At 71.4% G+C, this 54,778-nt stretch carries 56 protein-coding genes and 1 tRNA gene (1 of these 57 cut by a window edge); 27 read left to right on the top strand and 30 right to left on the bottom strand.

The features are described from left to right. From ABZ471_RS16215 to ABZ471_RS16205, 3 genes are all read left to right on the top strand, one after another. Positions 1-165: the final stretch of an acyl-CoA dehydrogenase family protein gene (locus ABZ471_RS16215; RefSeq protein WP_359066965.1), read on the top strand. The gene continues 987 nt to the left of window position 1, outside the view; only the last 165 of its 1,152 coding nucleotides appear in the window; its start codon lies off the left edge, out of view; the stop codon is at positions 163-165. 60 nt (positions 166-225) lie between these two features. Then, entirely contained in the window at positions 226-513 is a 288-nt protein-coding gene (locus ABZ471_RS16210; protein ID WP_359066846.1) for a YiaA/YiaB family inner membrane protein, read from the top strand. A gap of 103 nt (positions 514-616) precedes the next feature. Beyond that, complete coding sequence (locus tag ABZ471_RS16205) at positions 617-1,255, top strand: TetR/AcrR family transcriptional regulator (RefSeq protein ID WP_359066844.1); 639 nt, start codon at positions 617-619, stop codon at positions 1,253-1,255. A 21-nt stretch (positions 1,256-1,276) separates the two neighbouring features. Here the strand turns inward: ABZ471_RS16205 and ABZ471_RS16200 are convergent, their stop codons facing one another. Next, positions 1,277-1,738: a MaoC family dehydratase gene (locus ABZ471_RS16200; protein ID WP_359066842.1), complete on the bottom strand. Its 462-nt coding sequence runs from the start codon at positions 1,736-1,738 to the stop codon at positions 1,277-1,279. Between the two features lie 117 nt (positions 1,739-1,855). On the opposite strand from ABZ471_RS16200, the gene soxR reads away from it, so the two are divergent. Continuing rightward, positions 1,856-2,314 carry a redox-sensitive transcriptional activator SoxR gene (gene soxR / locus ABZ471_RS16195; RefSeq protein WP_359066840.1) on the top strand — a complete coding sequence of 153 codons (459 nt, stop codon included), beginning with the start codon at positions 1,856-1,858 and terminating at the stop codon, positions 2,312-2,314. A 25-nt stretch (positions 2,315-2,339) separates the two neighbouring features. Here the strand turns inward: soxR and ABZ471_RS16190 are convergent, their stop codons facing one another. The 3 genes from ABZ471_RS16190 to ABZ471_RS16180 all read right to left on the bottom strand — a co-directional run bounded on the left by ABZ471_RS16190 (position 2,340) and on the right by ABZ471_RS16180 (position 4,951). Further along, positions 2,340-3,407: an RNA ligase (ATP) gene (locus ABZ471_RS16190; RefSeq protein ID WP_359066838.1), complete on the bottom strand. Its 1,068-nt coding sequence runs from the start codon at positions 3,405-3,407 to the stop codon at positions 2,340-2,342. A 126-nt stretch (positions 3,408-3,533) separates the two neighbouring features. Further along, a complete protein-coding gene (locus ABZ471_RS16185) occupies positions 3,534-4,247 on the bottom strand; it encodes a 3-keto-5-aminohexanoate cleavage protein (RefSeq protein WP_359066836.1) in 714 nt (237 codons plus the stop codon). Between the two features lie 101 nt (positions 4,248-4,348). Continuing rightward, complete coding sequence (locus ABZ471_RS16180) at positions 4,349-4,951, bottom strand: hypothetical protein (protein WP_359066834.1); 603 nt, start codon at positions 4,949-4,951, stop codon at positions 4,349-4,351. A gap of 255 nt (positions 4,952-5,206) precedes the next feature. Between ABZ471_RS16180 and ABZ471_RS16175 the strand changes: the two genes are divergently transcribed. Continuing rightward, positions 5,207-7,996 (top strand): penicillin acylase family protein, encoded by a 2,790-nt coding sequence (locus ABZ471_RS16175; protein WP_359066832.1) that lies wholly within the window; start codon positions 5,207-5,209, stop codon positions 7,994-7,996. Positions 7,997-8,014: 18 nt separating this feature from the next. Here the strand turns inward: ABZ471_RS16175 and ABZ471_RS16170 are convergent, their stop codons facing one another. Both ABZ471_RS16170 and ABZ471_RS16165 read right to left on the bottom strand, forming a co-directional pair. Further along, positions 8,015-9,289, bottom strand: a complete 1,275-nt coding sequence (locus tag ABZ471_RS16170; protein ID WP_359066830.1) for a serine-threonine protein kinase — start codon at positions 9,287-9,289, stop codon at positions 8,015-8,017. Positions 9,290-9,367: 78 nt separating this feature from the next. Continuing rightward, positions 9,368-10,597: a DUF1343 domain-containing protein gene (locus ABZ471_RS16165; protein ID WP_359066828.1), complete on the bottom strand. Its 1,230-nt coding sequence runs from the start codon at positions 10,595-10,597 to the stop codon at positions 9,368-9,370. A 193-nt stretch (positions 10,598-10,790) separates the two neighbouring features. Between ABZ471_RS16165 and ABZ471_RS16160 the strand changes: the two genes are divergently transcribed. From ABZ471_RS16160 to ABZ471_RS16150, 3 genes are read left to right on the top strand one after another with little or no spacing between them, the layout of a single operon-like run. Next, on the top strand, positions 10,791-11,564 hold the full coding sequence (locus ABZ471_RS16160) for an SDR family NAD(P)-dependent oxidoreductase (protein WP_359066827.1): 774 nt from the start codon (positions 10,791-10,793) through the stop codon (positions 11,562-11,564). Further along, the gene (locus ABZ471_RS16155; RefSeq protein ID WP_359066825.1) at positions 11,561-13,228 is read left to right on the top strand and encodes an AMP-binding protein; all 1,668 of its coding nucleotides are present in this window, start codon (positions 11,561-11,563) and stop codon (positions 13,226-13,228) included. Before ABZ471_RS16160 ends, ABZ471_RS16155 begins: the two co-directional genes overlap by 4 nt. A 26-nt stretch (positions 13,229-13,254) precedes the next feature. Next, positions 13,255-13,848 (top strand): TetR/AcrR family transcriptional regulator, encoded by a 594-nt coding sequence (locus ABZ471_RS16150; protein ID WP_359066823.1) that lies wholly within the window; start codon positions 13,255-13,257, stop codon positions 13,846-13,848. Positions 13,849-13,911: 63 nt separating this feature from the next. Here the strand turns inward: ABZ471_RS16150 and ABZ471_RS16145 are convergent, their stop codons facing one another. The 3 genes from ABZ471_RS16145 to ABZ471_RS16135 all read right to left on the bottom strand — a co-directional run bounded on the left by ABZ471_RS16145 (position 13,912) and on the right by ABZ471_RS16135 (position 16,625). After that, positions 13,912-15,126, bottom strand: coding sequence for an acyl-CoA dehydrogenase family protein (locus ABZ471_RS16145; protein ID WP_359066821.1), 1,215 nt, complete (start codon positions 15,124-15,126; stop codon positions 13,912-13,914). Between the two features lie 6 nt (positions 15,127-15,132). Next, positions 15,133-16,155, bottom strand: coding sequence for a phosphotransferase family protein (locus ABZ471_RS16140; protein ID WP_359066819.1), 1,023 nt, complete (start codon positions 16,153-16,155; stop codon positions 15,133-15,135). A 170-nt stretch (positions 16,156-16,325) separates the two neighbouring features. After that, on the bottom strand, positions 16,326-16,625 hold the full coding sequence (locus tag ABZ471_RS16135; protein ID WP_359066817.1) for a hypothetical protein: 300 nt from the start codon (positions 16,623-16,625) through the stop codon (positions 16,326-16,328). A gap of 115 nt (positions 16,626-16,740) precedes the next feature. On the opposite strand from ABZ471_RS16135, the gene ABZ471_RS16130 reads away from it, so the two are divergent. Beyond that, on the top strand, positions 16,741-17,745 hold the full coding sequence (locus ABZ471_RS16130) for an NADP-dependent oxidoreductase (RefSeq protein ID WP_359066815.1): 1,005 nt from the start codon (positions 16,741-16,743) through the stop codon (positions 17,743-17,745). A 50-nt stretch (positions 17,746-17,795) separates the two neighbouring features. Here the strand turns inward: ABZ471_RS16130 and ABZ471_RS16125 are convergent, their stop codons facing one another. From ABZ471_RS16125 to ABZ471_RS16110, 4 genes are read right to left on the bottom strand one after another with little or no spacing between them, the layout of a single operon-like run. After that, on the bottom strand, positions 17,796-18,119 hold the full coding sequence (locus ABZ471_RS16125) for a DUF202 domain-containing protein (RefSeq protein WP_359066813.1): 324 nt from the start codon (positions 18,117-18,119) through the stop codon (positions 17,796-17,798). Continuing rightward, entirely contained in the window at positions 18,107-18,499 is a 393-nt protein-coding gene (locus ABZ471_RS16120; RefSeq protein ID WP_359066811.1) for a DUF202 domain-containing protein, read from the bottom strand. The genes ABZ471_RS16125 and ABZ471_RS16120 overlap by 13 nt, the downstream gene beginning before the upstream one ends. A 21-nt stretch (positions 18,500-18,520) precedes the next feature. Continuing rightward, entirely contained in the window at positions 18,521-19,036 is a 516-nt protein-coding gene (locus ABZ471_RS16115; protein ID WP_359066809.1) for an NUDIX domain-containing protein, read from the bottom strand. Between the two features lie 34 nt (positions 19,037-19,070). After that, positions 19,071-19,964: a DMT family transporter gene (locus ABZ471_RS16110; protein ID WP_359066807.1), complete on the bottom strand. Its 894-nt coding sequence runs from the start codon at positions 19,962-19,964 to the stop codon at positions 19,071-19,073. 388 nt (positions 19,965-20,352) lie between these two features. Here ABZ471_RS16110 and ABZ471_RS16105 point away from each other — a divergent pair, with 388 nt between their 5' ends. The 3 genes from ABZ471_RS16105 (at position 20,353) to ABZ471_RS16095 (ending at position 22,873) form a co-directional block, all read left to right on the top strand. Continuing rightward, complete coding sequence (locus tag ABZ471_RS16105) at positions 20,353-21,450, top strand: hypothetical protein (RefSeq protein WP_359066805.1); 1,098 nt, start codon at positions 20,353-20,355, stop codon at positions 21,448-21,450. 78 nt (positions 21,451-21,528) lie between these two features. Beyond that, positions 21,529-22,263: a molybdopterin-dependent oxidoreductase gene (locus tag ABZ471_RS16100; RefSeq protein WP_359066803.1), complete on the top strand. Its 735-nt coding sequence runs from the start codon at positions 21,529-21,531 to the stop codon at positions 22,261-22,263. Beyond that, complete coding sequence (locus tag ABZ471_RS16095) at positions 22,247-22,873, top strand: cytochrome b/b6 domain-containing protein (RefSeq protein ID WP_359066801.1); 627 nt, start codon at positions 22,247-22,249, stop codon at positions 22,871-22,873. Before ABZ471_RS16100 ends, ABZ471_RS16095 begins: the two co-directional genes overlap by 17 nt. A 7-nt stretch (positions 22,874-22,880) precedes the next feature. Here the strand turns inward: ABZ471_RS16095 and ABZ471_RS16090 are convergent, their stop codons facing one another. Genes ABZ471_RS16090 through ABZ471_RS16075 form a run of 4 tightly spaced genes read right to left on the bottom strand, consistent with a single transcriptional unit; the run spans position 22,881 to position 26,657 of the window. Then, positions 22,881-23,906 carry an L-idonate 5-dehydrogenase gene (locus ABZ471_RS16090; RefSeq protein ID WP_359066799.1) on the bottom strand — a complete coding sequence of 342 codons (1,026 nt, stop codon included), beginning with the start codon at positions 23,904-23,906 and terminating at the stop codon, positions 22,881-22,883. A gap of 14 nt (positions 23,907-23,920) precedes the next feature. Then, complete coding sequence (locus ABZ471_RS16085) at positions 23,921-24,685, bottom strand: SDR family oxidoreductase (RefSeq protein WP_359066797.1); 765 nt, start codon at positions 24,683-24,685, stop codon at positions 23,921-23,923. Between the two features lie 13 nt (positions 24,686-24,698). Then, a complete protein-coding gene (locus ABZ471_RS16080) occupies positions 24,699-26,096 on the bottom strand; it encodes a gluconate:H+ symporter (protein WP_359066794.1) in 1,398 nt (465 codons plus the stop codon). Positions 26,097-26,138: 42 nt separating this feature from the next. Then, a complete protein-coding gene (locus ABZ471_RS16075) occupies positions 26,139-26,657 on the bottom strand; it encodes a gluconokinase (RefSeq protein ID WP_359066792.1) in 519 nt (172 codons plus the stop codon). A gap of 140 nt (positions 26,658-26,797) precedes the next feature. On the opposite strand from ABZ471_RS16075, the gene ABZ471_RS16070 reads away from it, so the two are divergent. Beyond that, on the top strand, positions 26,798-27,499 hold the full coding sequence (locus ABZ471_RS16070; RefSeq protein WP_359066790.1) for a FadR/GntR family transcriptional regulator: 702 nt from the start codon (positions 26,798-26,800) through the stop codon (positions 27,497-27,499). A 5-nt stretch (positions 27,500-27,504) separates the two neighbouring features. Here the strand turns inward: ABZ471_RS16070 and ABZ471_RS16065 are convergent, their stop codons facing one another. Next, on the bottom strand, positions 27,505-27,876 hold the full coding sequence (locus tag ABZ471_RS16065; RefSeq protein WP_359066788.1) for a YchJ family metal-binding protein: 372 nt from the start codon (positions 27,874-27,876) through the stop codon (positions 27,505-27,507). A gap of 115 nt (positions 27,877-27,991) precedes the next feature. Between ABZ471_RS16065 and ABZ471_RS16060 the strand changes: the two genes are divergently transcribed. From ABZ471_RS16060 to ABZ471_RS16050, 3 genes are read left to right on the top strand one after another with little or no spacing between them, the layout of a single operon-like run. Beyond that, positions 27,992-28,306: a dsRBD fold-containing protein gene (locus ABZ471_RS16060; protein WP_359066786.1), complete on the top strand. Its 315-nt coding sequence runs from the start codon at positions 27,992-27,994 to the stop codon at positions 28,304-28,306. 8 nt (positions 28,307-28,314) lie between these two features. Further along, the gene (locus tag ABZ471_RS16055; RefSeq protein WP_359066784.1) at positions 28,315-29,619 is read left to right on the top strand and encodes a phosphoribosyltransferase family protein; all 1,305 of its coding nucleotides are present in this window, start codon (positions 28,315-28,317) and stop codon (positions 29,617-29,619) included. A 9-nt stretch (positions 29,620-29,628) separates the two neighbouring features. Continuing rightward, positions 29,629-30,744: a CapA family protein gene (locus ABZ471_RS16050; RefSeq protein ID WP_359066782.1), complete on the top strand. Its 1,116-nt coding sequence runs from the start codon at positions 29,629-29,631 to the stop codon at positions 30,742-30,744. Between the two features lie 10 nt (positions 30,745-30,754). Here the strand turns inward: ABZ471_RS16050 and polX are convergent, their stop codons facing one another. Both polX and ABZ471_RS16040 read right to left on the bottom strand, forming a co-directional pair. Next, positions 30,755-32,482 carry a DNA polymerase/3'-5' exonuclease PolX gene (gene polX / locus ABZ471_RS16045; protein WP_359066780.1) on the bottom strand — a complete coding sequence of 576 codons (1,728 nt, stop codon included), beginning with the start codon at positions 32,480-32,482 and terminating at the stop codon, positions 30,755-30,757. A 64-nt stretch (positions 32,483-32,546) separates the two neighbouring features. Beyond that, positions 32,547-32,634, bottom strand: a tRNA-Leu gene (locus ABZ471_RS16040). 197 nt (positions 32,635-32,831) lie between these two features. Here ABZ471_RS16040 and ABZ471_RS16035 point away from each other — a divergent pair. The 3 genes from ABZ471_RS16035 to ABZ471_RS16025 all read left to right on the top strand — a co-directional run bounded on the left by ABZ471_RS16035 (position 32,832) and on the right by ABZ471_RS16025 (position 35,511). Beyond that, positions 32,832-34,157 carry a M20/M25/M40 family metallo-hydrolase gene (locus tag ABZ471_RS16035; RefSeq protein WP_359066778.1) on the top strand — a complete coding sequence of 442 codons (1,326 nt, stop codon included), beginning with the start codon at positions 32,832-32,834 and terminating at the stop codon, positions 34,155-34,157. A gap of 147 nt (positions 34,158-34,304) precedes the next feature. Next, positions 34,305-34,538, top strand: coding sequence for a chaplin ChpH (gene chpH / locus ABZ471_RS16030; RefSeq protein WP_359066776.1), 234 nt, complete (start codon positions 34,305-34,307; stop codon positions 34,536-34,538). Between the two features lie 142 nt (positions 34,539-34,680). Next, positions 34,681-35,511, top strand: coding sequence for a chaplin family protein (locus tag ABZ471_RS16025; RefSeq protein ID WP_359066774.1), 831 nt, complete (start codon positions 34,681-34,683; stop codon positions 35,509-35,511). A 70-nt stretch (positions 35,512-35,581) separates the two neighbouring features. Here the strand turns inward: ABZ471_RS16025 and ABZ471_RS16020 are convergent, their stop codons facing one another. After that, positions 35,582-35,770 (bottom strand): DUF5703 family protein, encoded by a 189-nt coding sequence (locus ABZ471_RS16020; RefSeq protein WP_014671721.1) that lies wholly within the window; start codon positions 35,768-35,770, stop codon positions 35,582-35,584. Positions 35,771-35,817: 47 nt separating this feature from the next. Between ABZ471_RS16020 and ABZ471_RS16015 the strand changes: the two genes are divergently transcribed. Then, a complete protein-coding gene (locus ABZ471_RS16015; RefSeq protein WP_359066771.1) occupies positions 35,818-36,522 on the top strand; it encodes a hypothetical protein in 705 nt (234 codons plus the stop codon). Between the two features lie 94 nt (positions 36,523-36,616). Here the strand turns inward: ABZ471_RS16015 and ABZ471_RS16010 are convergent, their stop codons facing one another. Together ABZ471_RS16010 and ABZ471_RS16005 are read right to left on the bottom strand one after the other, a co-directional pair. Then, positions 36,617-38,773: a helix-hairpin-helix domain-containing protein gene (locus ABZ471_RS16010; RefSeq protein WP_359066769.1), complete on the bottom strand. Its 2,157-nt coding sequence runs from the start codon at positions 38,771-38,773 to the stop codon at positions 36,617-36,619. After that, complete coding sequence (locus ABZ471_RS16005) at positions 38,770-39,753, bottom strand: aldo/keto reductase (RefSeq protein WP_359066767.1); 984 nt, start codon at positions 39,751-39,753, stop codon at positions 38,770-38,772. The genes ABZ471_RS16010 and ABZ471_RS16005 overlap by 4 nt, the downstream gene beginning before the upstream one ends. A gap of 172 nt (positions 39,754-39,925) precedes the next feature. Here ABZ471_RS16005 and ABZ471_RS16000 point away from each other — a divergent pair, with 172 nt between their 5' ends. Both ABZ471_RS16000 and ABZ471_RS15995 read left to right on the top strand, forming a co-directional pair. Then, positions 39,926-40,981 carry an LLM class F420-dependent oxidoreductase gene (locus ABZ471_RS16000; protein ID WP_359066765.1) on the top strand — a complete coding sequence of 352 codons (1,056 nt, stop codon included), beginning with the start codon at positions 39,926-39,928 and terminating at the stop codon, positions 40,979-40,981. Positions 40,982-41,184: 203 nt separating this feature from the next. Beyond that, positions 41,185-41,973 carry a ferritin-like domain-containing protein gene (locus tag ABZ471_RS15995; RefSeq protein WP_359066763.1) on the top strand — a complete coding sequence of 263 codons (789 nt, stop codon included), beginning with the start codon at positions 41,185-41,187 and terminating at the stop codon, positions 41,971-41,973. Positions 41,974-41,980: 7 nt separating this feature from the next. Here the strand turns inward: ABZ471_RS15995 and corA are convergent, their stop codons facing one another. Next, positions 41,981-42,976 (bottom strand): magnesium/cobalt transporter CorA, encoded by a 996-nt coding sequence (corA, locus tag ABZ471_RS15990; RefSeq protein ID WP_359066761.1) that lies wholly within the window; start codon positions 42,974-42,976, stop codon positions 41,981-41,983. A 62-nt stretch (positions 42,977-43,038) separates the two neighbouring features. Between corA and ABZ471_RS15985 the strand changes: the two genes are divergently transcribed. The 4 genes from ABZ471_RS15985 (at position 43,039) to mshC (ending at position 46,524) form a co-directional block, all read left to right on the top strand. Further along, positions 43,039-43,725 carry a histidine phosphatase family protein gene (locus ABZ471_RS15985; RefSeq protein WP_359066759.1) on the top strand — a complete coding sequence of 229 codons (687 nt, stop codon included), beginning with the start codon at positions 43,039-43,041 and terminating at the stop codon, positions 43,723-43,725. Positions 43,726-43,816: 91 nt separating this feature from the next. After that, a complete protein-coding gene (locus tag ABZ471_RS15980; protein ID WP_359066757.1) occupies positions 43,817-44,407 on the top strand; it encodes a DUF3090 domain-containing protein in 591 nt (196 codons plus the stop codon). Continuing rightward, positions 44,371-45,201 (top strand): SCO1664 family protein, encoded by an 831-nt coding sequence (locus ABZ471_RS15975; protein WP_359066755.1) that lies wholly within the window; start codon positions 44,371-44,373, stop codon positions 45,199-45,201. The genes ABZ471_RS15980 and ABZ471_RS15975 overlap by 37 nt, the downstream gene beginning before the upstream one ends. Before the next feature lie 93 nt (positions 45,202-45,294). Continuing rightward, entirely contained in the window at positions 45,295-46,524 is a 1,230-nt protein-coding gene (gene mshC / locus ABZ471_RS15970) for a cysteine--1-D-myo-inosityl 2-amino-2-deoxy-alpha-D-glucopyranoside ligase (RefSeq protein ID WP_359066753.1), read from the top strand. A gap of 57 nt (positions 46,525-46,581) precedes the next feature. On the opposite strand, the gene ABZ471_RS15965 is transcribed toward mshC, so the two are convergent. The 6 genes from ABZ471_RS15965 to ABZ471_RS15940 form a co-directional block, all read right to left on the bottom strand. After that, a complete protein-coding gene (locus tag ABZ471_RS15965; protein WP_359066750.1) occupies positions 46,582-47,619 on the bottom strand; it encodes a PAC2 family protein in 1,038 nt (345 codons plus the stop codon). Between the two features lie 164 nt (positions 47,620-47,783). Next, positions 47,784-48,455: a FadR/GntR family transcriptional regulator gene (locus ABZ471_RS15960; RefSeq protein ID WP_359066748.1), complete on the bottom strand. Its 672-nt coding sequence runs from the start codon at positions 48,453-48,455 to the stop codon at positions 47,784-47,786. A 230-nt stretch (positions 48,456-48,685) separates the two neighbouring features. Continuing rightward, on the bottom strand, positions 48,686-50,302 hold the full coding sequence (locus tag ABZ471_RS15955; protein WP_359066745.1) for a glycerol-3-phosphate dehydrogenase/oxidase: 1,617 nt from the start codon (positions 50,300-50,302) through the stop codon (positions 48,686-48,688). 47 nt (positions 50,303-50,349) lie between these two features. Then, complete coding sequence (gene glpK / locus ABZ471_RS15950; RefSeq protein ID WP_359066743.1) at positions 50,350-51,888, bottom strand: glycerol kinase GlpK; 1,539 nt, start codon at positions 51,886-51,888, stop codon at positions 50,350-50,352. A 69-nt stretch (positions 51,889-51,957) separates the two neighbouring features. Then, positions 51,958-52,752, bottom strand: a complete 795-nt coding sequence (locus tag ABZ471_RS15945; protein ID WP_359066740.1) for an MIP/aquaporin family protein — start codon at positions 52,750-52,752, stop codon at positions 51,958-51,960. Between the two features lie 366 nt (positions 52,753-53,118). Then, on the bottom strand, positions 53,119-53,883 hold the full coding sequence (locus tag ABZ471_RS15940; RefSeq protein WP_359066738.1) for an IclR family transcriptional regulator: 765 nt from the start codon (positions 53,881-53,883) through the stop codon (positions 53,119-53,121). A 334-nt stretch (positions 53,884-54,217) separates the two neighbouring features. Between ABZ471_RS15940 and ABZ471_RS15935 the strand changes: the two genes are divergently transcribed. Further along, positions 54,218-54,778: homocysteine S-methyltransferase family protein (locus ABZ471_RS15935; RefSeq protein ID WP_359066736.1), on the top strand; the 561-nt coding region annotated here is incomplete at its 3' end.

Below are 54,778 nucleotides of genomic sequence, written 5' to 3'. Positions count from 1 at the left end.
GCCGCCAACAACGCCCTCCAGGTCTTCGGCGGCTACGGCTACATCGACGAGTACCCGGTCGGCAAACTCCTGCGCGACGCCCGCGTGATGACCCTCTACGAGGGCACCAGCCAGATCCAGAAGCTGCTCATCGGGCGCGCGCTGACCGGGGTCTCCGCTTTCTGAGTACCTGCCTGAGTATCTCGGCGGATGTGGCCGGGGTCACGTCCGCCGATGATCGTGGTCATGAGTGACACACCGGTCAAACAGCAGAACACAGCCGCCTTCTACGGCCAGGCCGTCGCCTCCTTCGCGGTTGCCATGGCGGCCACCGCCATCGGTATCTTCCGGTTGAACGCCGATGCCTGGGTACGAGCCTTCCTGGCCATCGCCGTCCTCTACCTCGTCACGTCCGCCTTCACGCTCTCCAAGGTGATCCGCGACCGCCAGGAGGCAGGGCAGATCACCAGCCGGGTCGACCAGGCCCGCCTGGAGAAGCTGCTTGCCGAGCACGACCCCTTCGAGAAGCTCTGAAGGGCTCCGGGAGACTCGGGGCAGCTCTGAGCGGGCACGCTAAGCGATCGCTCACCTTCGGCGGTATGGTGGTGCTCCTGTCACCGAGAGGGGCGAGCTAGCGATGAGTACGGCGGAGGAGACGACCGGCGGCGACGTCGAGCCGTGGGAAGTCGAGCCGTGGGAAGAGGTCACCCCTGACGCGGCCCGGCGACTGCTCGTCGCCGCCGTGGAGGCCTTCGCCGAGCGCGGCTACCACGCGACGACGACCCGCGACATCGCGGGCCGCGCCGGCATGAGCCCGGCCGCGCTCTACATCCACTACAAGACCAAGGAAGAGCTGCTCCACCGGATCAGCCGGATCGGCCACGACAGGGCCCTGGGCATCCTGCGGACGGCGGCCCGGCGCGAGGGCACCGCCGCGGAGCGGCTCGCCGATGCCGTCAGCTCCTTCGTCCGCTGGCACGCGGGGCGGCGCACCACCGCGCGGGTCGTGCAGTACGAACTCGACGCGCTCGGCCCCGAGGCCCGCGCCGAGATCGTCGCGCTGCGCCGCCAGGTCGACGCCGAGGTGCGCGGGATCATCGACGACGGCGTGGCCTCGGGCGAGTTCCGGGTGCTGGACGTGCACGGCACCACGCTCGCCGTGCTGTCGCTGTGCATCGACGTGGCCCGCTGGTTCACCGTGGACGGGCCGCGCACCCCCGAGGAGGTCGGCGCGCTCTACGCCGACCTCGTCCTGCGGATGGTGGGCGCCGAGTAGGGCGCCCACCCGGACCGGAACTCAGAGGTAGTACCGGGCCACCGACTCCGCGACGCATACCGGCCTGTCGCCGCCCTCGCGCTCCACGGTGAAGGCGACGGTCACCTGGACGCCGCCCGGGACGTCCTCCACGCCGGTGATCGTCGCGGTGGAGCGCAGCCGGGAGCCGACGGGGACGGGGGAGGGGAAGCGGACCTTGTTCGTCCCGTAGTTGACGCCCATCTTCACGCCCTCGACGTGGATGAGCTGCGGCCCGAAGAGCGGGAGCAGCGAGAGTGTCAGGTACCCGTGGGCGATGGTGGTCTTGAACGGCCCCGCGGCGGCCTTCTCCGGGTCCACGTGGATCCACTGGTGATCCCCGGTGGCCTCGGCGAACAGATCGATCCGCTTCTGGTCGATCTCCACCCAGTCGGTGTGGCCCAGCTGCTCGCCCACGGCGGCCTTCAGCTCGTCGGGGGAGGTGAAGGTCCTCGGTTCTGCCATGTTCCCGGCCTCTCGCTCGCATGTCTAAGCAACTGCTTAGCATGGTCGTGCGCGGGGATGATGTCAACGGATGGCGGCCCGGTCGGGTGAGCGCTCTTCGTTAGTAGGCTCTGAGGAGTGCCCCAGATTCCCGAGAAGATCCACGAGCTGAGCGTCGGCCAGTTGTCCGCGCGCAGCGGTGCCGCCGTCTCCGCCCTGCACTTCTACGAGGCCAAGGGGCTGATCACCAGCCGCCGCACCTCCGGCAACCAGCGCCGCTACACCCGCGACACGCTGCGCCGCGTCGCCTTCGTCCGTGCGGCCCAACGGGTCGGCATCCCCCTGGCCACCATCCGCGACGCCCTGGCCCAGCTCCCCGAGGAACGCACCCCGACCCGCGAGGACTGGGCCCGCCTGTCGGAGGCGTGGCGCTCCGAACTGGACGAACGCATCAAGCAACTGAACCGCCTGCGGGACCACCTCACGGACTGCATCGGCTGCGGCTGCCTGTCCTTGGACACGTGCGTACTGTCCAATCCGGACGACGCGTTCGGTGAGCGGCGGGTGGGGTCGCGCCTGATGACCGAGGGGCGCTGAGCGCGGACCGGACCGGTGCGGCTCCCTACTCGTACTCGGTGCCGCCCTTACGCGTCAGGTACGCAGGACTCACCGCCTTGGCGATCGCCCTGCCCCCCGTCACCGTGCTGTACCGCTCCGCCGCCGGCCGTATCACCACACCCTCCCGCAGATGCAGCCCCCGCCCGGACACGGTCTCGCGTCCACTGGCGACCTCCAGCACCCGCTCGATGTCGTACGGCCCCGAGAACAGCCGCGGCACCAGGGGCACTTCCCCTGCCAGCACCTCGGCCGCGTCCAGCCACCGCACGGCCCCGTCGATCTCCGCCGACACGTCGAACGCCGCGTACCCCAGCGTCTCCCGCCGCCCGTCGGCCCCGTACGTCAGATCCTGCACCCCGGCCCCGTACACCTCCCCGAAGATGCCGACCCGCCTGGCGCCCAGCCGCTCGCTGAGCCTCGCCGCGGTCTCGGCGACCCCGTGCCCCCGTACCGCCCGCCAGTACAGGTTCCGCGGATCCTCCTTCAGGGCGAGGGACTTCGCCCCGAAGCCCTTGGAGGACACGTACGCCCGGTCCTCGTCGGCGACATAGGTCAGCAGACACGCCGAACCGTGCAGCTTCTCCGTCAGGACGACCGGCTCGCCCGGCGTGAAGATGTCCGGGTACCGCTGGATGTTCTCGATGTCGACCCACGGCAGCAGCTCCGCCGCCGACTCCACCTCCCCGCTCATGGTCGGCGGGATCGGCGGCACCCACTTGGTGATGCCCAGCCGCTCGGCGAAGTCGGTCCCCTCGGTCGCGGCCCGCGCCAGGTCGACGTCCGCCAGCGCCGTCGGCCGGCACACGATGCCCTGCGACAGCTCACCCCGCAGCCGTACCGCCTTGACCCGATTGGCCTCGCCACCCGCCAGCCGCCCGGTCAGCCCCAGCTCCTCGATCAGCCCGGACGGGAGCACGGACTGCTCGGGGATGTACACGGCGGCCTCTCCGGTGCGGTACGCGCCCTTGGCGACGACGGCCCGGTACAGGCCCACCTGGGCCAGTTCGAGCGCATCGGCGTTCGGATGCTCGTGCACGGTCAGCACTTCGGCGGTGACGCGCAGCGTCGACATCTGGGGACTCCTCGGTTCCTCAGCTCGGTTCCATCGCCTCCAACTCTCCGTACGGAAATGGGCTGGAGCGACCGGATTCCGATCTGTTAGCGTCGCGATCTCCCGGCCCCGAGGACCGGTCGCCGATCACGACCCGTACTGGACCAGCCCCTCCGCCACCAACTGGGCGTTGGAAGCGGCTCGGTGGCCGTCCGGCAGGAACAGCGTGTCCTCCAGGCCGATGCGGGTGGCCAGGCCCAGCCGTCCGGCCAGTCGCAGCACCGGCCAGGTGCTTCCTTCCTCGCCGTGCAGCAGGACGGGGCGGCCGTGTGCCTCACCGAGGCCGGCGAGCAGGGCGTGCGCAGACGCCTCCGCGGTCCCCGGGTCCGGGTCGGTCACCTCCGCGAGCACCCGCAGCACCCTCGGACCGAGTGGCGAGCCCGCGAACCGGGCGGCGCCGTCGGTGCCGGACCAGATGCCCGCCTCCACGCCGACACCCAGGGCGAGCAGCTGCTGGGCAACCTCTTCGGCGCCGGGTTCATGCCAGTTGACCGAGGCGAAGTCGGGCAGCACCGACCAGGTGCGCACCCGGTCGAGCCGGGTGGCCGGGTCGGGCTCGGCCCAGGCGCCGGTGGTCACCCCGACCGGCACCGGCACCCGCGCCCGTATCGCGTCCAGTGTCGGGGCGAGCACCCGTGGGGACAGACTGTCGTGACCGCACGGTGTCTTCGGATGGACATGGATCTCCGTGGCCCCGGCCGCGACGGCTTCGGCGGCGGACCGGGCCAGCTCCTCGGGCGACAGCGGCACGCTCGCGCCGTCCGCGCCCGAGCGACTCCCGTTGAGACACACCTGCACCATGCCTCCGATGGTGACAGTCGCCACCGACAACGCCCGGCGGCACGTCTCGGCAAGGGGTGCGGCATCCCCCTGCGCACCCCCCGGTTCCACCCCCCGGCCGTTCAGGCCGACATCAGCAGCTGCTCACGCCTGGCGTACGCCAGCGCCTGCGGGGTGAGTACGGGCCGGGGCACGAGGATCCCGCAGTCCGTGCAGACCGGACCGGACGAGGGCTCGTGGTCCAGGCCGTACTTCCACATCAGGCGCTCTCCGCCGCACACCGGGCAGGCCGCGCCCGGTTCCCGCTCCAGCGCGGCGATCAGCCGGCGCAGCACCTCGGCGAGCGGCTCGCCGGGGTGGACCCGCGGGTCGTCGCACCAGGCGACCCCGAACCCTCCCCAGGTCAGCCGGTGCCAGTCGTCCACGGTGCCCGGCCGGCGCAACCCGTCGTGCTTCTCCTTCTTGCGGCGCTCGGCGAACTCGCCCTCGTAGGAGAGCCAGACCGCCCGGGCCTCCTCCAGCTCCTCCAGTGCGGCCACGAGCCGCGCCGGGTCGGGCGACCGGTCCTCCGGACCGAAACCGGCCCGGGAGCACAGATGGTCCCAGGTGGCCCGGTGCCCGTAGGGAGCGAACCGCTCCAGGCACTTGCGCAGTGAGTAGCGCCGCAGTGCCAGATCACACCGCGGATCGCGCACCTGTCTCGCCAGACTTCGGAATCCGGCCATCGCCTTGCACCTCCGTCACACCTGCGTCCGTACTTCGGTCACTTCGGCGTCGCCGTCCGCTCCGCGCGACGTCGCCGAGTAGACGTGTCGACACGCGATCCGGCTCCATCCGATTTCCGATGCCCTCCCATAAGGCGCCCCGGGTTGACCGCCGGGCATCGACTCCTCACGACTCCAATAGTTGACGCATGTTCATCTTCAATCCCGGGGATACCGGCGGTAACGTCCGGCCCACCCCCGTCGGGAGGAGCTGCCATGCCACGGCGCACCCCACGCAACGTGTTGTTCGACAGACTGAGAACTCCCCGCAGGCTCACCGGGTTCCTGAAGACGGCATCCGTCTGCGTGCTGATCGCCGGAGTTCTCTCCCCACTCACCCAGGCCGCGGCGGCCCAGACCGCCACGGCCTCGAACGACTACTGCGGTGGCCGGTGTTCGGACATCCTGCCGCCCGGTGAGAACGGCAACGCCACCCTCGCCCAGATCCTGCTCAACCAGGCCTTCGGCACCCAGCCCGCGCACGCCGAGGACCAGCTCGGCCCCTACGCCAACCTGGCCAAGGGCTACTCGGGCCTCACCGACGCGACGATCAACACCTTCTTCAACGACGCCTCCTTCGGCGTCGCTTCCGACCAGGTCGCCTCCACGGAGAAGCCCGCCGGCCGCAGTGACGTGACGATCGTCCGCGACAAGAAGGCCGGTGTGCCGCACATCACAGGCACGACCCGGTACGGCACCGAGTTCGGCGCCGGCTACGCGGCGGCCGAGGACCGGCTGTGGCTGATGGACGTCTTCCGGCACGTGGGCCGCGGCCAGCTGACTGCCTTCGCCGGCGGCGCGGCCGCCAACCAGGGCCTTGAGCAGGAGTTCTACCGCAACGCGCCGTACACCGAGGCCGACCTCCAGGCGCAGATCGACAACGCCGTGGCCAGGAACGGCGCCCGCGGTCAGCAGGCCCTCGCCGACGCCGACGCCTACCTCGACGGCATCAACTCCTACATCGACGCCTCCGACAGCGGCCGTTACTTCCCCGGCGAATACGTCCTGACCGGCCACAAGGACTCCATCACCAACGCCGGCACCATAGACCACTTCAAGATCACCGACCTGGTGGCGCTCGGCTCCGTCGTCGGCTCGCTGTTCGGCTCCGGCGGGGGCGGCGAGGTCAACAACGCCCTCTCGCTGATCGCCGCCCAGTCCAAGTACGGCGTCGAGCAGGGCACCAAGGTCTGGGAGTCCTTCCGCGAGCGCAACGACGCCGAGGCCGTCCTCACCGTCCACAACGGCGAGAGCTTCCCCTACGCCGCCAAGCCCGGCACCCCCCAGGGCGAGGCCCTGCCCGACGCCGGCTCGGTCACCCAGGAACCCCTCGTCTACGACCGCACGGGCAGCGCCGCCACCGCGAGCGCCAAGAGCACGTCCGTCACGGCCGCCAAGACCACCCTCAGCTCCGCCAAGCGCGGGATGTCCAATGCCCTCGTGGTCAGCGGCAAGTACACCGCCAGCGGCCACCCGATCGCCGTCTTCGGACCGCAGACCGGCTACTTCGCCCCGCAGCTGCTCATGCTCCAGGAGATCCAGGGCCCGGGCATCAGCGCCCGTGGTGCCTCCTTCGCGGGCCTGAGCATGTACGTCGAGCTGGGCCGCGGCCAGGACTACTCCTGGAGCGCGACCACCTCGGGCCAGGACATCATCGACACCTACACCGTCGAGCTGTGCCAGGACGACTATCACTACCTGTACCACGGCACCTGCACGGCGATGGACAAGGTCGAGCAGAAGAACGCGTGGAAGCCGACGACCGCCGACGGGACCGCAGCGGGGTCGTACACCATGCGGGTCTGGCGGACGAAATACGGGCCGGTGGAGTACCGCGCCACCGTCGGCGGCAAGAAGGTCGCCTACACCACCCTGCGCTCCTCCTACCTGCACGAGGCCGACTCGATCATCGGCTTCCAGATGCTGAACGACCCCGACTACGTCAAGGGCCCGAAGGACTTCCAGAGCGCTGCCCAGCACATCAACTACACCTTCAACTGGTTCTACGCCGACTCCCAGCACACCGCGTACTACAACAGCGGTGACAACCCGGTCCGGGCGAGCGGCGTCGACGCCGAGTTCCCGGTCTGGGCGCAGCCCGCCTACGAGTGGCGGAACTGGGACCCCGCCACCAACACCGCCGACTACACCCCGGCCTCCGCCCACCCCAACTCCGTCGACCAGGACTACTACGTCTCCTGGAACAACAAGCAGGCCAAGGACTACACGACCGCGTCCTGGGGCGACGGGTCCGTGCACCGCGGCAACCTGCTCGACGACCGGGTGAAGAAGCTGGTCGCGGTCGGCGGGGTGACCCGCACCGCCCTGGTCAAGGCGATGGCGGACGCGGCCCTCGCCGACCTGCGCGCCGAGGATGTGCTGCCGAAGCTGCTGAAGGTGATCAACTCCTCCCCGGTGACCGACTCCACGGCCGCCGCGGCGGTGAGCAAGCTCCAGGCGTGGCTGACCGCGGGTGCCAAGCGCACCGAGACCTCGGCCGGTTCGAAGACCTACGCCGACGCCGACGCGATCCGCATCCTGGACGCCTGGTGGCCGCTGCTGGTGAAGGCGGAGTTCGAGCCCGGCCTCGGCAGCGACCTGTACACCGCGTTCACCGGCAACCTGCCCGTGGACGAGGCTCCGTCCGCCGGACACGGCCCGACCGGCTCGCACGCCGGAAGCTCCTTCCAGTACGGCTGGTGGAGCTATGTCGACAAGGACATCCGGGCGGTGCTCGGCGAGTCCGTGCAGGGCGGGCTCGCGCAGCAGTACTGCGGCGGCGGCAGCCTCGGCGCCTGCCGGGACATCCTGATCAGCACCCTGAAGCAGGCGTCAGGCCTGACCGCCGCCCAGGTCTACCCGGGCGACGACCAGTGCTCGGCCGGCGACCAGTGGTGCGCCGACTCGATCGTCCAGCGCACCCTGGGCGGCATCAAGCACGGCAGGATCAGCTGGCAGAACCGGCCGACCTTCCAGCAGGTCGTGGAGTACACGTCACACCGGTGACGTCCGAACGGCGGCGGGTCAGGAAATACGGCCCGCCGCCAGCACCACCCGCGCCAGCTCGGGGTGCACGATGTCGCTGTGCGCCCCGGCCGGCGGACCCCCGCGGTGGACGACCGCCGACGCGTCGACGTTCACACAGCCCGAGCCGGGCAGCGCCCCGTTCAGGGCCGCGGCGAGGTCCAGCTTCGCGGTGCCCGGCACCGCCTGCACCCCGTCATGCCCCATGGCTCCCCACTCGGGGCCGAGCGCGGCCGCGATGCCGACGCCCAGGAACGAGTTGTCGTCCCCCGCGAGACGCGAGGCGAGCGGATAGAAGGTGCCGAGCGCCGCGTCGAAGTGCGAGTAGCAGCACACCAGCGGGCCGTCGATCCGCTGGTGCCGGTCCTTGAGCGCGCCCGCGGTGTCCGGGTCCCGGGGCAGCCGGGCCGCGAACGCATAGTGCGAGAAGGCTCCCTGCAGCAGCGTCACGGACTTCACCGCGCGCACTCCGTCGGGCAGCCCGCGCAGAGCGAACGCCACCAGCCGCCCGCCGAAGCTGTGTCCGACCAGATGCACCCGCAGACCGGGAACCGCATGGGCCAACTGCCCGACGAAGGGCCCGAGTCCATGCTCGCCGACCTTCCCGGCCCGCCGTTTCATCGTGTAGTACGTCGCCTGCCGCAGCAGCTCCTTGGCACCCTCCCAGGGGTTCGGCAGGCTGAAGTCGGCGCGCGGCCCGGTCAGGGCGTGGGCGAACTCCTCGCAGACGGTCGTCGTCTCCCCGCTGAACGCGAGGGGCTCGCCCTCTTGCGAGGTGTCCGCAGCGCCGAGCGGCTGCGGTGCCCCGACCAGCTGCCGCACCAGCTGCCCGAACTGCGCCAGCCCCTCGTCCCCGCCCGGCTGTTCGTCCAGCATCCGGGCCAGCTGGTCGAGCATGTCGGCCCGGTCCGGGAAGGTCTGCAGCAGCGCGCGCCGGGTGTCCGGATCCAGCGCCGGGCCCGCTGCGAAAGTCGGCGCGGAGCCGGGGAAGTCCGGAATCGGCTCGTCGCAGAACCGCATCGACGGCCAGATCACACCCACGTACCCGATCCGCGCCCGAGGCACGAGCTTCGGGATCGGGGCGAAGAAACTCCGGTACAGCGCGGTGGCGCCCGAACGGTCGTTGTTCCAGCCGTGCGCGAAGACGATCAGGTCACGGATCCCGCGGTCCGTGACCTGCGCCAGCAGCCGGTCGCGTTCGGGGCCGTCCACGTCCCCGTCCGCATCGAAGGTCAGCTCCCAGTAGGGAGACACGCTCATCCCAGGATCCGCCATGCCAGGCTCCTCGCCCCCGAACGATGCGATATGCGCGTATCGTCCTGCGGTGGGGCGGAGTTGACCAGACGGAACGGGTCACTTGTAGAGCAGATATTTCTTTCGAACGCTCCGGAACGCCTCCAGTTCGTCCTGCCAGGCACCGGCCACCTCGTCCGGGCCGGCTCCCGCGTCGATCATCGTCCGCACCCGGGTCGAGCCGGTGAGCTTGTCGATCCAGTTGTCCGAGCGCCAGGCGAAGCCGTCCCAGACCTTCCTCGCGGTCACCAGCAATGCGATCCCGGTGCGTACGGGGTCGTAGCCGGCCCGGTCGTGCACATGGATCTGTACGCCACCGACGGTCTTGCCCTGGAACTTGGAGAAGGTGGGAGCGAAGTACGCCTCCCGGAACCGCACACCCGGCAGCCCGAGCCCGTTGGCCGCGGCGGCCCACCGCCCGTCGATGCCCTCGGCGCCGAGGAGTTCGAAGGGCCGGGTCGTGCCGCGTCCCTCGGAGAGGTTGGTGCCCTCGAACATGCAGGTGCCCGAGTACACCAACGCGGTGTCCGGAGTCGGCATGTTCGGGCTCGGCGGCACCCAGGGCAGGCCGGAGGCGTCGTGGAACCACGTGCGGTTCCAGCCCGTCATCAGCACGGTCTCCAGCGGGACGGGCGCGCTCAGGAACTCCCCGTCGAACAGCCGGGCCAGCTCCGCGACCGTCATGCCGTGCGCCTGCGCGATGGGCTGGCGGCCGACGAAGGTGGCGAACTCCTTGTGCAGGACGGGTCCTTGGGCTGCCCGGCCGGTGACGGGGTTCGGGCGGTCGAGTACGACGAACCGCTTGCCCGCGAGCTGGGCCGCCTCCATGCAGTCGTACAGGGTCCAGATGTACGTGTAGAAGCGTGCGCCGACGTCCTGGATGTCGAAGACGACCGTGTCGACGCCGGAGGCGGTGAAGACGTCCGCCAGCGGCCGGCCGCTCTTCAGGTAGGTGTCGTAGACCGGCAGGCCGGTCGCGGGGTCGTCGTAGCGGCCCTCGGAGCCGCCTGCCTGGGCGGTGCCTCGGAAGCCGTGCTCGGGGCCGAAGACGGCCGTCAGCTCGACGCGGGGGTCTTCGTGCATGACGTCGACGATGTGCAGGGCGTCTCTGGTGATGCCCGTGGGGTTGGTGACGATCCCGACCTTCTGGCCGGAGAGCAGCGAGTAGCCGTCGGCTGCGAGTCTTTCGAAGCCGGTTTGCAGGTGCTCGCGGGGTTTGGCCGCGGCTGGTGTCGCGGGAAGTGCTGTCATGGTGGCCGATGCGAGCAGGTTCCGTCTGGACAGGTGCATGGGGTGACCTCCGTGAGTGTGGAAGGTGCAGGCCGCATGTGGCTGGTCGCGCACGCGCGGGGGAGCCGCATGTCGGGCACTGCCCCGCGCCCCTTAGGTTGCGGCAGTCACCCTTCCCTTTACACATACCGACTGGTTAGTCTGGGTCGCTGGAGCCGATGCGCGCCGCGCGAAGTCGTGTCGAAGGAGACCGATGGTGGAAGCCGTGCAGGATGCGGGAGTGGTCGTCACCGGAGCGGGCGGTGGGATCGGGGCCGCGCTGGCCCGCAAATTCGCCGCTGAAGGTGCCCGGGTGGTGGTGAACGACCTGGATGCCGACAGGGCCAAGGCGGTGGCGGAGGAGATCGGCGGTATCGCCGTACCGGGTGACGCCTCCGCGATCGCCGGCGAAGCCCGTGACGCGCTCGGCGGCACCGTGGACGTCTACTGCGCCAACGCCGGCGTCGCCTTCGAGGACACGGGGGCGGGCGAACCCCTCGACGAGAGGTCCTGGGAGCTGTCCTGGGACGTCAACGTGATGGCCCACGTCCGCGCGGCCCACGCGCTGCTGCCGCACTGGCTGGAGCGCGGTCGCGGGCGGTTCGTCTCCACCGTCTCGGCCGCCGGACTCCTCACCATGATCGGCGCCCCCTCCTACAGCGTCACCAAGCACGGGGCGCTGGCCTTCGCCGAGTGGCTGTCCCTCACGTACCGCCACCGGGGCGTCAAGGTCCACGCCATCTGCCCCCAGGGCGTCCGCACCGACATGCTGGCCGCCACCGGCAGCGCCGGCGACCTGGTGCTGCACCCGACCGCGATCGAGCCGGAGGCGGTCGCCGACGCCCTGTTCCAGGGCATCGAGGAGGACCGCTTCCTGATCCTGCCGCACCCCGAGGTCGCCGAGTACTACCAGGCGCGGGCCGCCACCCCCGACCGCTGGCTCGCCGGCATGAACCACCTCCAGCGGAAGTGGGAGGCCACCCGGTGAGCACCTCCCCGTACACGGCCCGGCCCTGGCTGGCGCTGCTCACCGAAGCCCAGCGCGGCCCGGTCGAGCCCGCCGACTCCCTCGTGCACGCCCTGCGCCGCGCGGTTGCCGAGGCCCCCGACCGCACCTTCCTCGCCTACTTCGACGCCCGGCTGAGCTACCGCGAGGTCGACGAGCTGAGCGACTCGGTGGCCGCCCACCTCGCCGGGGGCGGCCTGGAGCGCGGCGACCGGGTCGCCGTCCTGCTGCAGAACTCCCCGCACTTCGTGCTGGCCGTCCTCGGCGCCTGGAAGGCGGGCGCGACCGTTGTGCCCGTCAACCCCATGTACAAGTCGGCCGAGGTCGCCCACGTCCTGCGGGACGGCGAGGTCGCCGCGCTGGTCTGCACCGACCGGGCCTGGGAGTCGTACCTGCGGGAGACGGCCGCGGGCTCGCCGGTGCGCATCGTGCTCACCGGCTGCGAGCTGGACTTCCAGACCCGCGGCGACGCGCGCGTGCTCACCTTCGAGCGGCTGCCCCAGGCCCCCGACGCCGACGACCTCGTGGCCGTCGCCCGGCAGGGCGGCCGCGCCCCCGGGGGCCGCGACCCGCGCCCCGACGACATCGCACTGGTCAGCTACACCTCGGGCACCAGCGGTACCCCGAAGGGCGCCACCAACACGCACGGCAACATCATGCACAACGCCGAGCGCCAGCGGACGGGCCTCGGTCTGCCCGAGGCGCCCGTCTACTACGCGCTCGCCCCCCTGTTCCACATCACCGGGATGGTGTGCCAGTTCGGCGCCTGCCTGAACAGCGCGGGCACGCTGGTGCTCACCTACCGCTTCGAGCCCGGTGTCGTCCTGGAGGCGTTCGCCGAGCACCAGCCGCACTACACGGTCGGCCCCTCCACCGCCTACATGGCCCTGGCCGCCCACCCCGGCGTCACCCGCGAGCACTTCGCTTCCTTCGTGAACATCTCCTCGGGCGGCGCCCCCGTGCCGCCCGCGCTGGTGGAGGGGTTCCGCGAGCGCCTCGGGCCGTACATCCGCGTCGGCTACGGCCTCACCGAGTGCACCGGCCCCTGCGCCGCCGTCCCGCCCGGCCTGGAGGCGCCCGTCGACCCCGTCTCCGGGACGCTGTCCGTCGGCGTGCCCGGCGCGGACACGGTCGTGCGCATCGTGGACGAGCAGGGGGAGGAGGTCCCCTTCGGCGAGCAGGGCGAGATCGTCGTACGAGGGCCCCAGGTGGTCCCCGGCTACCGGCGGCGCCCCGAGGCCACCGCCGAGACCTTCCCGGACGGCGAGCTGCGCACCGGTGACATCGGGTTCATGGACCCGCAGGGCTGGCTGTACGTGGTGGACCGGAAGAAGGACATGATCAACGCGTCCGGCTTCAAGGTGTGGCCGCGCGAGGTCGAGGACGTCCTGTACACCCATCCGGCGGTGCGCGAGGCGGCCGTCGTCGGCGTCCCCGACGGCTACCGCGGGGAGACCGTCCGGGCCTACATCAGCCTCCGTCCGGGTGCCGAGGCGGACCCGGATGAACTCGCGGTGTACTGCAAGGAGAGACTGGCCGCCTACAAATACCCGCGTCAGGTGGAGATCCTGCCCGACTTGCCCAAGACGGCGAGTGGGAAGATCCTCCGTCGGGAACTGCGTTCCCGCGCGCACGACCCCCAGTAGGAACGACGGAAAGGCAGGTGGCGGCAGTGCCCAGGACGACGGACGGAGACGGGACCCCCGTTCCGCAGCGGCTGCTGAACGCCGCCACCCGCCTCTTCGCCGAGCAGGGCTACGACCGCACCTCGGTGCAGGAGATCGTGGAGGCGGCCGGCGTCACCAAGGGGGCGCTGTACCACTACTTCGGCTCCAAGGACGACCTCCTGCACGAGGTGTACGCGCGCGTGCTGCGCGTCCAGCAGGAGCGTCTCGACGCGTTCGCGGGCGCCGACGAGCCGGTCGAGAAGCGGTTGCGGGCGGCGGCCGCGGACGTCGTGGTCACGACCATCGAGAACCTCGACGACGCGATGATCTTCTTTCGCTCCATGCACCATCTGAGCCCGGAGAAGAACAAGCAGGTGCGCGCCGAGCGCCGGCGCTACCACGAGCGCTTCCGCGCGCTCATCGAGGAGGGCCAGCGCGAGGGCGTCTTCTCCACGGCGACCCCCGCCGACCTGGTCGTGGACTACCACTTCGGCTCGGTCCACCACCTGTCGACCTGGTACCGCCCGGGCGGCCCCCTCACCCCCCAGCAGGTCGCCGACCATCTGGCCGACCTGCTGCTGCGAGCGTTGCGCCCGTAGCCTCCTCGTAGAGGTACGCGTAAGGGGCGGCCGCTCCGGCGACCGCCCCTTACGCACGCTTCCCTAGAGGTACTTCTTCAGTTCCCGCCGGGCCAGCGACCGCTGGTGGACCTCGTCCGGGCCGTCGGCGATCATCAGGGTGCGCGCCGCGGCGTACAGCTCGGCCAGCGGGAAGTCCTGGCTGACGCCGCCCGCGCCGTGCAACTGGATCGCCCGGTCGATGATGTCGACCACCGCGCGAGGTGTGGCGATCTTGATGGCCTGGATCTCCGTGTGCGCGCCCCTGTTGCCCACGGTGTCCATCAGCCAGGCCGTCTTCAGCACCAGCAGCCGCAGCTGCTCGACCGTCACCCGGGCGTCCGCGATCCAGTTGTGGACCACGCCCTGCTGGGCCAGCGCCGTGCCGAACGCGGTACGGGACACCGCCCGCCGGCACATCAGCTCGATCGCCCGCTCGGCCATGCCGATCAGCCGCATGCAGTGGTGGATCCGGCCGGGGCCGAGCCGGGCCTGGGCGATGGCGAAGCCGCCGCCCTCCTCGCCGACCAGGTTGGCCACGGGCACGCGCGCGTGGTCGAAGACCACCTCGGCGTGGCCGCCGTGCGAGTGGTCCTCGTAGCCGAAGACCTGCATCGCGCGCTTCACGGTGACACCCGGGGTGTCGCGCGGGACCAGGATCATCGACTGCTGGCGGCGGGGGTCCGGCCCGTCCGGGTCGGTCTTGCCCATCACGATGAAGATCTTGCAGTCCGGGTTCATCGCGCCGGAGATGTACCACTTGCGGCCGGTGATGACGTACTCGTCGCCGTCCCGCTCGATGTGGGTCGTGATGTTGGTGGCGTCGGAGGAGGCCACGTCCGGCTCGGTCATCGCGAACGCCGAGCGGATCTCACCGGCGAGCAGCGGCTCCAGCCACTGCTTGCGCTGCCCGTCGTCGCCGAACTGGGCGAGCACCTCCATGTTCCCGGTGTCGGGTGCGGCGCAGTTCAGCGCGGTGGGTGCCAGATGCGGGGAGCGGCCGGTGATCTCGGCGAGCGGCGCGTACTGGAGGTTCGTCAGACCGGCCCCGTACTCGGCGTCGGGAAGGAAGAGGTTCCACAGGCCCTGCCTGCGGGCCTCCGCCTTCAACTCCTCGACCACGGCCGGGGTGTCCCAGGGCGAGGCGAGGTGCGCCCGCTGCTCCTCGGCGACCGCCTCGGCGGGGTAGACGTACTCGTCCATGAAGGCGAGGAGCTTGGCGCGCAGTTCCTCGGTGCGCGCGTCGAACGCGAAGTCCATGTCCGGTCAGCCTTCCTGGAGAGTGGTCAGTCCGTGGTCGATGAAGACGGGCACGAGTTCGCCGATGCGGTCGAAGCCCTGCCCGACCGTCTGGCCGAGCGTGTACCGGTAGTGGATGCCCTCCAGGATCACGGCGAGCTTGAACCAGGCGAACGCCGTGTACCAGGAGACGGCTGAGACGTCGCGCCCCGAGCGTGCGGCGTACCGCTCGATCAGTTCCTGCGGGGACGGGTGTCCCGGGGCCTCGGCGGTGGTGGAGACGGGGGAGTGCGGCATGCCGAGCGGCCGGCTGTACATCACCAGCAGGCCCAGGTCGGTCAGCGGGTCGCCGAGCGTCGACATCTCCCAGTCGAGGATGGCGTTGATCCGGTCGTCGGCGCCGATCAGGACGTTGTCCAGCCGGTAGTCGCCGTGCACGACGGTGGGCGCGGGGGAGGCGGGCAGGGCGCGTCCGAGGGCCGCGTGCAACTCGTCGATGCCGGCCAGCTCGCGGTTGCGGGAGGCATCGAGCTGCTTGCCCCAGCGGCGCAACTGCCGGTCCAGGAAGCCCTCGGGACGGCCGAAGCCCTCCAGGCCCACCGCGGCGGGGTCCACCGCGTGCAGCTCGACCAGCGTGTCCACCAGGGACAGCACCGCGTTGCGGGTGCGCTCCGCGCCCAGCGGGGCGAGCTGGTCGGCGGTGCGGTACGGGGTGCCCTCGACGAACTCCATGATGTAGAACGGCGCCCCGAGCACCTCCTCGTCCTCGCACAGCAGCACCGGGCGGGGGACCGGCACGTCGGTCGGGTGCAGCGCGCTGATCACCCGGTGCTCGCGCTTCATGTCGTGCGCGGTGGCCAGCACATGGCCGAGCGGCGGCCGCCGGACGATCCACTTCGAGGTGCCGTCGGAGAGCGCGTAGGTGAGGTTCGACCGTCCGCCCTCGATCAGCCGGCCGGTCAGCGGGCCGTTCACCAGCCCCGGTCGCTCACGGTCGAGCAGGCCGCGCAGCCGGCCGAGATCGAGTCCGGGTGGGTGGTCGGCGCTCATACATCACTCCTACGAACGGGTGAACAGGAACCCGACTCATGATGCCGACCGGTCGGTATGCCGTCCAGTGCATACGCCGAACGTGGCGAGAAACGTGACCGGAGCCACGATAGGCCGACGGCTCCCCGGTGCGCTGCCCGGGGAGCCGTCGGCCCCTGCCGTCCGGCAGGTCAGTGGTCGTCCCAGTGGTCCCCGTGCTCGGCATGCCGGTGCCCGTCGTGCAGATAGTCGACGTGGTCGCCGTGCTGCACCTGTGCGTGCCCGCACTCCTCGTGGTGCACGTGCGCGTGGCCGTCGTGCGCGGTGTGGCCGGCCGGCTCGCACTCGTCCCAGTGGTCTCCGTGCTCGCGGTGCAGATGGCCGTCGTGCGCGTAGTCGAGATGGTCGCCGTGCGGCACGGCCGTGTGCCCGCAGTCCGGACCGTGGCTGTGGGTGCCGTGCTCGGTGTGTTCCTGGTGGAGCGTCGTCATGGTGTTCACCTTCGGGGGTACGGAAGGGTGGCGACGGACAGGCTACGCGCGCAAACGGTACATATCGGGGCATAACCGATTGCGTGGCGTACGAGTACCCCGGAGGGTCGAGGACATGAAGGGCATCAGCTACAGCGGCTACGGCGGACCCGAGGTGCTGGAGTACGGCGAGGTCCGCGACCCGAAGGTCGGCCCGGACCAGGTGCTGGTCAAGGTGCGCGCGGCGGCGGTCAACCCGGTCGACTGGAAGTGTCGCGAGGGCTATCTCGACGCGATCCTGGACGCCGTCTTCCCGGTCGTCCCGGGCTGGGACGTCAGCGGGGTGGTGGTGCAGCCCGGCGCCTCGGTGACGGAGTTCTCCGTCGGGGACGAGGTGATCGGCTACGTCCGTGAGGACTTCCTGTCCCGGGGCACCTTCGCCGAGTACGTCGCCGCGCCCGTGCGCACACTGGCCCGCAAGCCGCGCAACCTGTCCTTCGAGGAGGCCGCCGGCTTGCCGCTGGCGGGGCTCACCGCCTACCAGGTGCTCGTCAAGGCGCTGGACGTCAAGCGGAGCGAGACGGTCCTGGTGCACGCGGCGGCCGGCGGGGTCGGCTCGGTGGCCGTCCAGATCGCCGCCCACATCGGTGCCCGGGTCATCGGCACGGCGAGCGAGCAGAACCACGACTTCGTACGGAGCCTGGGCGGCGAGCCGGTGACCTACGGCGAGGGCCTTGTCGAACGGGTGCGCGGCCTCGCTCCCGAAGGTGTGGACGCGGCCTTCGACACCATCGGCGGCGACACCCTGAGGACTTCGGCCGACCTGCTCGCCCCCGAGGGCCGCCTGGTGTCGATCGCCGACCCGGACGTGGTGAGCTACGGCGGCCGCTACTACTTCGTGCGCCCCGACGCCCAGGACCTGACCCACCTGTCCGAGCTGGCGGAACAGCGGGTGGTGTCCGTGCACGTCCAGGACACCTTCCCGCTGGAACGGGCGGCGGACGCGCACCGGCTGAGCCAGGAGGGGCGCACGCGCGGGAAGATCGTGGTGACGGTGGACTGGGAGGCCGAAGAGAGCACCCTTTGGACCAAGAGCGAAGAGGAGACCCTCTACACCACGAGCCAAGAGGGCACTTTCTAGACCACGAGTCAGGAGGACGTCTGCTGGACCATGAGTCGAGAGGGCATTCTCTAGACCACGAGCACAGCCGCGCACACGGCCATCGCCACCGTGCACAGCACCGCCGCCGTCGCGTGCCGGGGCGCCAGCGCGGACGGGCGGGGGCTCGTCGCGAGGGTGCGGATCCGGCGGTGGGCCACCCACAGGAAACCCAGCCAGAGCGCACAGCACAGGGCGCACATGACGACGCCGACGGCCGAGGTCCCGCCGTGCAGTGCGGTCTTCACCGCGAGTACGGCGGCCACGGTGCTCGACAGTGTCGTGCGCCGCCAGGCCAGCCGGGTGCGCTCCGGCTGGAGCCCCGGATCCCGCCCCTCGGCGCTCACCCCGCCCATCCGACCAGCACCACCACGACCATCGCGAGGGCCACCACGGCGACCACCAGGCTCAGCACGGCCGGGAAGCGGGACGCCGGCAGGTCCTCGCCGCGCCGCATCGCCTGCTCGCAGCGCACCCAGTGGTTCACCGCACGCAGCGAGCACAGCACACCGGCGCCGAGCAGGGCGAGCGCGAGACCGACCCGCCACGCCCAGCGCAGGTCCGGCAGGAACTGGTCCACCGCGAAGCCGCCGCCGATCAGTGCGAGCGCGGTCCGCAGCCAGGCCAGGAACGTGCGCTCGTTGGCCAGCGAGAACCGGTAGTCGGGGGTGGCGCCCTCTTCGCGAACCTGATCCGGGGCGAACCAGAGCCGGACGTTCCGCACGAATTCGATCACGCGCAGGACCCTACCGGGGTGTCACCGGGCCGCCCGGAACGCCCTCAGCCTCTCGTACGCCGCCAGCCCGTCCGGCACCCATTCCCACTCGCCGAGCCGCCGCTTCACCTCGTCCTCGGGCAGGAAGTCGTACCACTGGACCTCCTCCACCTGGGGCCGTACCGGAAGGTCGCAGCGCACCTCGTACACCGCCGACCACCAACTGTTCCCGGCGCCGTCGTCGTACAGGAACTTGAAGAGGTACTCCGGCCTGGGCAGACCGTCCACCCCCAGCTCCTCCTCCGCCTCCCGCAGCGCCGCCTCGTCGTAGGACTCGCCGGCGCCCACCACCCCGCCGACGAACATGTCGTAGAGGGAGGGGAACACCAGCTTGGTCGCGGTGCGGCGGTGGACGAAGAGCCGCCCGGCCGCGTCCCGGGCCTGGATGAAGACGCACCGGTGACGCAGGCCCCTGGCGTACGCCTCACCGCGCGGGACCCGGGCGACGACCCGGTCGTGCTCGTCGACGATGTCGAGGATCTCGTCAGCAGGGTTCATGCCCATATCCAAGCAGGGCCCGTCCGCGGGGGGATCAGCGCCGCTGGAGGTCCCGGGCGCGCTCCGCCTCCGCCGTGCCGCACGGCATCGCCGGGTGCAGCCCGAGCAGCACGATGCCCGCGACGATCGCCGCGAGCCCCGCCGCCTCCCAGGCCAGCGCCCCGGTGTCGGTGTGCAGCCGGTCGCCGAGGAAGCCCACTCCGCACAGGATGCCGGCGAGCGGCTGGGCCGCGGTGAGCGCGGGCAGCGACATGCGCAGCGGAGCCGTCTCGAAGGCGCTCTGCACCAGGATCAGCCCGGTGACGCCGAGCGCCAGCACGCCGTACGGCTGCCAGCCGGTGAACAGCTCCGTGAAGCCGCCCTCGGAGAAGCGGGTGCCGCTCACCCGGGTGAGCGCGTCCTGCACGCCGTACAGCAGTCCCGCAGCGGTGGCCAGCAGCACCGGACCCCAGCTGAGCCGGGACCGCTTGGCGTACGTCGTGAGCACCATGGCCGCGCCGAGCATCGCGCCGATGATCAGCCAGTGCCGCACCGGGTCGGCGACCGCACTGCCGCCGCGCGGCTCGCCCGCCACGATGAACGCGGTCACGCCGCCCGCGAGCAGCGCGAGGCCGGCCCAGCCCTGGCGGCCCAGGGACTGCCGGGTCTGGTGGCGGGAGAGGGCGAGCGCGAACAGCAGGTTCGTGGCGAGCAGCGGCTCGACCAGGGAGATCTCGCCCTTGCCGAGGGCGATCGCGCCCAGCAGCATGCCGGCCACCATCAGGCCGATGCCGCCCAGCCAGCGCGGTACCCGCATCAGGTCGAGCAGCAGCCGGAACGACAGGAAGTCGCCGAGCGGTGCCTTCTGGGCGGCGTTCTGCTGGAGCACGAACCCGAAGCCCACGCAGCAGGCCGCACTCACGGCGAGAAGGAGAACCAGAACGGACACGCTGCGTACCTCGATCATCCGGTCGGACCACGGACGCGTAGGGGCCGACTGTAGCGCTCCCGGGGCGGCATTGCCCCGGAGAGTGCCCGGAACCGGGCAGTTGACTCGGTCACGATGCCCGGCCCCTCGCGGGGGCGACCCGAGGCGCCGGGGGGATCGTCCGGTCATGCTCCGACGTGTCGGCGTGCCGCGCCATGGCGTACGCCACAGCAATGCGTCCGAACCCGGTACGCGTACCTCGGCAACCAGGGCGGTACCGCCCCAAGTGCCCTTCCCAGCAAGGTGGTTGAAGCGTGGCAACACCCGGGTTCCGCTTGACGTGAGCCTTGGCTGGGGGTTTGCTGTGCGTGATCGGTCGATGGCAGCCCGAGAAACAGGAAGACCTGCGGTGCCCCCACTCCCGCCTCTGCTCGGCATGCGCCGAGCCTCCACGGACCAGTCCGGTGACACCGCCCCGGACGGCTCCGCAGCGCTGGAAGGCGTCTTGGAAGGCGTCTTGGAAAGCGCCTCGGAAAGCACCTCTGGAAGCGCCCCGGAAGGTGTCTCGGAGAGCGCCGCAGAAGGTGCCTCGGCAGATGTCCTGGACGACGCTCTCGGCGACGCCGAACTCCTCGCCGCCCGGGCCGCGTTGGCCCAGGGCCGGTGGCAGGCCGCCCGCTCGTTGCTGTTGCACACCGGCGAGGACTGGGACCGCCGCGGCCACCGGATCACCGTGCTCGCCGGGGAACCGTACGCCGCCGCATGGGCCGGTGAGTGGCTGCTCGCCGAGCCAGCGTCCGCCGACGCCGCCACCCTGCACGCCCTGGCCCTGGTCCAGCGCGCCCTGCGCGGCAAGGAGGACGCCGACCGGGCCCGCGAGGCCTGCCGCACCGCCGCCCCGCTCGCCCCCGCCGACCCCACCCCCTGGCTCGGCCTGCTCCTGCTGGCCCGCACCCTGGGCCCGGAGAGCGCACTGCTGCACGCCTTCGCGGAACTCCGCGAGCGGCACCCCGAGCACCACCACGGCCACCATCTGCTGGTCGCCCGCCTCGCCGAGCGCCCCCAGGGCGGCCGGGCCGAGTCCCACGAGGTGTACGACCTCGCCGAGCGGGCCGCCGCCGAGGCCCCCGCCGACTCCCCGCTGGCCGTCCTGCCGGTCGTCGCGTACGCCGAGCGCTACCGGGTCCTGGCCGCCACCGGCCTGGCCCCCGCCGACCCGGCCTGCTCCGGGCACTGGTCGGGCCCGCGGGCCCGCGCGATCCTGCGCGCCGCCTTCGACTGGTGGCTGGAGTGGGAGCACGACGAGCACCCCCGCCGCCACACCGACCTCAACCACCTGGCGTTCGCCATGTCCTCGGCCGGCCGCCCGGCCGAGGCCGCAGCCCTCTTCCAGCGCATCGGCCGGCACGCCACCCCGGCCCCCTGGTCCTACCCGCACCGCGATGCCCGGCAGGCCTTCGGCGCCGCCAGGCGCCGCGCACTCGGCGGGGTGTGCCCCGAGCCGTAGGTGAGAAGTGATTACAGAAGTCTGACCGGTGGCCGTACGCCCTGGCCCCACGGGGGCCGGAAGTGCTCGAATGAATACGTGAACCCTGAACCATCCGAGGAGCCCGAGCCCCAGGGCAGGCCCATCGGCCGCCGCGTCTTCCTCGGCACCCTCGGCCTCGGTGCCCTCGGCGTCGCCGCCGCACCCGTGCTGCAGCGCGGAATGGAGGGCTTCCTCGGCACGGTCTCCGGCAAGGACCCCACGGGCCTGACCGGTCTGCTGCCCAACGGCGGGGGCTTCCGCTACTACTCGGTCGCCGCCTCCGTCCCGCACAAGGGGCCCGCGGACTACCGGCTCACCGTCGACGGCCTGGTCGACCACCCGCACACCTACAACCTCGCCGACCTGCGCTCCCTGCCGCAGACCCGGGTGGTCAAGGACGTGCAGTGCGTCACCGGCTGGCGCGTCCCGGGCACCCCCTTCGAGGGCGTACGCCTCTCCGAGCTGCTGGAAGCGGCCGGCGTCCGCTCCTCCGCCAAGGCCATCCGCTTCACCTGCTTCGACGGCACCTACACCGAGAGCCTCACCCTCGACCAGGCCCGCCGCCCGGACGTCCTGGTCGCCCTGCGCATGCAGGACAAGGACATCGGCCACGACCACGGCGGCCCGGTCCGCCTCTACGTAGCCCCCATGTACTTCTACAAGTCCGCCAAGTGGCTCTCCGGCATCACGGTGACCGACCGCGTCCGGCCCGGCTACTGGGAGAAGCTCGGCTACGACGTCGACGCCTGGGTGGGCCGCTCGAACGGACGGACCGATGAGCCTACGAGCTGAGACTCCGGCGCCGCCGAGCGCCCGGATCCGCCGCTTCAGCCGGGCCGAGCGGTGGGTCCACCGCACGACGGCCGCGCTGATGGGCGTGTGCGTGCTGACCGCGGCCTGCCTCTACATCCCGCAACTGGCCGTGCTGGTCGGACGCCGCGCACTGGTCGTCCGCATCCACGAGTACGCCGGGCTGGCCCTGCCCGTCCCCGTCCTCCTCGGCCTGGCCTCCCGCGCCTTCCGCACCGACCTGCGCTTCCTCAACCGCTTCGGCCCGCACGACCGGATGTGGCTGCGCGCCGCGCTGGTGAGGGACAAGCGCCGCTCCTCCCGCCCGGCGGGCAAGTTCAACGCGGGGCAGAAGGTCTACGCGGCCTGGATCGCGGGGGCGACCCTGGTCATGCTCGGCACCGGCCTGATGATGTGGTTCACCCACCTTACCCCGCTGATGTGGCGCACGTCGGCGACCTTCGTCCACGACTGGCTGGCCCTGACGATCGGCGTGGTCCTGGCCGGTCACATCGGCATGGCCCTGGGGGACCCGGAGGCGAGGCGGGGTCTGCGGACGGGGTCGGTGAGCCGGGAGTGGGCGAAGAGGGAACACCCTTTGTGGCGTCCGTAGGCGTCACTCACCCGCCGAAGTCCAGCAGCACCTTGCAGGACCGGCTCCTGTCCGCAGCCAGCTCGAACGCAGCACGAGCGTCCCGCACCGGAACCACCGCACTGATCAGCCCCTCGAACTCCCCCCGGGCGGCCAGCAGTTCCAGCGCCTCGTCGAACTCGGTGCCGAACCGGAACGCTCCCCGCAGCTCGATCTCCCGGCTCACCACCAGGTTCCCGGCGAACGGACTCCGGCCCGGAGGCAGCATCCCCAGCTGTACGACCACGCCCCCGCGCCGCACCAGCCGCAGACAGGTGTCCAGACCGGCCGCCACCCCGGACGCCTCGACGGCCACGTCCACCTCGGCCGGCCACCCGGGATCGTCGGGATCGTCGGCCCGTACGAGGGTGTCGGCCCCGGCGACGGCGGCGTACCCGAGCGCCTCGGGCAGCAGATCGGTCGCCGTCACCCGCACCGCACCGGCCGCCTTCGCCGCCGCGACCACCAGGCACCCGATCGGCCCGGCCCCGGTCACCAGCACCTGCCTGCCGGAGACGTTCCCGGCCCGCCGTACCGCGTGCAGTGCCACCGCGAGCGGCTCGGCGAGCGCGGCCCGGCGCAGCCCGAGCCCGTCCGGCAGCTGCCTCAACTGCCCGGCAGGCACGACCACTCGACCGGCGAACCCGCCCTGCACATGCGGAAAACGGGCGGCGCTGCCGAGATACCGGGTGTCCCGGCACACGTTCGACCGCCCGTCACCGCACTCCGGGCACCGCCCGCAGGGCGTGGCGGGGTGCACGGCAACAGCCGTACCCGGAACGGGGCCGGTGGCTCCGGCACCGTAGGCGACCACCGTGCCCACCACCTCGTGCCCGAGCACCAGCGGCTCCCTGAGCCGGAAGTCCCCGACCGAGCCGTGCCGCCAGTAGTGCAGGTCGGACCCGCACACCCCGCCGTACCGGACGGCCACCAGGGCCTGGCCGGGGCCGGGTGCGGGGACCGGCAGCTCCTCCACGCGCAGCTCGCCCGCACCGTGGACCACACAACCCAGCATGTCCGCGACCCCTTTCAGAGCACGCTCGTCATACCGCCGTCGACGTACAGGACCTGCCCGCCGACGAAGTCGGCCGCGGGTGAGGCGAGGAAGAGCACCCCGCCCACCAGGTCCTCGGTGCGGCCCCAGCGGCCGGCCGGGGTCCGCCCGCGCACCCAGGCGCTGAACTCCTGGTCCTCGACGAGCGGCCTGGTCAGCTCGGTCTCGATGTAGCCGGGCCCGAGCCCGTTGACCTGGACGCCGTACGGGCCCCAGTCCGCGCACATGCCCTTGGTGAGCATCTTCAGCGCGCCCTTGGTGGCGGCGTAGGGCGCGATACCTGGCCGTACCACCTCGCTCTGCAGCGAGCAGATGTTGATGATCTTGCCGTGGCCGCGTTCCGTCATCCGCCGGGCCGCCTCCCGGCCGACCAGGAACGCGCTGGTGAGGTTGGTGTCGAGGATCCGGTGCCAGTCGGCGTCCGTGAACTCCAGGAGCGGGGCGCGCAGTTGCATGCCCGCGTTGTTGACGAGGATGTCGAGCGGGCCCACCCGCTCCTCGACGTCCGCGATCCCGGCGGCCACGGACGGTCCGTCGGTCACGTCGAACACCGCCGTGTGCACCCGGTCGCCGGGCAGTCCGGCGGCCGCCTCGGCCAGCCGGTCCCGGTCGCGCCCGTTGAGGACCACCGTGCAGCCGGCCTGGGCCAGGCCCCGGGCCAGCGCCAGGCCGATGCCCCGGCTGGATCCGGTGACCAGGGCCGTACGGCCGCCGATGTCGAAGAGGGGGTGAGCCGTCATCGCCGTACCGCTCCTAGATCACGAGGGACAACAGCAGGACCAGACCTCCGGCGACCACCGAGATGATCGTCTCCATCACCGACCAGGTCTTGACGGTCTGGCCGACGCTCAGCCCGAAGTACTCCTTCACCAGCCAGAAGCCGGCGTCGTTGACATGGCTGAAGAAGAGCGAGCCGGCACCGATGGCGAGGACCAGCAGCGCGGTGTGGGTGGTCGACATGTCGGCCGCGAGCGGCGCGACCAGACCGGCCGCCGAGACCGTCGCCACCGTCGCCGAACCGGTGGCCAGCCGGATCGCCACCGCGATCAGCCAGGCCAGCAGCAGCGCCGGGATCGACCAGTCCTTGGAGATCTCCAGGATCATCTGGCCCACACCGCAGTCGATCAGCGTCTGCTTGAAGCCGCCGCCCGCACCGACGATCAGCAGGATGCCGGCGATCGGCATCAGGCCCTTCTCGACTGTCTGCTGAAGCCGTTCCTTGCTGAACCCGGCGGGCTGGCCCAGCGTGAAGAAGCCGACGAGCACGGCGGCCAGCAGTGCGATCAGCGGTGAGCCGATGATGTCGAAGACCCGCTGGTTCAGGTTCGTGGGGTCGTCGACGACGATGTCCACCAGCGCCTTGGCCAGCATCAGCACCACCGGCAGCAGCATGGTGGCGAGCGTCGCGCCGAAGCCGGGCCGGCGGTCCAGCTCCTCCGACGGGCGCTGCGGCAGCATCCGGTCGGGCGCCGGGACGTCCACCCAGCGGGCGGCGAACCGCGAGAACACCGGACCGGCGATGATCACCGTCGGTATGGCGACGAGGATGCCGAGCGCCAGGGTCACGCCCAGGTTGGCGCCGACCGCGTCGATCGCGACCAGCGGACCGGGGTGCGGCGGGATCAGGCCGTGCATCACGGACAGGCCGGCCAGCGCCGGGATGCCGATGCGCATCAGGGAGTAGTTGCCGCGCTTGGCGACCATCAGGACGACCGGGATCAGCAGCACGATGCCGACCTCGAAGAACAGCGGCAGGCCGACCACGGAGGCGATCAGCACCATCGCCCAGGGCATGGCACGCCCGCCCGCCTTGGCGAGGATCGTGTCGACGATCTGGTCGGCGCCGCCGGAGTCGGCGAGGAGCTTGCCCAGGATCGCCCCGAGCGCGATCAGGACGCCCACGCCGGCCACTGTGCTGCCGAGTCCGGTGGTGAAGCTGACGATGGCCTTGTCCAGCGGTGCCCCGGCCACCGCGCCGAGCACGAGCGAGCCGATGGTCAGCGACAGGAAGGCATGGAGCTTGAACTTGGTGATGAGCAGGACGATGACGGCGATGCCCACCAGGACGGCGATGCCGAGCTGGGCATGGCCGGCGGACGTGATAGGCGCAGGCGCGTCCGCTGCCAGCATCTCGACGCTGAGTCTGGTCACGGGGGTTCCCTTGCAGGTACGAGGGGGGACGGGGGTGGGGTGTTACTCGGCTGTGTCGGGAAGCGTGTCGAGCGCCTTGACGGCACGCTCGGTGATCTCCTGGGGGCCGCCGCTGACGTCCACGGCGACGCCCGCCTCGTCCGGCTCGAGCGGCTGCAGCGTGGCGAACTGGGAGTCCAGCAGCGCGGTCGGCATGAAGTGACCCCGCCGGTGGGACATCCGGTCCTCGATGAGCTTCCGGTCGCCCGTCAGGTGCACGAACACGATCCCGGGAGCCACGGCCCTGAGCCGGTCGCGGTACGACCGCTTCAGCGCCGAACTGCTGACCACCCCGCCGAACCCCGCCCGCCCGTGTGCCCAGTGGCCGATGGCGTCGAGCCACGGCCACCTGTCGGCGTCCTCGAGCGGGATCCCGGCCGACATCTTGTCGATGTTGGCCTGGGGGTGGAAGTCGTCGCCCTCGGCGTAGGGGACGCCCAGCCGGGCGGCGAGCAGAGGACCGATCGTGGTCTTGCCCGTCCCGGCGACGCCCATCACGACGACGACCTGGGGGGTGCGCATGACTGCCTCGCTGTCTTCCTCGACATCCGACGCCACATCGGCGTCGCCACACTGAAGCCCATTAGGTACGACGAATTCAAGAGTCTGTGATGTATAAGTCTGACTTTTTGTCTCTGTGATGCAGGCCGTACGCTGAGTGCATGAGCACACCGGGCCGAGGGCTGCACGGCCGCGTACTGGACACCCTCGGCCCTGCGATCACCGCCGGCGAGTACCCACCGGGCAGTGTTCTGCGCACCGACGAGCTGGCACAGCACTTCGAGGTGTCACGCTCCGTGATGCGCGAAGCGGTCCGCGTACTGGAGTCCATGCACCTGGTCGAGTCCCGCCGCCGGGTGGGCGTGACCGTCCGCCCCAAGTGCGAGTGGAACGTGTACGACCCTCAGGTCATCCGCTGGCGCCTCGCGGGCGCCGACCGCCCGCACCAGCTGCGCTCCCTGACCGTGCTGCGCTCGGCCGTCGAGCCGGTGGCGGCCGGCCTCACCGCCAGGAACGCCACGGCCGACCAGTGCGCCGAACTCACCGAGTGCGCGCTCGGCATGGTGGCCAACTCACGCGGCCACCGGCTGGAGGACTACCTGGTCCACGACATCGCCTTCCACCGGGTCATCCTCACGGCGTCGGGCAACGAGATGTTCGCCCGCCTCGGCGACGTCGTCGCGGAGGTGCTGGCCGGGCGCACCCATCACGAGGTGATGTTCGAGGACCCCGACCCGGCCGCCGTCACCCTGCACGTCCAGGTCGCGGAGGCGGTCCGCGCGGGCGACGGCCCCCGCGCCGAACAGCTGACCAGGGAGATCACCATGGGCGCCCTCCAGGAACTGGACATCCTGGCGCCCTGACCACGTCAGTCCAGGAATTCCCCGTCGACGTACGCCCACGCCCCGTCCACCCGCTCGAACCGGCTGCGCTCGTGCAGCGAGCCGCCGCGGTAGGAGGCGCGGAAGGTCACCGTGCCGGTGGTGTGGAAGGCGGATCCGTCGGCGGTGTCCACGATCTCCAGCCCCGTCCACTTCGTCCGCGGGTCCAGATCCAGCTGCCCCGGCCGGGTCCGCGGGTGCCACGTCCGCAGGAGATACCCCGCGTCCCCCTTCACGAACGCGCTGTACCGCGACCGCATGAGCGCCTCGGCGGTCGGTGCGGCGGCACCGGAGAGGTAACGGCCGCAGCAGGCGTCGTAGGACTCGGGGCGGCCGCAGGGGCAGGTGCGCGTGGTCATGGCCCACATTCTGCCCGGACCCGGGGAGGCGTCGGGCGCCGGTGCGATGCACAGTGGAAGTGGTGACGCGCCGGTGCGTCCCGTTGCCTCGCAGCGCAGTGAGGAGAGACGGACGATGACTGGAACCGTGAGCAACCACCGTCCTCCGTCCGTGAAGGAATGGCGGCTGAACCTCTACTTGTCCGAGCACGACCCGGACACCACGGCCAGGATCATCCTGGACACCGGGGACAACGTCCTGGAGAGCCACGCGGAGGCCCGGCGGAACCCCTACGACACGGCGATGCCCGAGATCGGCGACGAACTCGCGGCCGGGCGTGCCCTGATCGCCATGGGCCGCCTGCTGCTGCGTGCGGCCGCGGGCGACATGAAGGAGATGGGAGCCATCGACGAGGAGAGCCCCACACCCCTGTGGCTCGCCCGCGAGTGAGGTGCGGCGTGTTCTTCACCGACCGGCTCGACGCAGGACGGCGGTTGGGCGCCCGCCTGGAGTACCTCCGGGGCCAGGACGTCGTGGTCCTGGGGCTGCCCCGCGGCGGGGTGCCGGTCGCCGCGGCCGTCGCCGAGGCGCTCGACGCACCCCTGGACGTCTGCCTGGTCCGGAAGCTGGGCGTGCCCGTCCAGCCGGAGCTGGGGATGGGCGCGATAGGCGAGGACGGCGTGCGGGTGATCAACCAGGAGGTGCTGCGCGACACCGGCGTCGGACAGGCGGACCTGGACCGGGTCGAGGCACACGAGCGCGAGGTGCTCGCACAGCGGGCCGCCCGCTACCGGCGCGAACACGCTCTCGTCGCCGTCGCCGGCCGGACCGCCGTGGTCGTCGACGACGGCGTGGCAACCGGCTCCACCGCCAAGGCGGCCTGCCTGATCGCCCGGGCCCGGGGCGCGGCGCGCATCGTGCTGGCGGTCCCCGTGGCACCACGGGACTTCACCCGGCGACTCGGCGGGGACGCCGACGAGCTGGTCTGTCTCGACACCCCGGCCGACTTCTTCGCGATCGGCCAGTTCTACGGCGACTTCACGCAGGTCGACGACGAGGAGGTGACCGCCTGTCTGCGGCAGGCGGCCAGGCGCCACGACCTCTTCGCCGGCACCGGTCCCGAGGACCGCGAGGTGGAGGTGGCGGCCGGTGTCGTACGGCTGAGCGGGCGGCTGACGCTGCCCGCGGGTGCGACCGGGGTCGTCGTCTTCGCCCACGGCAGCGGCAGCAGCCGGCACAGCCCGCGCAACCGGTTCGTGGCCGAGGGCCTGAACCGGGCCGGCCTCGGCACCCTGCTCTTCGACCTGCTCACCGAGGCCGAGGAACGCGACCGGAACAACGTGTTCGACATCGCCCTGCTCGCCGAACGGCTGGTCGACGCCACCGGCTGGCTGCGCGAGGAACCCGACGTCGAAGGGCTCGCCATCGGTTACTTCGGCGCCAGCACCGGCGCGGGCGCCGCCCTCTGGGCCGCCGCCGAACCGTCGGCACGCCCCGCCGCGGTCGTCTCCCGCGGCGGCCGGCCCGACCTCGCCGGACCCCGGCTGCCCGCGGTGACGGCACCCACGCTGCTCATCGTCGGCGGCGCCGACCCGCAGGTGCTCGGCCTCAACCGGGAGGCACAGGCCCGGCTCCGCTGCGAGAGCCGGCTCGACGTGGTCCCCGGCGCCACGCACCTGTTCGAGGAGCCCGGCACGCTGGAGCAGGTGACCGAGCTGGCCCGCGACTGGCTCACCGACCACATGGCACCCGCACACGTGTAGGTGGGGATCATGCACGAGGGGGTCGTCACCCTGTTCGTCGGCGGTGACGTCATGCTCGGCCGAGGCGTCGACCAGATCCTCCCGCACCCCGGGGATCCGGCCCTGCGGGAGGACTACGTGCACGACGCCCGCGACTACGTGGCCCTGGCGGAGGCCGCGAACGGCCCGATACCCCGGCCGGTCGACCCCACCTGGCCCTGGGGCGAGGCGCTGCCGGTCCTGGACCGTGCCGCACCCGACGTCCGCGTGATCAATCTGGAGACCGCCGTCAGCCAGGACGGCGACTTCGCACCCGGCAAGGGCGTCCACTACCGGATGAACCCGGCCAACCTGCCCTGTCTCGCCGTGGCCCGCCCCGACGTCTGCGCCCTCGCCAACAACCACGTGCTCGACTTCGGACCCCTCGGGCTGGCCGAGACCCTGGACTCCCTGGCGGGGGCCGGGCTGCGCACCGCGGGGGCGGGCCGGGACGAGGTCGCGGCCTGGCGGCCCGCGACAGTACCGCTGCGGCCGGGCGGACGCGTGCTGGCCTTCTCCTTCGGAATGCTGTCCAGCGGAATCCCGCACAGCTGGGCCGCCGGCGCCGAGCAGTCCGGAGTGGCCCTGATCACCGCGCCGACCGAGGGCGCGGCGGCCGCCTTCGCCGACCGGCTGCGGCAGGTCGGCCGGCCGGACGACATCGTCGTAGCGTCCGTCCACTGGGGCTCCAACTGGGGATACGGCGTCTCCCGCGCCGAGGTCCGCTTCGCGCACGCGCTCGTGGACGCCGGCGTGGATGTCGTCCACGGCCATTCCTCCCACCACCCGCGTCCGCTGGAGGTGTACCGGGACAGGCTCGTCCTGTACGGCTGTGGTGACCTCGTCGACGACTACGAGGGCATCGGCGGCTACGCGCACTACCGGGACGACCTGCGGCTGCTGTACCTGGCCGCGCTGGAGCCCGGCACGGGCCGGCTGACCGGCCTGCGGATGGTGCCCCTCCAGGCGCGCCGGATGCGCCTGGAACACGCGTCGGCCGCGGACACCGCGTGGCTGCGCGCCACCCTCGACCGGTGCAGCCGTGACTTCGGCACCCGCGTCGAGCAGGGGGACGCCGGTACCCTCACCGTGCGTTCGCTGCGCTGAGACCGGAACCTCAGGCCCGCCCGCCCTTCCGCAGGAACCGGCGCAGGCGGGTCAGCGGCCAGGCGTTGACCACGTCCTCCTCGGTGAGCCAGCCGCGCTGTGCCGTGCCGACGCCGTAGCGCAGCTGGGCGAGGTGGAGGACGGAGTGGGCGTCGCTGTCCACCGCGAACCTCACCCCGTACCGCCGGGCCCGCAGGATGTCCTCGTCGCCAAGATCGAGGCGGTCGGGCTGGGCGTTGATCTCCAGCGCGGTGCCGGTGCGGGCGCACGCGGCGAACACCTCGTCCCAGTCGGCGTCGACGCCCGGCCGCCTGCCGATCAGCCGGGTGGTCGGATGCCCGATGACATGGACGTACGGGTTCTCGCAGGCTCGTACGAGGCGTCTGGTCATCGCCTTCCGGTCCTGGTCGAAGTGGGAGTGCAGGGAGGCCACGCAGAGGTCGAAACCGGCCAGGAAGTCGTCCGGCCAGTCCAGTTCGCCGTCGGGGCCGATGTTCAGCTCCGTACCGTGCAGCAGCCGCATCCGGCGCCGGGTGCCGTCCAGCTCCCGCACCCGTTCCCGCTGGGCGAGGATCTTCTCGTCGGTCATGCGCTGCATGTACAGGTTGGGCGCGTGGTCGGTGACCGCGTAGTACGCGTAGCCGCGTGCGGCGGCGGCGTCCACCATCGTCTCCAGCGGCGCCAGACCGTCGGTGAGGTCCGTGTGGGTGTGCAGATCGCCGCGGATGTCCCGCTCGGTCACCACCTCGGGCAGCTCACCGCGCAGCGCCGCCTCGATCTCCCCGCGGTCCTCCCGCAGCGCGGGCGGGATCCACGGCAGGCCCAGCCGGTCGTACACCTCCTCCTCCGTACGGGAGGCGAGCGATTCCCCGCTCTCCACGTCGAACAGGCCGTACTCGGACAGCTTCAGCCCCTGGTGGACGGCGATGGTACGGGTGCGGATGTTGTGCGCCTTGGACCCGGTGAAGTACTGCATCCCCGCGCCCCACGACGCGGGAGGCAGCACCCGCAGGTCCACCTGCACGCCCTTGCCGGTGCGGATCGACGTCTTCTTCCCGCCGTGGGCGATCACCTCCGCGGTCGACGGCAGTGAGACGAGGGCGTCCATGAAGGGGGCCGACCGGTCCGCCGCGACGAGGACGTCGATGTCACCGATGGTCTCCCTCATCCGCCGCAGCGATCCGGCGTACGCGCAGCGCTCGCAGCCGGGCACCGCGGACAGCGCGGCGACGATCTCCTCGGCGGTGTCGAGGGCCAGATGCAGGGGGATGCGGTCGCCCGCCTGCCGCAGCAGCCGGATCCCGTGCAGCAGGTTCTCCTGCGTCTTCTCGCCGAACCCCTTCAGGTCGGACAGTGCGTCCGCCTCGATGGCCGCGGCCAGCTCGTCCACCGACGAGATGTGCAGGTCCTCGTAGAGTCGCAGCGCCTTCTTCGGGCCGAGGGTGGGGATCGTGATCAACTCCCGCACCCCGGCGGGGATCCCCGCCCGGCGCTCCTCCACCGCGGCGACCTTTCCGGTGCGCAGGTACTCGACCACCTTCAAGGCGATCGACCTGCCCACGTTCGGGATCTCCCGCAGACCGGCGACATCCAGTCGGGAGATGTCGGCGGGATGGCCGCCGATGGCACGCGCCGCCTTCTCGTAGGCGCGCGCCTTGAAGGCGTCGCCTCCCGTGATCGCGATGAGGTCCGCGTACTCCTGCAGGAGCGCCTCGACCTCTTCGTTGGGCCGGGCCACTCCACCAGTGTAGAAAAAACACCAGCGGCGCCGACCGGGATCCGGTCGACACCGCTGGTGTTCATGGTGTCCGAGGGGGGACTTGAACCCCCACGCCCGATAAAGGGCACTAGCACCTCAAGCTAGCGCGTCTGCCATTCCGCCACCCGGACAAGGTGTCTGTCGCGCGGGGTTTCCCTCGCCTCGACGAAGGAAACATTACCAGGCTTTCGGGGGTGGCTGATCACACCCCGTTCCCGGGTCCGGTCCGCGTGAACGGCGTGTGACGGGCCTGGACCGGTCTTGGGCCGGAGCGGAGCCGGAGAGAGGATGAGGAGGACCACCAGCAGTGACAGCAGGAGGAATCAGCGTGAGCGAGACGGACACGGCCAAGGGCGTCACCGGCGAGGACGAGGTCGTGGACCTCTGCCGCGAGCTGATCCGGTTCGACACCAGCAACTACGGCGACCACTCGGGGCCGGGCGAACGCAAGGCCGCCGAATACGTCGCAGAGAAGCTCGCCGAGGTCGGGCTGGAGCCGAAGATCTTCGAGTCGCACCCGGGACGCGCCTCCACCGTGGCCCGGATCGAGGGCGCGGACCCGTCCCGGCCCGCACTCCTGATCCACGGCCATCTGGACGTCGTTCCGGCCAACGCCGACGACTGGACCCACCATCCGTTCTCCGGCGAGGTCACCGACGGGTGCGTCTGGGGACGCGGTGCCGTCGACATGAAGGACATGGACGCCATGACCCTCGCGGTCGTGCGGGACCGGCTGCGCAGCGGACGGCGGCCGCCCCGGGACATCGTCGTCGCCTTCCTCGCCGACGAGGAGGCGGGCGGCACGTACGGTGCCCGGCACCTGGTCGACCACCACTCCGACCTCTTCGAGGGCGTCACCGAGGGGATCAGTGAGGTGGGCGGGTTCTCCTTCACGGTGAACGAGCAGCGGCGGCTCTACCTGATCCAGACCGCCGAGAAGGGCATGCACTGGATGAAGCTCACCGTGGCCGGCACCGCCGGGCACGGGTCGATGATCCACCGGGACAACGCCATCACCGAGCTGTCCGAGGCCGTCGCCCGGGTCGGCCGGCACAAGTTCCCGGTGCGGGTCACCAAGACCACCCGGGCCTTCCTCGACGAGCTGGGCGACGCGCTCGGCACCGAGCTGGACCCGGAGGACATGGAGTCCACCCTCGCCAGGCTCGGCGGCATCGCCAAGCTCATCGGGGCGACCCTGAGCAACACGGCCAACCCGACCCAGCTGAACGCCGGTTACAAGGTCAACGTCATCCCGGGCGAGGCCACCGCGCACATCGACGGGCGCTTCCTGCCGGGCCACGAGGAGGAGTTCCTGGGCGACCTCGACCGGCTGCTCGGGCCGAACGTCCGGCGCGAGGACGTGCACTCCGACAAGGCGCTGGAGACCAGCTTCGACGGGGCGCTCGTCGAGGCCATGCAGTCCGCTCTGCTGGCCGAGGACCCGACCGCCAAGGCCATCCCCTACATGCTCTCCGGCGGCACGGACGCCAAGTCCTTCGACGACCTCGGCATCCGTGGCTTCGGCTTCGCGCCGCTCAAGCTGCCGCCGGAGCTGGACTTCGCCGGCATGTTCCACGGCGTGGACGAGCGGGTGCCGGTGGACGGGCTGAAGTTCGGCGTGCGGGTGCTCGACCGGTTCATCGACGCGTCGTGAAGCCATGGGCCCAGGTAATCGGGCGCGCGTACGAGATAGAACTAAGAAGAGTGAATGCGACGATAAGCTCGTAGCTCCATTAGTTCCTCCTCGTTACAGGTGATGCGATCAGCTACACGAGATCGCTTTTGCCAACAAGGAGGAATAATGCTCAAGAAGGTCGTTGCTGCTGCGGCTGCCACGGGTGGTCTGGTTCTCGCGGGTGCGGGCCTGGCCGTCGCGGACTCGGGTGCCCAGGGTGCCGCTGTGCACTCGCCGGGCATCGTGTCGGGCAACGTCGTCCAGGTGCCGGTGCACGTCCCGGTGAACGTCTGCGGTAACACGATCAACGTGATCGGTCTCCTGAACCCCGCCTTCGGCAACACCTGCGTCAACAAGTGACGCAGGCTCCCTGAGGGGCGTCTTCTACGAGCCGTCGGCCTCGGAGCGCGCGCCATGCGCTCCGAGGCCGACCGGTCTTTTCCCGCGGAACTCCGTTGCGCGGGAACGCACTGAGAACCGAATGCAGGGGTGGAATTCAGAAATGCGACAGGGCACCCGCAAGGGCCTGATGACGATGGCGGCCGCCACCGGTGTGATCGCCGCCGCGAGCGGTTACGCCCAGGCCGACTCGGGCGCGATCGGCACCGCGACCGGCTCGCCCGGAGTACTGTCCGGCAACACGGTGCAGGCGCCGGTGCACGTGCCGGTGAACGTCTGCGGCAACACCGTGAACATCGTCGGGCTGCTCAACCCGGCGATGGGCAACACCTGCGCCAATCACGGCGGGGGTACCTCGGGAGGCCACGGCGGCTCCGGCGGCTCGCACGCGGGCGGCCACACCACTGGCTCGCCCGGCGTCGGCTCCGGCAACACCGTGCAGGTGCCGATCGACGTGCCGGTCAACGCGTGCGGCAACAGCGTGAACGTCATCGGTGTGGGCAACGCCACCACGGACAACGACTGCTCCAACGGCGGCGGCAGCCACCACACCCAGCCGCCGGGCGACGGACACGGCAACCCGCCCGGAGAGCCGGGACACCCCGGTCAGCCGGGTCAGCCCGGCCACCCCGGTCAGCCGGGACACCCCGGTCAGCCGGGACACCCCGGCACCCCGGGGCACCCTGGTCAGCCGGGCCACCCCGGTACGCCGGGACACCCGGGGACTCCGGGCACCCCGCCGACCACCGGAGGGCACACTCCCCAAGGCTCGTCCCAGGTCAAGCAGCATGGCGGACGCTCTGCCGAGTCCCTGAGCACCGCCCAGCTCGCCCACACCGGCAGTGAGCTGCCGCTGGGCCTCGCGCTGCCGGTGGGCGCGGGCGCGCTGCTCGCAGGCGCGGTGTTGTACCGCAAGGCTCGGGCCTCGGCGTAGTACGACAGATCGTACGGAACGGGCGGGCCCTGCCGAGACGGCGGGGCCCGCTCCGTTCATGCGTCCCGTGTCACCACGTGGCCCGCACCTGGCGGATGATCCGTCGGCGCAACCGCACCCTGCGGCTGCCGTCGCGCAGCAGGCTCAGTCGGTCCAACTCCCAGTGTCCGTACTCGGCATGGTCGGTCAGCAGACGTGTCGCCTCCTTGCGGGACACCCCGCGCGGTACGTACACGTCGACAAATTCGTATTCCGGCATCGCATCTATTGTGCGGGCTGGTGCCCGGTACGGATAGCGTCTGCACTATGTCTGATGCTGCGCAGCCCACCGCTGCCGAGGTACGCGCCGCCGCCGAGGCAATCAAGACCGCGCTCGATCGCCACCTGGCGGCGGTCGAACTCCGGTCGGGGGAGGACGACCCGGCCGTCTACGAGGCGTTCAACCAGCTGGCCGCGGCCGCCGAGGCGTACGACGAGCTGCTCTACGACCGCTACGACGAGGTCACGCCCTTCGAGATCCCCGGCGCGGACGACTCGCTGCCGCCGTACGCGGGCCCCGAGGAACCGAACGCCGTCAGCGTGCTGATCCGCCGCGACTACGCCGTGGCGGAACCCCAGCGGTTGCTGGCGCAGGCCCAGCGGGTCGAGGCGGTGGAGCACGAGGACGGCGGAGGCGCGGGCGAGGATGCCGCCGCCACGGTCCACGGGGCGCTGGGCATCCTGTTCGGCGAGTTCGAACCTGACGAGATCGCCTCTCGGCACAAGGAGTTCGGCCTGGAGGAGGGCGACTCCACGCTCTGGGTCACGGCCGCGGACGAGCCGGCCGAGCCCGGCGAGTGGCTGGAGGCACCGTTCGAGCAGGCCGACCCGCAGCGGGTGGTGTGCCGGTTCGACGTCAGCGCGGTCTTCGACGAGGACGACGAGGACGACGAGGCCGACGAGATCGATGAGGACGGTCTCGACACGCTCGACGAGGACGACGATCTGGAGCCCCTGGACGCCGAGAGATGAGACGGGGCGGCGGTGCCGTGGGGCCTGAGGCCGGTACGGCACCGCCGGATTCCGCGACGGGCGCTCATCGCCGCGACGGAAGGAAATGAGCGGATCAGCCCGCTGACGTGACCTGCGTGCGCAGCAGCGTCGGCAGACGCGTCGTGCGGGGCTTGGCCAGGACCTCCGCCACCGCCTTGGGCAGCGCCTGTTCCACACCGTGCACCACCGACAGATGGCGCTCAGCCCGCCCGAACGCCGTGTACACCCAGGGCCTGCTGAGCGTCTGCGCGGCGTCGCCGGGCAGCACCACCACCGCGGCCGGCCAGCGGCCGCCCACCGCCTGGTGCGCGGTCAGCGCCCAGCCGTGCCGTACACACTGCTCCACCCGCTCCCGCGGTACGACGACGCGTGCGCCCGCGCACTCCAGGTGCAGCCCGTCGGTGCCGGCGTTCACCACCCGGCCCGGCACCGTACGGCCCGGGGCGGGGGAGTAGGCGATCCGGTCGCCGGGGTCGAAGCCGCCGAAGCGGCCGGGGCCCGGGTTGAGGCGCTCCTTCAGGGCGGAGTTGAGGGCCCGGGTGCCGGCGGCGCCGCCGTGGCCCGGGGTGATCACGACCGTCTGCTCGGGCGGGACACCGATCGCCCGCGGCACCGAGTCCGCGACCAACTGCACGGTCCGGTGCACGGCCTCGCCCGCGTCCCGCACCGGCACGATGACGACCTCCTTGCCGGGCGCCTCGACCTGGTTCAGCTCGCCGATGCCGATGCCGGAGACCAGCTCGCCGAGCGGGCCGGGGTCGGGAGTGCGGGAGGCGATCTGCGGGCAGGCGCGGGCCGCGAGCAGATCGGCGAAGACCCGCCCGGGTCCGGCCGACCACAGCACCGCGGGGTCACCGCTGAGCACCAGCCGGGCGCCGTCGGGCAGCGACTCCACCAGCATCGCGGCGCTCTCCACGTCGAGTTGGGGCGCGTCCAGGACGATCAGCAGGTCGAGGTCAAGGGCGCCCTCGGCATCCCTGCCGGGGCCCTCGGCGCCGGAGAGCAGCCCGGCCACCGTGCCCGCGGCCGGCTCCGCTTCCTCCTCGCCCAGCAGCGCGGCGACGCGACGGCCTCCGTCGGGGGTGTGGCAGACGGCGAAGGCCCGCAGGCCGGCAGCGCGGGCGGCGCCGAGCAGGGCGGCCGGTTCGGCGCGGGCCGCCTCGGCGCCGGTGTGCAGCACCAGGCCGTGCCCGGCGATCGCGCCGGCCAGCTCGGCGGCACCGCCTGCCGTGCCCGCCGCGACCGCCTCCCAGGAGTCGGCGGCCTCCTTGGACAGCGAGTTGACGAGGCGGGCCAGACCGTCGGCGAGGCTCTCCTCGGCGAGTGCGTACTGCTCCAGGCCGACGAGGACGCGCACGGGGCGCTCCTCCCCCTCGCCCTCCTCGGCGTCGGCGGTGTCCTGCGGCGCGGGAGCCCCGGGTTCGTCCAGGGCGTCCTGGAAGACCAGCGCCTCGCCCTCGGCGAGCGTGCTCTGCACGGCCGCGTCCGGGTCGGGCACGCCTCGCTGGGCCAGGGCCGTGGTGAGCGCCGGCAGTTCCAGCGCGGTGTGCCCGGCCAGCGCCGCCTGCTCCAGCAGCCAGACGGTCACCGCGCGGCCCCGGCGTTCGTCGTCCGGGCCGCAGTCCGCGCCGAGCAGGGCCCGGGCGAAGCCGTCGGCCTGCTCCGGCCGCACACCGCCGATCCGGAGCAGCTGCCAGGGGTCCTCCCGGAGCACGGTGTCGGCGCCCTCGCCGAGGGCGGCCGCCGCCTGGGGCGCGAGCGACTCGGGTGCGCCGCCCTCGCCCAGCACACGGCGCACGGCCTCGACGGCCTCCGCCGTGAGGGCGCCGGGCGCGGCGGTGGCCGGGACGGGCTGCGGCCGGCGCTCGGGCTCCGGGGTGAGGCGGAGCGGGGCGGGCTCGGGCTCGGCGACCACCGTGGCGACGGGCTTGGCACCGCTCTCCACCGCCCGGACCGCGGCGAGCAGGTCGGCCGCCTTGCCGCTCAGCCCGGCGCCGCTCTCGACGGGCCCCTGCTTCTCGGCCTTGCGCCGCTCGATCCGCTCCCGCTCGACACGCTGCGCGGCCAGCTCGGCCTCCGCCTCGGACTTCTCGGGCACGGCTGCACCGTCGGCGGTCCCGGCACCGGCGGGCTCACGGCTGTCGGCAGCCGCCGTGTCCTGCTCGGGGGTCTCCGGGTGCTCCGGGGTGCCCGGCCCGGTTTCCGCCGTGGTCTCCGGCTCCGTGCTCACAGCGTGCTCCAGTCGTGATCGGGATAGCGGTGCAGGGGCGCCGACACGTCGTCGAGCGCCCGGCAGATCTCGTCAGGAAGACTAAGCGCCTCCACTGACAATGCGGCCGTGAGCTGCTGCGCGTTGCGTGCGCCGACGATCGGGGCGGCCACCCCGGGCCGGTCCCGGACCCAGGCGAGGGCCACCTGGAGCGGGGTGACCGCGAGCCCGTCGGCGGCCGTCGTCACCGCGTCGACGATCCGGGTCGCCGTGTCGTCCAGGTACGGCTCGACGAAGGGCGCGAGGTGCTCGGAGGCGCCACGCGAATCCGGGGGAGTGGTGTGGCGGTACTTGCCGGTCAGCACTCCGCGGCCCAGCGGGGAGGAGGGCAGCAGACCGACGCCCAGGTCGAGCGCGGCGGGCAGCACCTCACGCTCGACGCCCCGCTGGAGCAGCGAGTACTCCAGTTGCGTGCTGGCCAGCCGGGTGCGGGTGCCCGGCGCGGCGAGCTGCCAGGTGGCCGCCTTGGCGAGCTGCCAGCCGCAGAAGTTGGAGACTCCCGCGTACCGGGCGCGGCCGCTGCTCACCGCCAGGTCGAGGGCCTGGAGCGTCTCCTCCAGCGGGGTGTCGGGGTCGAAGGCGTGGATGTGCCACACGTCGACGTGGTCGGTGCCGAGCCGGGCCAGGGAGGCGTCCAGGGCGGCGAGCAGATGGCCGCGGGAGCCGTCGAAGCGGCGGTCGGGGTCGGGGACGCTGCCCGCCTTGGTGGAGATCACCAGGTCCCGGCGCGGCACCAGGCCCTCTATGAGCCGTCCGAGCAGATACTCCGCCTCCCCGTCGCCGTACACGTCCGCGGTGTCGACGAGTGTTCCGCCGGCCTCCCAGAACGCCTTCAGCATGTCCGCTGCGTCGTGCTCGTCGGTGTCCCGGCCCCAGGTGAGGGTGCCGAGTCCGATCCGGGACACGCGCAGGCCTGTGCGGCCGAGATGCCTCTGCTCCATGTGCGCGAGATTACTGGCCAGAACTGGTGACGTGGGTTGCCTGTGGATAACTTGATTTCACAGGAAGGGACCGGGCTGCCGACCTCCGTCCCGGCCATGCTCTGCCCGTCGGCCCGGGCCCGCGCTAAGGTCTCCGCCAAGGGACGTTACTCATGGGTAAGGGGATTCGGTCATGCAGCTCGGGATCAACCTCGGCTACTGGGGCGCCGGGATGGACGCGGACAATCTCGCCGTGGCACAGGAGGCCGAGCGACTGGGGTACTCCGTGTGCTGGGCCGCCGAGGCGTACGGCTCCGACGCGGCCACGGTGCTCAGCTGGGTAGCCGCGCAGACCGAACGCATCGACGTCGGCTCGGCCATCTTCCAGATTCCGGCCCGGCAGCCGGCGATGACCGCCATGACGGCGGCGACGCTCGACTCGCTCTCCAAGGGCCGCTTCCGGCTCGGCCTCGGCGTCTCCGGGCCGCAGGTCTCCGAGGGCTGGTACGGCGTCAAGTTCGACAAGCCGCTGGCACGCACGCGCGAGTACGTGGAGATCGTGCGGAAGGCGATGACGCGCGAGCGTCTGTCGTACGAGGGCGAGCACTGGACGCTGCCGCTGCCCGGCGGTCCGGGCAAGCCGATCAAGCTGACCGTGCACCCGCAGCGCGAGCACATCCCGCTGTACATCGCCGCCATCGGCCCGAAGAACCTGGAGCAGACCGGCGAGATCGCCGACGGGGCGCTGCTGATCTTCCCGTCCGCCGAGCACCTCGAGGACACCACCCTCACGTACCTGCGCGCGGGCCGGGAGAAGGCGGGCAAGACCCTCGACGGGTTCGACATCTGCCCGACGCTGCCGCTCGCCGTAGGCGACGACAAGGACGTGGCCCGGCTGGCCGACACCTTCCGCCCCTACACCGCCCTGTACGTGGGCGGCATGGGCAGCTTCAAGCAGAACTTCTACAACCAGCTCGCCCGGCGCATGGGATACGAGAAGGAGGCCGCCGAGATCCAGGAGAAGTACCTGTCCGGCGACAAGCAGGGCGCCGCTGCCGCGGTCCCGCAGGACCTCATCGACCGGACCACGCTGCTCGGTTCGGTGGACCGCATCGCCGACCGGATGAAGGCCTACGCCGCTGCCGGGGTCACCACCCTCAGCCTCGCCCCCGCCGGTTTCACCCTCGACGAGCGGCTCGCCTCCCTGCGGGCCGGTACCGAGGCCCTGGAGCGCGCAGGGCTCGCCTAGCGGCGGAGGGATTTTCAGCGGCCGTGGTGGGGGCTCGGGGGTCTTCCCCGCCACGGCCGTCACGGGGAACAACGCGCCGGGCGCCGCGCGGTTACGACCCCGGCGCTCCGCCTTTCGGCCGAGTCGGCCCGCACAGCTGTTGCGGCTCCTCTCTGTCCGCATTTGACTCGTTCTTTGCGGAACCCTGTAGAGAGGTGTCTTCCATGCTGTCGGCCAAGAGTCTGTTCCTGGAGATCCTCGACAACGACGAGTCCTTCCGGCTCTTCTGCTCCATCGCCGCCAGCGGGGAGTCCCAGGGCGGCTGGGAGAACGGCCGGATCGCCGCGCTGGTACCGCAGAGCGAACGTGCGCTGGCCCCCAAGATCGCCCGCCACGGCGCCGACGAGGACAAGCACGGCCGCATCTTCAACGCCCTGATGAAGAAGCGCGGCCTCGCCCCGGTTCGCGTCCCGCCCGAGACCGACTACACGATGCTCCTGGAGCGCGCGGGCATCGGTCTCGCACACGACAAGCTCAGGCGGGACGAGCCGCTCACCGTGCGGGACATCATCGTCTACCTCTCTCACAGCCGGGTAACCGAACAGCGCGCCGCCGACCAGATGGTGATGCTCCGCAGGTACTTCGCCGCCGATCCCGACGTCGGCAAGGCCGTACGGATGATCTCGCGCGACGAGGACAACCACCTCGCCTACACCCACGAGGAACTCCTGCGCTTCGCCGCCGCCGGGCACGGCCGGCTCATCCAGCGCACCCTGCACGACTGCGCGCTCACCGAGATCCGGATCCACCGGGACGTCAGCCTCGCGGTCATGGCCCACATGGGCCGCATCCTCGGCTGGCACGCGGCCAGGTCGGCCCTCCTCCTGGTCGGTATCCACGCCGTGTACGCCTACGAGCGCCTCGGCGGCTGGCGCCGCATGGTGACCCTGCGCATGCCCGAGCGCCGCAACGCCCTCGGCGGACCCGCCACCCCCGCCCCCGAGTTCGCCTGAGCCCCGCTCACAGCCAGCCGCGCCGCTTGAACGTCTGGTACAGCAGCACCTCCAGGGCTGCCAGCACCAGGATCACCGCCGGGTAGGACCACAGCCAGTGCAGCTCGGGCATGTGGTCGAAGTTCATGCCGTAGATGCCCGCGATCATCGTGGGGACCGCGGCCATCGCCGCCCAGGCCGAGATCTTCCGCATGTCGTTGTTCTGGCGCACGCTCATCTGCGCCAGATGCGCCGACAGGATGTCCGACACCAGCCGGTCCAGGCCCTCCACGGACTCGTTCACGCGCGCGAGGTGGTCATTCACGTCCCGGAAGAACGGCCGCGCCTTCTCGTGCACGAAGGGCACCCCGATGCCGAGCTGGCCGGTACCCGCCAGCCGGGTCAGCGGCACCGCCAGTGGCACGGTGGCCCGCCGGAACTCCAGGATCTGCCGCTTGAAGGTGTAGATCCGGGAGGCGGTGTGGCGGGTGCCGCCGCGGTCCGGCTGGAACACCTCGGCCTCCAGTTCCTCCAGGTCCGTCTGCAGCTCCGTCGCCACATCCAGGTAGTGGTCGACGGTGGCGTCGGCGATCGCGTACAGCACCGCGGTGGGGCCCTTGGCCAGCATCTCCGGGTCCTCCTCCAGTCGGTGCCGTACGGCGGCGAGCGGCGAGCCCTCGCCGTGCCGGACGGTCACGACGAAGCCTTCGCCGATGAAGGCCATGACCTCGCCGGCCGAGACGGCGTCGCTCCGGGGCTCGTACACCACCGGCTTGAGGACCATGAACAGCGAGTCGTCGTACACCTCCAGCTTGGGCCGCTGGTGCGCCTTCAGGGCGTCCTCGACCGCCAGCGGATGCAGCGCGAACTCATGGGTGACCAGGTCGAACTCCCGCTCCGACGGCTCGTACAGCCCGATCCACACGAACCCGCCCGCCGCCCGGGCCTCGTCGAGGGCGTCGGACAGGTCCTCCGGGCCCTCGAAGCGGTGCCCGTCCCGGTACACGGCGCAGTCCACGATCACGGAGCGCATTCTCCCCTCGCCCGCCCGCCGACGCATGTCGTGATGCGCTTACGCTGGGCGGCATGCCCACGCTGATCCTCGTCAGGCACGGACGGTCGACCGCCAACACTTCGGGTGTGCTCGCCGGGTGGACGCCAGGCGTCGCCCTGGACGAGCGGGGGGCCGCACAGGCCGCCGCGCTGCCCGGCCGCCTCGAGGGGCTGCCCATCTCGGAGGTCGTCGCAAGCCCCCTGCAGCGCTGCCAGGAGACCGTACGGCCGCTCCTCGACGCCCGTCCCGGGCTGCGCGCCCACACCGACGAACGCATCGGGGAGTGCCACTACGGCGACTGGTCGGGTCGCAAGCTCGCCGAGCTGAAGGACGAGCCGCTGATGGAGGTCGTCCAGGCGCACCCGTCGGCCGCCGCCTTCCCCGGCGGCGAGTCCATGCGGGCCATGCAGACCCGCGCCGCCGAGGCCGTACGCGAGTGGAACGCGCGCGTGGAGCGCGACCACGGCGCCGACGCCGTCTACCTCATGTGCTCGCACGGCGACATCATCAAGTCGCTCGTCGCGGACGCCCTCGGACTTCACCTCGACCTCTTCCAGCGGATCTCCGTGGAACCGTGTTCCGTCACCGTGATCCGTTACACCCGACTCAGGCCGTTTCTCGTTCGCCTCGGCGACACCGGCGATTTCGCCTCTCTTGCCCCGCGTGAAGAACCTCCGGACGAAGACGCACCGGTCGGTGGCGGTGCGGGCGCACCGTGATCGTTCGCCGCAGTAGGGTGAAGCGATCCGCACAGTCGCCCTCCCGCTCGGCCCGCACTGCCGTAACTCTCGAATCCAATGGAGACAGGACGTGTCCCGTCAGGTGTTCCTCTACGATCCGCCGGACCGCTTCGTGGCCGGCACGGTCGGGCTGCCCGGACGCCGTACGTTCTTCCTCCAGGCCACCGCAGGCCCCCGGGTGACCAGCGTGGCTCTGGAGAAGACCCAGGTCGCCGCACTCGCCGAGCGCATGGACGAGCTGCTGGACGAGGTCGTACGGCGCAGTGGCGGCAGCGCAGCCGTCCCTGCCATGGCACCCACGGAGATCTCCGACAGCGCCCCGCTCGACACCCCCATCGAGGAGGAGTTCCGGGTCGGCACCATGGCCCTCGCCTGGGACGGCGAGGAGCAGCGCATGATCGTGGAGGCGCAGGCCCTCGTGGAGCTGGACGCCGACACCGAGGAGGACCTCGCCGAGGCCGAGGAGCGCCTGCTCCAGGACGAGGAGAACGGGCCCCCGATGCTGCGGGTCCGGCTGACCGGCGCGCAGGCCAGGGCCTTCGCCAGGCGTGCCCTGGACGTCGTCAACGCCGGGCGGCCGCCGTGCCCGCTGTGCAGCCTCCCGCTCGATCCGGAAGGACACGTATGTCCGCGCCAGAACGGATACCGCCGCGGAGCGTGACGGCCGACCCGAACGCCGCCGAGCTGCTCGCGCGCGGTGAGCTGTCCGTGCGCGGCCGGATCCGCGAGGCGTCCAATGCGGCGCTGTTCTGCACGATCGCGTACGACGGCCGCGAAGCCTCCTGTGTGTACAAGCCTGTGGCCGGGGAGCGTCCGCTGTGGGACTTTCCCGACGGCACCCTCGCCGGCCGCGAGGTGGCCGCCTACGAGGTCTCCGAGGCCACCGGCTGGGGGCTCGTGCCTCCGACCGTGCTGCGCGACGGCCCTTACGGCGAGGGCATGTGCCAGCTGTGGATCGACGTCAGCGCCGAGTCCGAGCTGCTCGCCCTGGTGGACGGCGAGGAGCCGGAACCCGGCTGGAAGGCGATCGGCTTCGCCGAGGTCGGCGAGGGGCGCACCGCGCTGCTCGTGCACGCCGACGACGAGCGGCTGCGCCGGCTCGCCGTCCTGGACGCCGTGATCAACAACGCCGACCGGAAGGGCGGCCACCTGCTGCCCACCACGGACGGCCGGCTCTACGGCATCGACCACGGGGTCACCTTCAACGTCGAGGACAAGCTGCGCACGCTGCTGTGGGGCTGGGCCGGGGAACCCCTCGCCCCGGACGCCGTCGAGGTGCTCAAAGGGCTGAGGAAGACCCTTGCCGAGGGCGGGGAGCTGGCCGTGCGGCTGGGCGGACTGATCACCTCGGCCGAGATCGACGCCACGCGCGCGCGGGTCGACGCGCTGCTCGCCTCCGGACGGCATCCGGAGCCGGGCGGGGAGTGGCCGGCGATCCCGTGGCCACCGGTGTGAGCACATCGGAGGCCGAGATACAAGAACGCACAACCGGCCATCCAGCTTGATCCCGTTCGTATGCGCAGCTCGTGGCCGGTTAGGCTCATGTACATGCATGCCTGGCCCGCTTCCGAGGTCCCCGCCCTGCCTGGTCAGGGCCGCGACCTGAGGATCCACGACACCGCGACCGGCGGTCTGGTGGCCCTCGACCCCGGTCCTGTCGCCCGTATCTACGTCTGCGGCATCACGCCGTACGACGCGACCCACATGGGTCACGCGGCGACCTACAACGCGTTCGACCTCGTGCAGCGCGTGTGGCTCGACACCAAGCGGCAGGTTCACTACGTCCAGAACGTCACCGACGTCGACGATCCGCTGCTGCAGCGCGCGGAGCGGGACGGCATCGACTGGGTCGCCCTCGCCGAGAAGGAGACGGCTCTCTTCCGCGAGGACATGACCGCCCTGCGGATGCTCCCGCCGCAGCACTACATAGGCGCCGTCGAGGCGATACCCGGCATCGTCCCGCTCGTGGAGCGGCTGCGCGACCTCGGCGCGGCCTACGAGCTGGAGGGCGACATCTACTTCTCCGTCGAGTCCGACCCGCACTTCGGCCAGGTCTCGAACCTCGACGCGGCCGCGATGCGGCTGCTGTCCGCCGAGCGGGGCGGTGACCCGGACCGTCCGGGCAAGAAGAACCCGGTCGACCCGATGCTGTGGATGGCCGCCCGCGAGGGCGAGCCCAGCTGGGACGGCGGCTCGCTCGGCCGTGGCCGGCCCGGCTGGCACATCGAGTGCGTGGCCATTGCCCTGGACCACCTCGGCATGGGCTTCGACGTCCAGGGCGGTGGTTCCGACCTGGCCTTCCCGCACCACGAGATGGGCGCCTCGCACGCCCAGGTGCTCACCGGCGAGTTCCCCATGGCCAAGGCGTACGTGCACGCCGGCATGGTCGCCCTGCACGGCGAGAAGATGTCCAAGTCCAAGGGCAACCTCGTCTTCGTCTCCAAGCTGCGCCGGGACGGCGTCGACCCGGCCGCCGTCCGGCTGTCCCTGCTCGCCCACCACTACCGCGCCGACTGGGAGTGGACCGACCAGGTGCTCCAGGACGCGGTCGACCGCCTCGGCCGCTGGCGCGCGGCCGTCTCCCGGCCCGACGGCCCGTCCGCCGACGCGCTCGTGGAGGAGATCCGCGAGGCGCTGGCCCAGGACCTGGACGCGCCCGCCGCACTGGCCGCGGTGGACCGCTGGGCGGCCCGCCAGGAGGCGGAGGGCGGCACCGACATCGGCGCGCCCGGTCTCGTGAACCGGGCGGTGGACGCGCTGCTCGGCGTGGCGCTGTAGCCGAAGGCACGAACAAGGGGCGGTTCCCACCAGGGAACCGCCCCTTGCTGCGTCTTCTCAGTCCTCCGAGGTGTCCTCGTCGCCGGCCTCGGAGGAATCCTCCCCGGGACCCTCTGCGGAGCCCTCCGAGAGGCCTTCCGCGGGCCCGGAGGCTCCCGGCCTGGGCGGCTTCGGCGGCCGGTTCCTGCCGCCAGGGCCGTCCCGCAGGTACGAGGCGTCCCCGCCGTCCGCCGTGGCGTGCCCGCCCGGCGGGCTCACGTCCCGGCGCCGCAGATACCGCTCGAACTCGCGCGCGATCGCCTCACCGGAGGCCTCCGGCAGCTCGGCGGTGTCCCGGGCCTCCTCCAGCGTCTGGACGTACTCCGCGACCTCGCTGTCCTCGGCCGCCAGCTGGTCCACGCCCACCTGCCAGGCGCGCGCGTCCTCGGGCAGCTCGCCCTGCGGGACGCGCAGGTCGAGCAGGTCCTCCAGGCGGTTCAGCAGCGCCAGCGTGGCCTTCGGGTTGGGCGGCTGGGAGACGTAGTGCGGGACGGCCGCCCACAGCGACACCGCCGGGACGCCCGCGTGCGTGCACGCCTCCTGCAGGACGCCGACGATGCCCGTCGGGCCCTCGTACTTGGTCTCCTCCAGGTCCATGCTCTGGGCCAGGTCCGGGTCGGAGGTGACCCCGCTGACCGGCACCGGACGCGTGTGCGGGGTGTCACCCAGCAGGGCGCCCAGGATGACCACCAGCTCCACGCCCAGCTCGTGTGCGAAGCCGAGCAACTCGTTGCAGAACGAGCGCCAGCGCATGGACGGTTCGATGCCGCGGACCAGCACCAGGTCGCGCGGCTTCTCGCCGCCGACCCGGACCACCGACAACCTTGTCGTCGGCCACGTGATCTTTCTTACTCCGCCGTCCATGAACACCGTGGGGCGGTTCACCTGGAAGTCGTAGTAGTCCTCGGCGTCGAGCGCCGCGAACACCTCGCCCTTCCACTCGCGTTCCAGATGCGCGACCGCCGTGGAGGCGGCGTCGCCGGCATCGTTCCAGCCCTCGAACGCGGCCACCATGACTGGGTCGATCAGCTCGGGAACCCCCTCCAGCTCGATCACCCAGTGCCTCCTTCCGACGTGCCCTCGCCTGACGTCCCAACCTTACGGCGTCCGGCTGGGGCGTCCGCAGCCCCCTGGGCCGGGGGATGCACGGATCACTGCCCCGTTCGCCACCGAGGAACACCCTCCGTCCAGACGGAGCCCGCCCCTCGCACACGGGCACTTCACAGCGTGCTGCGCAGCCACTGCTCCACGCTCGCGATGTGCACGGTGGCCCAGGAGCGGGCCGCCTCCGCGTCCCGGTCGCGCAGCGCGGCGAGGATCGCCCGGTGCTCGCGCAGGGTGCGGACGACCGCGTCCTCCTGGGTGAGCCCCCGCCAGATCCGGGCCCGCGTGGTCGGTCCCGACAGGCCGTCCAGCAGCGAGCACAGCACCGAGTTGCCCGCGCTCTGCACGATGCCCCGGTGGAACTCCAGGTCGCAGGCGACCAGTTCCTCCACCGAGGGCGCGGCTCCGAGCGCGTCCAACTGGGCCGACAGCGCGTCCAGTTGCTGCTCGCTGATCCGGGCGGCCGCCAGCGCCGTCGCGGCCGGTTCCAGGATCCGGCGCACCGCCAGGAACTCCAGCACGGTGTCGTCGCGGTGGAAGTCCACGACGAAGCTCATCGCCTCCAGCAGCAACTGCGGATCGAGGCTGGTGACATACGTGCCGTCGCCCTGCCGCACATCCAGGATCCGGATCAGCGACAGGGCGCGTACGGCCTCCCGCAGGGAGTTGCGGGACAGGCCCAGCTCGGCGGCGAGTTCGCTCTCCTTCGGCAGCCGGTCGCCCGGGCGGAGGGCACCGGAGACGATCATGTCCTTGATCTTCTCGATCGCCTCGTCGGTGACTGCCATGACCGGCCCTCCCTGTCGCCCGCACTGCGCTGAGACATCGGATGTCTCAGCCACATTATGCGGGCACGACATGGTGCGGACATCAGCCGTCACCGACAAGCGGGACGCACGAGAGGGGCGGCCCCATCGGCGTGGGGCCGCCCCTCTCGCACGGTCCGGCCCCGGTGCGGATGGGGCCGTCCCTCAACGCCGGCGACCCCGGTCGGGGGGAGTAGGGGCCGGCAGCGGGTCTACTTCTTGTCGAGCACGCCCTGGACCTTGTCGCGCACCTCGTCCGTGGCCAGGCCCCGGATGGTCAGCGTCGTCCGACGGCGCAGCACGTCGTCCACCGTCTCGGCCCACTCGTGGTCGCGGGCCCAGACGACCTGCGCCCAGATCTCCGGGGCGTCGGGGTGGACGCGCTCGGCCAGCTCCGGGCTCTCGTTCGCGATGCGGGCGATGTCGAAGGCCAGCGAACCGTAGTGGGTGGCCAGGTGCTTGGCCGTGTCGGCGGCCATGCGCGGGCCCGGTGCCGGGTGGTCCACCAGGAGGCGGTGGGCGACCGCGCGCGGGTTGGCGACGCCGGGCAGCGGCAGCTTCTTCGGCAGCGAGGAGATCGGCTCGAAGTCGTCACCGAGCGGGTGGCCCGGCAGCTCCTCCAGCTTCTGCATCACGGTACGGCCGATGTGCCGGAAGGTGGTCCACTTGCCGCCCGCGATGGACAGCATGCCGCCCCGGCCCTCGGTGACGACGGTCTCGCGCTTGGCCTTGGCCGTGTCACCGGGGCCGCCCGGCAGCACGCGCAGGCCGGCGAAGGCGTAGGTGATCAGGTCGCGGTGGAGCTGCTGGTCCCGGACGGAGAACGCGGCCTCGTCCAGGATCTGGGCTATGTCCTTCTCGTTGACCGCGACGTCCGCCGGGTCGCCCTCGTACTCCTCGTCGGTGGTGCCGAGCAGCAGCATGTCCTCCCAGGGGAGGGCGAAGGTGATCCGGTACTTGTCGATGGGGGTCGCCAGCGCGGCCTTCCACGGGGCGGTGCGCTTCAGTACCAGGTGCGCGCCCTTGGACAGGCGGATGGACGGCGCCGCGTTCGGGTCCTCCAACCGGCGCAGGTGGTCGACCCAGGGGCCGGTCGCGTTCAGGACGAGACGGGCGTTGACGCCGAACTCGTCGCCGGACGTCCGGTCCTTCAGGTCGGCACCCGTCACCCGGCCCTTGGTGAAGCGCAGGCCGGTGACCTCGGCGTGGTTGAGGACGACCGCGCCCGCCTCGACGGCCGCACGGACCGTCATCAGCGCCATGCGTGCGTCGTTCATCTGGTCGTCGCCGTACACGGCCACGGCCTTGAGGTTCTCGGTGCGCAGCTCGGGCACGTCCTGCGCGGCCTTCGCGGGGCTGAGCAGGTGGCCGACGCCGTCACCGAACGCGGAGAGCGCGGAGTAGGCGAAGACGCCCGCGCCGAGCTTCGCCGCGCCGTGCGGCCCGCCCTTGTACACGGGGAGGTAGAAGGTGAGCGGGTTCGCCAGGTGGGGGGCCACCTGGCGGGAGACCGCACGGCGCTCGAAGTGGTTCTCCGCCACCAGCTTCACCGCGCCGGTCTGCAGGTAGCGCAGACCGCCGTGGAGCAGCTTGGAGGAGGCGGAGGAGGTGGCGCCGGCGAAGTCGCCGGCGTCGACCAGCGCCACCCTGAGCCCGGACTGCGCGGCGTGCCAGGCGGTGGAGATGCCCAGGATGCCGCCGCCGATCACAAGAAGGTCGTACGACGCCTTGGAGAGCTGCTCCCTGGTCTCGGCCCGGCTCGGGTTGGAGCCGGAGGACGGGTGCGTCCCCAGGGCAGGCACGGACTTCAGGGTGGACTGACTGGTCATGTCGGGTACTTACTCCTCGTCAGAGCTGTCTGAGCGGTACGGGCCGCTCAGTCCTCGTCCTCGATCCAGCCCATGGTCCGGTCGACGGCCTTGAGCCAGTTCTTGTACTCACGGTCGCGGGTGTCCGCGTCCATGTTCGGGGTCCACTCCGCGGCCCGGCGCCAGTTGGCGCGCAGTTCGTCGGTGCTGGACCAGAAGCCGACGGCGAGACCGGCGGCGTAGGCGGCGCCGAGGCAGGTGGTCTCGGCGACCATCGGGCGCACCACCGGTGCGTCCAGGACATCCGAGAGGGTCTGCATCAGCAGGTTGTTGGAGGTCATGCCGCCGTCGACCTTCAGGGCCACCAGCTCGTCGCCGGAGTCCTTGACCATGGCGTCGGCGATTTCCCGCGTCTGCCAGGCGGTCGCCTCCAGAACGGCGCGCGCGAGGTGCGCCTTGGTGACGTACCGGGTCAGACCGGCGATCACACCGCGGGCGTCGGAGCGCCAGTGCGGGGCGAACAGGCCGGAGAAGGCCGGTACGAAGTAGGCACCGCCGTTGTCCTCGACCGAGAGCGCGAGCGTCTCGATCTCGGCGGCGGTCGAGATCAGGCCCATCTGGTCGCGCATCCACTGCACCAGCGAGCCGGTGACAGCGATCGAGCCCTCCAGCGCGAAGACCGTCGGCTGGTCACCGATCTTGTAGCCGACCGTGGTCAGCAGGCCCGCGTAGGAGTTGATGATCTTGTCACCGGTGTTCATCACCATGAAGGTGCCGGTGCCGTAGGTGGACTTGGTCTCGCCCTCGGAGAAACAGGTCTGGCCGAACAGGGCCGCCTGCTGGTCGCCGAGCGCGGAGGCGACCGGGATGCCGCCGAGCACGTCGCCCAGCTTGCCGCCGGTGACCTCGCCGTAGACCTCGGCGGAGGACCGGATCTCGGGCAGGATCTGCAGCGGCACGCCGATCGACTCGGCGATCTTCTCGTCCCACTGCATCGTGTGCAGGTTCATGAGAAGGGTGCGGGAGGCGTTGGTGACGTCGGTGACGTGCTTGCCGCCGTTGACACCGCCGGTCAGGTTCCAGATGACCCAGGTGTCCATGGTGCCGAAGAGGATGTCGCCCGCCTCGGCGCGCTCACGCAGGCCCTCGACGTTGTCGAGCAGCCAGCGGGCCTTGGGCCCGGAGAAGTAGGACGCCAGCGGCAGGCCGGTCTCGCGGCGGAAGCGGTCCTGGCCGACGTTGCGGCCGAGCTCCCTGCAGAGCCCGTCGGTGCGGGTGTCCTGCCAGACAAGGGCGTTGTGGACGGGCTCACCGGTGTTCTTGTCCCACAGCACGGTGGTCTCGCGCTGGTTGGTGATGCCGATGGCCTTGATGTCGTCGCGGGTGATGCCGGCCTTCTGGATGGCCCCGGCGACGACCTCCTGGACGTTGGTCCAGATCTCGTTGGCGTTGTGCTCGACCCAGCCCGGCTTCGGGAAGATCTGCTCGTGCTCCTTCTGGTCGACGGAGACGATACGGCCGTCCCGGTCGAAGACGATGCAGCGCGAGGAGGTCGTGCCCTGGTCGATGGCCGCGATGAACGGGCCTGCGGTGTGGGCGTCGGTCACTGTGTGCTCCTGAAAGATCCGTGGTGATGGGGCTGTACGTACGGCGCGTGCTCGAAGACTCGGTGCTTCCTAAGCGAAGGCGACGTTGTAGATGCCTGCAGCGATCGCGCCGCCGATCAGCGGACCGACCACCGGGATCCAGGCGTAGCTCCAGTCGGAGCCGCCCTTGTTGGGCAGCGGCAGCAGGGCGTGCACGATGCGCGGACCCAGGTCACGGGCCGGGTTGATCGCGTAGCCCGTGGGGCCGCCGAGCGAGAGACCGATGGAGACGACGACCAGTGAGGTGATGAGGGCGCCCAGGGTGCCCAGGCCGTTGCCCTTGTCGTTCAGGCCCTGCGTGAGGACGGCGAGCACCAGCACCACGGTGCCGATGATCTCGGTGAGGAGGTTCTGCACCACGTTCCGGATCTCCGGACCGGTGGAGAAGACGCCCAGGACCGGGCCGGCGCCCTTCTCCTGGGCCTCGACGGCCTTGGCCGCCGTGGCCTGCGCGCCCGGACCGCCGACGATCTCCTTGTCGGTGAGGTGCGCGTGGAACTGGCCGTAGTAGGCGACCCAGACCAGGGCCGCGCCGATCATGGCGCCGAGCAGCTGGCCGCCCCAGTACGTGGGGAGGTTGCTGAAGTCCTTGTCCTTGATCGCGAGCGCGAGCGTCACGGCCGGGTTCAGGTGGGCGCCGGAGAGCGGCGCCGAGGTGTAGACGGCCGTCAGTACGGCGAAGCCCCACCCGAAGGTGATGGCGAGCCAACCGGCGTTACGGGCCTTGGAGGCCTTCAGTGTGACGGCGGCGCAGACGCCGCCACCGAGCAGGATGAGTATGGCGGTACCGATGGTCTCGCCGATGAAGATGTCGGAGCTGGACACCCGCGACTCCTTTGTCCTTCGTCCAGGGAAGCCGAACCCCGGGTCCCGCCGGGGGTTCTGGCGCCCTCGGGGGTGAGAGCGATTCCGGTCCTTGGCGTTGTCACACTCTAGCGCGTATTGCCGGTAGGTGTTCGACAATGCCGACCGATGGACGGGAGTCTTGCTTCGGCGTTACGCATGCGTCAAGGGTTCTGTTATCGAAAACAGGATCGTTACTGATCGCCGTTGGATATCGCTCTTCGTGTGCTGACGTACCGTGTCGCCCGTTATGTCCATTTCAGGGTAGGGCGAGAACCGGAACGCCGCTTCGCGTCCCGGTCGTCCTCCGGTGGGTCACCTGCTGGTCAGCGGCGGATCGGCCGCCGCTCAGAAACGTCCCGCGCCCAGATCGCGGGAGACTGCGCGGGCGCAGTCCCGCACCGCCGCGATCAGTTCGGGGCGCACTTCGCCGTCCCGGCCGAGCCGTTCCACGGCGCCCGTGATGCCGACCGCGCCCACGGGCATGCGGCGCCGGTCGTGGATGGGGGCTGCGACCGAGGCCACGCCCTCCCAGGTCTCCTCCACGTCCGCCGCGTACCCACGCGCGCGCGTGATGTCGAGGAGCTGCTCGAACTCCTCCTGGCCGCACACCGTGCGGTCCGTGAAGGGTTTGCGGTCGGCCTCCAGGGCCTCGCTGTGCGCCACCGGGTCGTACGCCGACAGCACCTTGCCCAGGGCCGTGGAGTGCAGCGGCTGCATGGCCCCTATCTCCAGCACCTGCCGGCTGTCGTCGGGCCGGAAGACGTGGTGCACGATCAGGACGCCCTGCTGGTGCAGGACGCCCAGGTATACGCTCTCCCCGCTGGAGCGGGCCAGGTCGTCGGCCCACACCAGGGCCCGCGCCCGCAGCTCGTGCACATCCAGGTAGGTGGTGCCGAGACGCAGCAGTTCGGCGCCCAGCTGGTAGCGGCCGGAGGCATCGTCCTGTTCGACGAACCCCTCCTGCTGGAGGGTGCGCAGGATGCCGTGGGCCGTGCCCTTGGCGAGACCCAGCGACGAGGCGATGTCCGACAGGCCGAGCCGTCGCTCGCCGCCCGCGAGCAGCCGCAGCATCGCGGCCGCCCGTTCGAGCGACTGGATGTTCCGTGCCATCGCCGTCCTGCCTCCGTCCTCTTCGAATGTCGGCAGTCGTCGGCGGGTACTGCCGGCCCTGCCAGGTACTGCCGTACACCATCGTCAACAGCGTTCGGCAATGTCGAACACTACCGGTCGACGTCGACCTCTCGCTAATAATCGGTCGACACCTGTTACATCTCCGGTGACCTGCGCGTGGCGGCTCGGCCATCCGGGTCGGCGGCTCGAGTCCGCCTCGTGGACGCCTCTGCCCATCCAAGCTCACTCCCGGTTACTCTGACGCCGTGCCCTTGACCGGCCCCGCCGGGCAAGACGCATAGCCGACAGCCGTCGCATCCCAGGGAGCCCCTTCATGGCCTCGTTGCCAACGACCCCTTCCGCCGACAGCCGGACCCGTGTGTCCGCGCTCCGAGAGGCGCTCGCCACCCGTGTGGTGGTCGCCGACGGAGCGATGGGCACCATGCTCCAGGCACAGGACCCGACGCTCGAGGACTTCGAGAATCTCGAGGGCTGCAACGAGATTCTCAACCTCACTCGCCCCGACATCGTCCGCTCCGTCCACGAGGCGTACTTCGCCGTGGGCGTCGACTGCGTCGAGACCAACACCTTCGGGGCCAACCACTCCGCGCTCGGCGAGTACGACATCGCCGACCGCGTCCACGAACTGTCGGAGGCGGGCGCCCGTGTGGCCCGCGAGGTCGCCGACGGGTTCACCGCCGAGGACGGTCGCCCCCGCTGGGTGCTGGGTTCCATGGGCCCCGGCACCAAGCTGCCCACCCTCGGCCACGCCCCCTACACCACCCTGCGCGACGCCTACCAGCGCAACGCCGAGGGCCTGGTCACCGGCGGCTCCGACGCGCTGCTCGTGGAGACCACCCAGGACCTGCTGCAGACCAAGGCCGCCGTCCTCGGC

The sequence above is a fragment of the Streptomyces sp. NPDC005728 genome, from assembly GCF_040630895.1.
Lineage (GTDB): Bacteria > Actinomycetota > Actinomycetes > Streptomycetales > Streptomycetaceae > Streptomyces.
The sequence above is the reverse complement of the archived record's forward strand: the minus strand, read 5'-3'. Positions and strand labels throughout refer to the sequence as shown.

Bases quoted from the DNA above. Each gene is read 5' to 3' on its own strand.
- ABZ471_RS16210 (WP_359066846.1), top strand. From the start codon at position 226: ATGAGTGACACACCGGTCAAACAGCAGAACACAGCCGCCTTCTACGGC.
- ABZ471_RS16205 (WP_359066844.1), top strand. From the start codon at position 617: ATGAGTACGGCGGAGGAGACGACCGGCGGCGACGTCGAGCCGTGGGAA.
- ABZ471_RS16200 (WP_359066842.1), bottom strand. From the start codon at position 1,738: ATGGCAGAACCGAGGACCTTCACCTCCCCCGACGAGCTGAAGGCCGCC.
- ABZ471_RS16190 (WP_359066838.1), bottom strand. From the start codon at position 3,407: ATGTCGACGCTGCGCGTCACCGCCGAAGTGCTGACCGTGCACGAGCAT.
- ABZ471_RS16185 (WP_359066836.1), bottom strand. From the start codon at position 4,247: ATGGTGCAGGTGTGTCTCAACGGGAGTCGCTCGGGCGCGGACGGCGCG.
- ABZ471_RS16180 (WP_359066834.1), bottom strand. From the start codon at position 4,951: ATGGCCGGATTCCGAAGTCTGGCGAGACAGGTGCGCGATCCGCGGTGT.
- ABZ471_RS16175 (WP_359066832.1), top strand. From the start codon at position 5,207: ATGCCACGGCGCACCCCACGCAACGTGTTGTTCGACAGACTGAGAACT.
- ABZ471_RS16170 (WP_359066830.1), bottom strand. From the start codon at position 9,289: ATGGCGGATCCTGGGATGAGCGTGTCTCCCTACTGGGAGCTGACCTTC.
- ABZ471_RS16165 (WP_359066828.1), bottom strand. From the start codon at position 10,597: ATGCACCTGTCCAGACGGAACCTGCTCGCATCGGCCACCATGACAGCA.
- ABZ471_RS16160 (WP_359066827.1), top strand. From the start codon at position 10,791: ATGGTGGAAGCCGTGCAGGATGCGGGAGTGGTCGTCACCGGAGCGGGC.
- ABZ471_RS16145 (WP_359066821.1), bottom strand. From the start codon at position 15,126: ATGGACTTCGCGTTCGACGCGCGCACCGAGGAACTGCGCGCCAAGCTC.
- ABZ471_RS16140 (WP_359066819.1), bottom strand. From the start codon at position 16,155: ATGAGCGCCGACCACCCACCCGGACTCGATCTCGGCCGGCTGCGCGGC.
- ABZ471_RS16135 (WP_359066817.1), bottom strand. From the start codon at position 16,625: ATGACGACGCTCCACCAGGAACACACCGAGCACGGCACCCACAGCCAC.
- ABZ471_RS16130 (WP_359066815.1), top strand. From the start codon at position 16,741: ATGAAGGGCATCAGCTACAGCGGCTACGGCGGACCCGAGGTGCTGGAG.
- ABZ471_RS16125 (WP_359066813.1), bottom strand. From the start codon at position 18,119: ATGGGCGGGGTGAGCGCCGAGGGGCGGGATCCGGGGCTCCAGCCGGAG.
- ABZ471_RS16115 (WP_359066809.1), bottom strand. From the start codon at position 19,036: ATGAACCCTGCTGACGAGATCCTCGACATCGTCGACGAGCACGACCGG.
- ABZ471_RS16095 (WP_359066801.1), top strand. From the start codon at position 22,247: ATGAGCCTACGAGCTGAGACTCCGGCGCCGCCGAGCGCCCGGATCCGC.
- ABZ471_RS16090 (WP_359066799.1), bottom strand. From the start codon at position 23,906: ATGCTGGGTTGTGTGGTCCACGGTGCGGGCGAGCTGCGCGTGGAGGAG.
- ABZ471_RS16085 (WP_359066797.1), bottom strand. From the start codon at position 24,685: ATGACGGCTCACCCCCTCTTCGACATCGGCGGCCGTACGGCCCTGGTC.
- ABZ471_RS16075 (WP_359066792.1), bottom strand. From the start codon at position 26,657: ATGCGCACCCCCCAGGTCGTCGTCGTGATGGGCGTCGCCGGGACGGGC.
- ABZ471_RS16070 (WP_359066790.1), top strand. From the start codon at position 26,798: ATGAGCACACCGGGCCGAGGGCTGCACGGCCGCGTACTGGACACCCTC.
- ABZ471_RS16065 (WP_359066788.1), bottom strand. From the start codon at position 27,876: ATGACCACGCGCACCTGCCCCTGCGGCCGCCCCGAGTCCTACGACGCC.
- ABZ471_RS16060 (WP_359066786.1), top strand. From the start codon at position 27,992: ATGACTGGAACCGTGAGCAACCACCGTCCTCCGTCCGTGAAGGAATGG.
- ABZ471_RS16050 (WP_359066782.1), top strand. From the start codon at position 29,629: ATGCACGAGGGGGTCGTCACCCTGTTCGTCGGCGGTGACGTCATGCTC.
- chpH (WP_359066776.1), top strand. From the start codon at position 34,305: ATGCTCAAGAAGGTCGTTGCTGCTGCGGCTGCCACGGGTGGTCTGGTT.
- ABZ471_RS16025 (WP_359066774.1), top strand. From the start codon at position 34,681: ATGCGACAGGGCACCCGCAAGGGCCTGATGACGATGGCGGCCGCCACC.
- ABZ471_RS16020 (WP_014671721.1), bottom strand. From the start codon at position 35,770: ATGCCGGAATACGAATTTGTCGACGTGTACGTACCGCGCGGGGTGTCC.
- ABZ471_RS16015 (WP_359066771.1), top strand. From the start codon at position 35,818: ATGTCTGATGCTGCGCAGCCCACCGCTGCCGAGGTACGCGCCGCCGCC.
- ABZ471_RS16005 (WP_359066767.1), bottom strand. From the start codon at position 39,753: ATGGAGCAGAGGCATCTCGGCCGCACAGGCCTGCGCGTGTCCCGGATC.
- ABZ471_RS16000 (WP_359066765.1), top strand. From the start codon at position 39,926: ATGCAGCTCGGGATCAACCTCGGCTACTGGGGCGCCGGGATGGACGCG.
- ABZ471_RS15995 (WP_359066763.1), top strand. From the start codon at position 41,185: ATGCTGTCGGCCAAGAGTCTGTTCCTGGAGATCCTCGACAACGACGAG.
- ABZ471_RS15985 (WP_359066759.1), top strand. From the start codon at position 43,039: ATGCCCACGCTGATCCTCGTCAGGCACGGACGGTCGACCGCCAACACT.
- ABZ471_RS15975 (WP_359066755.1), top strand. From the start codon at position 44,371: ATGTCCGCGCCAGAACGGATACCGCCGCGGAGCGTGACGGCCGACCCG.
- mshC (WP_359066753.1), top strand. From the start codon at position 45,295: ATGCATGCCTGGCCCGCTTCCGAGGTCCCCGCCCTGCCTGGTCAGGGC.
- ABZ471_RS15960 (WP_359066748.1), bottom strand. From the start codon at position 48,455: ATGGCAGTCACCGACGAGGCGATCGAGAAGATCAAGGACATGATCGTC.
- ABZ471_RS15955 (WP_359066745.1), bottom strand. From the start codon at position 50,302: ATGACCAGTCAGTCCACCCTGAAGTCCGTGCCTGCCCTGGGGACGCAC.
- ABZ471_RS15940 (WP_359066738.1), bottom strand. From the start codon at position 53,883: ATGGCACGGAACATCCAGTCGCTCGAACGGGCGGCCGCGATGCTGCGG.